The following is a 43,605-nucleotide window of genomic DNA, read 5'->3' on the forward strand; positions in this document are numbered from 1 at the left end:
TGATCGCGCCGGCGAGGATCAGATCGCGTCCCTCTTCGGGCAGCAGCCCAAGATCGACGCCGAGCGCGGCCAGAATGAAGGAGAATTCACCGATCTGCCCCAGGCTTGCCGAAATGGTCAGCGCCGTTCCTATCGGCTTGCGGAACACCAGCACGATGAGAAAGGCGGCCAGCGACTTTCCGATAACGATGATGAAGACGGTGGCAAGCAACGGGATTGGCTTGTCGACCAGGATGTTCGGATCAAACAGCATGCCGACCGACACGAAGAACAACACCGCGAAGGCATCGCGAAGCGGCAGGCTTTCCTGCGCGGCCCGGTGGCTGAGCTCGCTTTCGGCCAGAACCATCCCGGCAAAGAAGGCGCCGAGCGCCAGCGACACGCCGAAGAGCTTCGAAGCTCCGAAGGCGACGCCGAGAGCGATGGCAAGCACGCCGAGGCGGAAAAGCTCGCGGGAGCCGGTGTGAGCGATGCGGTGCATCGTCCAGGGGATGACGCGGCGGCCGAAAATCAGCATCACGCCGACGAACAGCGCCACTTTCACAAGCGTCATGCCAATGATCCCGCCGATGCCGAGATCCAGGCCGAACAATCGGCTGACGGCTGCGGAAAGTGGCTCGACTGCTCCATGCCCGCCACCGAGGCTAGCGGCCGCAGGGATGAGGACGAGCGCCAGAACCATGGCAAGGTCCTCGACGATCAGCCAACCGACCGCGATCTTGCCGCGTTCGGTCTCGACCAGCCGTCGCTCCTGCAGCGCCTTCAGAAGAACCACTGTCGAAGCAACGGAAAGAGCGAGGCCGAAGACGAGGCTCCCTCCCGTTGGCCATCCCATGATCGCTCCCAATCCCCAACCGAGCAGTGTGGCAAAGGCGATCTGGACGATAGCTCCGGGCACGGCGATGCCCCGCACGGAGAGAAGATCCTTGAGCGAGAAATGCAGGCCGACACCGAACATCAAGAGAATGACGCCGATTTCCGCGAGCTCAGGCGCCAATCCCTGGTCTGCCACGAAGCCGGGCGTGTGCGGGCCGACCAGAACGCCGGCGACGAGATAGCCGACCAAGGGGGGCAGGCGGAGCCTGTTGGCAAGCGCGCCAAGGATGAACGCAAGCACGAGACCCCCGACGATCGTCGAAATCAAAGGCGTATCGTGCGGCATCATTCTCTCCCGAGCTGGAAATCCCATTTAAAATATGACATATATGACTGATATCAACCAATATGGGTGGTTTGACGATATGGGTCAAGGCGCGAAAGAAACAATTCTGACACCGGCACTATGCCGCGCCGCTCGCGGATTGCTCGATTGGACGCAACTCGATCTTGCCGATCAGGCTGCGGTCTCGCGAAGCACGATCCGAGACTACGAAGGAAGGCATCACGAAATCCACCGCGCGACCGAAGCACAGTTGCGCACGGCCTTTGAAAAAGGTGGCGTTGCGTTTGTCGAAGTCGAGGGCGTAGGGACCTGTCTGTGCCTTCCATCGACGCAATGATAAGTTACTTGGTGCCCGCCAAGCAGCTCGGCGAGACTTTATACGTGTAGATGGTCTTGCCGCGATAGTAGCCGTCAGTCGGCTCCCAGGATGTGGTGGCCTTTGATGCGTGCAAGCAATCGATGGGCTGCGTTGTGACGAAGAGAACGTCCTGGCTGATGTCGCCCGGCAGCGCGAAGGTCTGTTCGTAGTAGTTCTCGGGAGCGCCTGCCGGCGGCCGCGCGTAAATGCGCAGCGGTTCGGTTCTGAGCGTATGGAACATATCGGCAAGAATGTCGCGGCTGTCGCTGACGATGATCGTGGTGCCGGACTGGCGTGCCAGATCGCCTGCCTTGCGGCTGATGGCACTCCGTCCGAGATAGCGCTTCATTGCCTCGTCGCCGTTCGGCAGCACGAGTTGATGCGCGAAGACCGCTGCCAGGGGGAAGAAGATGCTGGCGAAGCCGTTGATGGCCAGCGAAACCCGCAACCCTTTCGGCCACTCGCGGTGAAGCAGCCAGACGGCAAGGATCGTGCCGGCGACGTATGCGGTCACGGCCCAGTTGGCGTAGGCCTTGGCGACCACCGCCTGGAAGGTGATGAGAAGGATGACGGGAACCGAAAGCCAGATCAGGAGCTTTTCGAATGCATTGCTATTGCCCCTTATGGCTCGGTAGACTGCCCATAGAATGGCAAGGAACACGATCGGTCCAACGACGCCGAATTGCGCAGCAAAGAACTCGATGCCGTGGCGCAAGTCGATGCCGGGAGCGCTCCAATGCGCAATGCTCGTGGTATGCTTCACCGTCGTCGCATCGTGCATGACGTTCCACCACAAGTTCGGCGAGGCCACAGCCACGGCCGCGGCAGCGGAAATGAAGAAGTCTCTCCAGGCGATGCTGGCCGATGGCATCAGCATCAATGCGATCAAACCGCCGGGAACGACGAACAGGATTGCATACTTGGACAGAAAGGCGCAGCCGACGGCGATACCCATGAGCAGCGCCCGCCCGATCGAGCGCTGCCGGGTAAGCCCGAAATAGGCAAGGAGCGCAACGGCGAGGAAAAAGAGGAGCACAACGTCAGTCGAGAAGAAGACCGATGACAGCGCTACGCCCGGCAGCGTGATGTAGGTAACGCCAGTCCAACCTTCGACTTCGGCCCCGACGAACCGCTTCGCCGTCTTCATCAACACAAGGGCGGTCGCCATGTGGACCAGCGGCCCGCAGAGTCGGATCCAGAATATCGACGTTGACCCGGAAATTTCGGTCATCGCCCGGATGATCCAGGCGATCATGGGCGGCTTTGAATAGTAGCCGAAATCGATATTTTGCGACCAGAGCCAGTATTGCGCCTCATCGACAAACAGATCCGTGTTGTCGAAATGGAGCGTGATGACACGCCACAGCGTAATGCCGCTGATGATGAAGAGACCTAGCCGGGCAGACATGAACCGGATTTCCGTTGAACTGCCCAAGGACCCATGAGGGGCCGGTACAGCTGGTGCGTGACTATTAACGCGTCAGCGTTGTCGTACTGCGGTTTTATGACGAAAATTCAAAGGACGCGAAGAGACAAAGCGCCGCGGTTTGCGGCGATACGATCCAGCAGCGCAACGGCTGCGAGAACGGCTATCGCCAGTAAGCAGGAACCCAATCCGAGAACAATCATTGCTCAATCCTTCAGACGTCATGTCGCATTTTGGCGGGATATAGCACGAAGCTTGCTTCAGACTTGTAGCAGCCAAGCAACGCAAGCCCAGTAATTCATAGATGGTTATTTGCGTTCCCACGAAAGCGGGCCTTCATAAAATGCGCATTAACCTTCACGCAAGGAATTAACCATAAACATTGCACCACACGTCGGAATGGGAAGATTGACTCGTCCCCACCAGGCATGACGCCGAACCGCCGTACCGGGTCGATCCGGTATCCATCTCTCAAGCAGCTTTGCAACAGTATGCACTGATCGGGAGGCTTCAGCCCGCTGGCGATTGCCGGTGTTCTGCTGCGCCTGTGATCTGCGCATATTGGATGAAGCATGGATTTTTTCCGGGCGTCCGCCCGGACAGTGTTGGGGACAGACGTTGGGGCAGGATATGCCATCGGATCAGGGACGAGGAGCACAGGCAGGCAGCCTGCGCGACCGCCTGCGCTTTGCTGGCCTCGATAGCGATCAGTGCGACATGGTCCGCCGCCACCGGCCCGCTCTTCAGCAGCATCTGACGGCCGGCCTTCGTGATCTCTTCCACCGTTTCCAGTCTTTTCCAGACGCTGCGCGCAATTTCGAAAGTGAGCGTCAGGTCGAGCGTCTGCACGATCTCCAGGCATCCCATTGGGATGTCCTGACGGATGCGCGGTTTGATAGCCTCTACGCGGAGCGCGTGAAGGTCCTGTCGGATACGGAGAGCAAAATGGGCCTCGACCCGCGCTGGCATATCGCCGGCCATGGCGTCGTGCTCGAACATGCGATCGCAGGTCTCGCCGACGAGCTTTCGGGCCATTCGTTCCTGCCGGGCGCCAAGCGCCGGGCCCGGGAAACCACCGAACTGATGAACGCCATCATCCGGCTTGTGATGGTGGATGTCGAGATTGCCGTTTCACTGCGCTTCAATGCGCTGCGGGCGTCCCAACAGCGGCAGCTTGCCGACCAGCGCGACACCGACAAGGCCGCGGTCTCCCGGTTGTTTGCGGATGTCATCGAAGGCCTTGCCGCCCGCGACCTCACGGTTCGTGCTGCCGTCGAACCAGACAGTGCACATGGCGACATCGCCGAAGCGCTGAACCGCGCGCTCGATGTCTTGCAGTCTGAATTCAGGGCGATCAGCGAGAAGTCAGCAGCCGCGGAGGCTTCGGTGCAGGTGCTGGGTGACTCCTCGCGGTGCCTCGCCGTCAACACGTCCGGTCATGCCGAAGAGTTGCTATCTTCGGCCGCAGCTCTTGCCGATCTTTCCGAAGGGGTTCGCCAGGGTGCCGCGGGTAGCCGCGCAGCCGAGCAGGCCTCCGCCTCGACCCGGGTCGCCGCGGAAGAAAGCGGACAGGTCGTCGGGCGCGCGATCGAGGCGATGGCGGATATAGAGAAGTCCGCCGAACGGATCGGCCAGATCATCGGCGCGATCGATGAAATAGCCTTTCAAACCAATCTTCTTGCCCTCAACGCCGGCATCGAGGCGGCACGGGCCGGCGATTCCGGCCGCGGCTTTGCTGTCGTCGCGCAGGAAGTACGCGCCCTGGCACAGCGTTCTGCCGATGCCGCGCGCGAAATCAAAACGCTGGTCAGCACGACCAAAGCCCAGGTCGGCGCCGGCGTCCAGATGGTCGGTCGCACGCAGGATTCGATCGGCAGCATCGCCCGCCAGGTCACTGAGATCAACGCCGCGATCGCGACGGTCGCCAGCCAGGCCAACGAGCACGCCTCGGCGCTCGATATGGTCACCACAGACGTCAAGGGTCTCGGCGTGCGCGTCGCGCAGGGCGCCGGCGCGGCAACGCAATCCGCTGAAAGCGCCGACGATCTTCACTCCGTGATCGTCGAACTCGGACGAACCGTTCGCGAGTTCCGTCTGGCACGGCAAAATGCCCAGACGGAGCGCTGGCCCGCGCGCGCCATTGCGGTGCAGCCTGTCCGGGCGGGGGTGGAAAACGAGGACGAAGGTTTTGATTTCGTCCGGCCGCTCGCAAGCCTCGGGGGAGGTCGGAGTGTTTACTGAATCACTGGAATATGATGACGGCTCACATTTGTCGGGCGCACATCTGGGGACAAGGAAAAGCTGATGGCAGCAAAGAAGAGTGCGAAAACGCTGAACCTGGCAGCGGTCCTCGATCTCAACGAAGCGACAGTCTTGCGCGACAAGCTCTTGTCGCTCCGGGGTAGCGACGTGCAGATCGATGCCTCTGCCGTCGAGCGCGTCGGAACGCTTGGCGCGCAGGTGCTCATGGCGGGAGCCAAGACTTGGGATGAGGACAAACTGGCGTTCACCTTCACCAAGGTCTCGGACGCATTTCAGAAAACCATGCAGCTGATTGGTGTCGACATTCACCATCTGCTTGCCAAGGAGATCCGGCAATGAAGAAAAAAGTACTTACCGTGGATGATTCACGGACCATCCGCAACATGCTTCTCGTGACCCTGAACAATGCGGGCTTCGAGACGATCCAGGCAGAAGATGGCATCGAAGGGCTTGAGGTTTTGGAAGAATCCAACCCGGACGTCATCGTCACCGACATCAACATGCCGCGTCTCGATGGTTTCGGATTCATCGAAGGTGTTCGCCGCAACGAGAAATACCGGGCAATTCCAATCCTGGTTCTGACGACCGAAAGCGATGCGGAAAAGAAGAACCGCGCGCGCCAGGCCGGCGCCACCGGCTGGATCGTAAAGCCTTTCGACCCTGCCAAGCTGATCGATGCCATTGAGCGCGTAACCGCTTAAACCCAGGATTTTCGCCTATGGATATGAACGAAATCAAAGAGATCTTTTTCCAGGAGTGCGAGGAACAGCTCGCCGAACTGGAGTCCGGTCTTCTGAAAATGAATGATGGCGATCGCGATCCGGAAACCGTCAACGCGGTCTTCCGTGCCGTCCATTCGATCAAGGGCGGTGCTGGCGCTTTCGGCCTGGACGATCTCGTCGCCTTCGCACATGTGTTTGAGACCACTCTTGATTGCGTTCGTTCCAACAAGCTTGAACCGACGCAGGACGTCTTGAAGGTCATGCTGAAGTCGGCAGACGTTCTCGCAGACCTGACCAACGCTGCACGCGATGGCGGCGGCGTCGATGAGAGCCGCAGCCGCGGTCTCGTCAAGGAACTGGAGGCGCTGGCCAATGGCGAGCTTCCGTCTCCGTCCGCGGCCGCAGAAGCGCCGGCACCTGTCGCAGCCGCACCGAAGACTGCCGACGACAGCGGCTTTCAGCCGATCCCCTTCTCGTTCGATGATTTCGGCGACGAGGAAGAGGCGAACGCGGGAATGCCTTCGTACGAAATTGCGTTCAAGCCGCGGTCCGACCTCTATTCCAAGGGCAATGACGCCACACTTCTGCTGCGCGATTTGAGCCGCCTCGGCGAGATGAGCTGCTATTGCAACATGGATGGGCTGACGGGTCTCGAGGAGCTCGATCCGGAGGCCGCCTATTTCCACTGGAGCGTCACCCTCAAGACCGACAAGGGCGAGGACGCTATCCGTACCGTCTTCGAATTTGCGGAATGGGATTGTGACCTTGAGATCACGGTTGCCGAAGTAGCTGCCAAGGTCGCCGCCAGTGAAGAATTGCCGATGATCCCGGTTCCGTTCGATCTGTCGGTCCTCGACGTAGATGCCGCCGACGTTCCGCACGACCTGCCGAAATCCGACGTTGTCACCGCGGTATCAGCCGCTGAAACAGCGTCCAACGTCACGCAGATTGCTGCTGCCCGCGTCGAAAAGAAGGAATCCGCTGCCGCTGCAGCCGCAAACGCCGCCGCGGCAGCCCAGAACAACGCCGCCGCAAGCGCCGGCCAGACGATCCGCGTCGATCTCGATCGCGTCGACCGCCTGATCAACCTCGTCGGCGAGCTCGTTATCAATCAGGCGATGCTCTCGCAGAGCGTTATCGAGAACGACACGACCGGCACCTCTTCGATCAACATGGGCCTTGAAGAGCTGCAGCAGCTGACACGCGAGATCCAGGATTCGGTCATGGCGATTCGCGCGCAGCCGGTGAAGCCGGTCTTCCAGCGCATGTCGCGTATCGTTCGCGAAATCGCCGACATGACGGGCAAGACGATCCGCCTGATCACCGAAGGCGAAAACACCGAAGTCGACAAGACGGTGATCGACAAGTTGGCCGAGCCGCTGACGCACATGATCCGCAATGCAGTCGACCACGGCATCGAAACCCCCGAGAAGCGCGCTGCCGCCGGCAAGAACGTCGAAGGCACGGTTCGCCTGACTGCGAAGCATCGTTCGGGCCGCATCCTGATCGAGCTTGCCGACGACGGTGCCGGCATCAACCGCGAGAAGGTTCGCCAGAAGGCGATTGCCAACGAGTTGATCCCGGCCGACAGCAACCTGACGGATGAGGAAATCGACAACCTGATCTTCCTGCCGGGCTTCTCGACCGCGGATAAGATCTCCGACATCTCAGGCCGCGGCGTCGGCATGGACGTCGTCAAGCGGTCGATCCAGGCGCTCGGTGGCCGCATCAACATCACCTCCAGGCCGGGGCAGGGTTCCGTCTTCACGATGAGCCTGCCATTGACGCTCGCCGTTCTCGACGGCATGGTCGTCACCGTCGCCGGACAGACGCTGGTGGTGCCGCTGACTGCAATCGTGGAAACCTTGCAGCCGGAAGCAGCCGCGATCCATTCCTTCGGCGCCAACCATCGCCTGATCTCGATCCGCAACAGCTTCTGCCCGCTGGTCGATGTCGGTCGTATCCTGAACTTCCGCGCGACGCAGGCCAACCCCGTCGATGGTGTCGCTCTTCTCGTCGAATCCGAAGGCGGCGGTCAGCGCGCCCTGATGGTCGACGCGATCCAGGGCCAGCGTCAGGTCGTCATCAAGAGCCTGGAGGCGAACTATACGCACGTTCCGGGCATCGCTGCTGCGACCATTCTGGGCGACGGCCGCGTGGCACTCATCCTGGACGTCGACGCAGTGGTTGGAGCTTCCCGCGGCCAGGCGTTGAAGCAGGAAATGTCGCTGGCAGCGGTGGGATAGTCTTATGTCGTACGCCGTGAAGAGTCTGAAGGATGGGGATCGCGAGCTGATCGCGTTCCGCATCGGCGATCAGGAATTTTGCGTGAATGTCATGTCGGTGCGCGAGATTCGCGGCTGGACGCCGGCAACGGCGATGCCGCACTCGCCCGCCTACATGAAGGGCGTTATCAATCTACGCGGTGCCGTGCTGCCGATTATCGATCTGTCGGCCCGCCTCGGCATGCCGGCGACCGTGCCGACAGCGCGTCACGTTATTATCGTCGCGCAGGTTTACCGCAAGGTCGTGGGTCTGCTGGTTGATGCCGTGTCCGACATTCTGACCGTTACCGAAGATAACGTTCAGCCCACGCCGGAAATCGCCTCGGAAATGCAGCGCCAGTTTGCTCGCGGTGTCCTGGCTATCGACAAGCGCATGATCTGCCTCCTCGAACTCGAAGCCATCTTCCCCGAATCGGAAAGCGAAGCAGCATGAGTGTCCTGAGTGCTAAAGACGCGAGGCAGGGGAGCCCCGACGAGGTTCTGGCGAGTGGCGAATATCCGCTGACGCGCCGCGATCTTACCGAAATTGCGGCGATGATCTACTCGGACGCAGGAATCTTCCTGAACGAGACCAAGGCATCGCTGGTCTATTCGCGTCTTTCCAAGCACATCCGGAACCTTGGGCTTTCGGGTTTCCGGGAGTATTGCTCGCTCGTCTCTTCGCCAGCCGGGGCGGCCCCTCGCCGGGAGATGCTCTCGCATCTGACGACGAATTTCACGCGCTTCTTCCGCGAGAACCATCACTTCGAGCATCTGCGCGATCATGTGCTGCCCGAATTGCTGCAGCGTGCCAAGATGGGCGGCAGGATTCGTATCTGGTCCGCTGCTTCTTCGGACGGCCAGGAGCCGTATTCGATCGCGCTCACCGTCCTGTCTATGATGCCGAATATCGCCGACTACGACTTCAGGATACTGGCGACGGATATCGATCCTAAGATTCTCGCCATTGCCCGTGCCGGCGCCTACGACGAAGCCGCCCTCGAAACCGTCTCGCCTGCGATGCGCAAGCAGTGGTTCAGCGAAGTCGAGATCCACGGACGGCGGAAGTTCCAAGTCGACGAACGCGTCAAGCGGCTGATCACCTACAACGAGCTGAACCTGATGGCCCAGTGGCCGTTCAAGGGCAAGTTCGACGTCATCTTCTGCCGCAACGTCGTGATCTATTTCGACGAGCCGACGCAGATGAAAATCTGGTCGCGCTTCGGCGAGCTGCTGCCGGAAGGTGGCCACCTCTATATCGGCCATTCCGAGCGCGTCTCCGGAGACGCCAAGAACGTCTTCGACAATATCGGCATTACCACATACCGCTACACGACCAAGGGTTTCGGGAGGAAGGCATGAGCGCGCCTGCACGGGTTCTTGTCGTCGATGATTCTGCAACCATGCGCGGCCTGATCACGGCGGTGCTGAGTTCGGACCCGGACGTAAACGTCATCGGTCAGGCGGGCGATGCGCTAGAGGCGCGCGAGGCGATCAAGAAGCTGAACCCCGACGTGCTGACGCTCGATATCGAGATGCCGAACATGAACGGCCTGGAGTTTCTCGATAAGATCATGCGGCTTCGCCCGATGCCTGTCATCATGGTTTCGACGCTTACGCATCGCGGCGCCGACGCAACGCTGGCGGCGCTTGAGATTGGCGCCTTCGATTGTGTCGGCAAGCCGCAGCCGGGCGACGCTCGCCCATTCGCCGACCTTGCGGAAAAGGTCAAGGCCGCAGCCCGCGCGCAACGCCGCCAATATACCCAGCCCGCACCGGTCACGCCGCCTCCTGCCGTTGCCGATTTTCGTGTCGGCCGCAAAATCGTCGCGATCGGTTCATCGACCGGCGGTGTCGAAGCGCTGATTGCCGTCTTGCAGAAATTCCCGGCCAATTGCCCACCGACCGTCATCACGCAGCATATGCCGCCGACCTTCACCAAGAGCTTTGCCGATCGCCTCAATCGCCTCTGCGCGCCGGTGGTTCAGGAAGCAACCGATGGTGCTCGCCTGGAGATTGGCAAGATCTACCTCGCCCCGGGCGGTGAGCGCCATCTGCAGGTCGTCAATGCGCACGCACCCTGTTGTCGCCTCATTGAGCTCGACCCCGTAAACGGCCATCGGCCGTCGGTCGATGTGCTGTTCGATTCCGTTGCCGAACTTGCCGGCCGCAATGCCGTCGGCGTGATCTTGACCGGCATGGGGCGCGATGGCGCCGCCGGTCTCCTGAAGATGCGCCATTCCGGCGCCCGCACGCTCGGACAGAACGAGAAGACCTGCGTGGTCTACGGCATGCCGCGGGTCGCCCACGAACTCGGTGCCGTCGAGCAGCAGTTGCCGCTGAACGCCATCGGCGAAGAAATCTTGAAAATGACAGCCGCCCGAAAGGAAGGAATCGACTAATGTCTATCGCAGAGAAAATCAAAGTACTGATCGTCGACGATCAGGTAACCAGCCGCCTGCTGCTCAGCGACGCTCTGACCCAGCTCGGCTTCAAGCAGATCACATCCGCAGGCGACGGCGAACAGGGCATGAAGATCATGGCCCAGCAACCGCATCACCTGGTGATCTCCGATTTCAACATGCCGAAGATGGATGGTCTCGGCCTGCTGCAGGCAGTCCGCAGCAATCCGGCAACGAAAAAGGCAGCCTTCATCATCCTGACAGCACAGGGCGACCGTGCGTTGGTGACCAAGGCCGCCGCACTTGGCGCAAACAATGTCCTGGCCAAGCCCTTTACCATCGAAAAGATGAAGGCGGCCATCGAGGCCGTATTCGGAGCATTGAAATGAATGTCGAGGTTGCGGCCCGCCGCGTCCACATCATTCAGGGCGAATGGAAGGTCCTGAACGATCCGAACGCGGTATTGACGACCATTCTTGGCTCGTGCGTGGCTGCATGCTTGCGGGATCCCGTGGCAGGCGTCGGAGGCATGAACCACTTCCTCCTTCCGGGCAATGCGACGACTCCGATGACCGGCGGGGATGCGACGCGCTACGGCGTGCATCTCATGGAGCTGCTGATCAACGGTCTTCTCAAGCAGGGCGCGCGACGCGACCGGCTGGAAGCGAAGATCTTCGGTGGGGCAAAGACAATCTCGACGTTCTCCAATGTGGGAGAGCAGAACGCTGCCTTCGCCACGCAGTTCCTGAGGGACGAAGGCATTCCAGTCGTCGGTTCAAGCACCGGCGGCGACCATGGGCGCAAGCTCGAGTTCTGGCCGGTCTCCGGCCGCGCCCGGCAATACCCACTGACAGGTGCGGAGACGCAAAGAACCGTCGCCCTCGAGCAGCGTCCGGTTGTTCCCCAAAAGCCGGTCGAAACCAGCATCGAATTCTTCTGAACCGAGGTTCCAATGAGCGTGAATACCAAGATGGAGCAACCGTCGCCGACCGAGGCGCTTCCCGATATATTGATGCGGGTTGTCTCGGAACTGCACGACGTCGCCTATCTGATCGAGCGGATCGAGCCTCAACTGCTGGACCTGGGCGGTGGCACCGATCTCCTGAATTCGCCTGAAAGCATGAAGGTCATGCAGGGTATCGACCTTGCCGTCCAGAAGACCCGTGGGCTCGCTGAGTTCATCGATACCATCACCAGTGAGATTTCCAATGATTGGATGGTCGATGTCGCCACCGCGCTCAGGCTCGTCAAGTTGAGCGAGATGCAGCATGCGTTGGCCGGTGCCCTGCGTCACGGCCATTCGCAGCCCCTCAACAAGGCCGCCGGAGACTTCGACTTCTTCTAAACGGATGTCTCCTCGCACGTCGATACGAAACGCTCGCACAAGTTTCGGCCCCTATGGTCGAATGAGGCAATAAGCCTGCTTTGTCTGTGAAGATCGTGCGAGAACAGAATGAATCTGTTAAATCAATTAGTTCAGATTATTAGGAACTTCAGTTCGTTAGGACGGAATCGCTTGCTGGCGTTGGCCGGCATTGGGGTGGTTTCCGTTGCCCTTATTCTGGGCGCGGCCTTTTTGGTCAATAAACCCGCTCAAGAAACGCTTTATGTCGGGCTCGACGCGCCGGATCTGAACCAGATCAGCATCGCGCTTGCCGAAGCAAATATCGGTTTCCAGGTCGGCACGGATGGCACCAGCCTTACCGTTCCCGCAGGCATGACCGGCAAAGCACGTCTGCTGCTTGCCGAGCGCGGCCTGCCGAACAGCGCCAATGCGGGCTATGAGCTGTTCGACAATGTCGGTTCACTCGGTCTGACCTCATTCATGCAGGAAGTGACGCGGGTTCGGGCGCTTGAGGGCGAGATCGGTCGTACGATCCAGTCCATCTCCGGCATCACCGCAGCGCGCGTCCATATCGTCATGCCAGAGGTCGGCAACTTCCGCAGGGCGGAGCAGAAGCCGACGGCTTCCGTCATGATCCGCGCCGGCGCCTCCACCGGACGTACCGCAGCCACCTCGATCCGTCATCTTGTTGCCTCGGCAGTGCCGGGGCTGGACGTCGGCGACGTCACCATCCTTGATTCCGCCGGCCAACTGCTTGCATCCGGCGACGAGGCAAGTAACAGCTCCCTGAACCGTTCGCTGAACATCGTCCAGAACGTTCAGGACGAAGTCGAATCGAACATCGACAAGGCGCTCGCCCCCTTCCTCGGGATGGACAACTTCCGCTCCAGCGTGACGGCCGATCTCAATACGGACAGCCAGCAGATCCAGGAAACGACCTACGATCCGGAATCGAAGGTCGAACGCTCCATCCGCACGACCAAGGAAGCGTCCCAGTCGCAGCAGAAGCAATCCGACAACGCAACCACGGTCGAACAGAACATTCCGCAGGCAGCACCCGACTCTGGCGGCCCCACTGGGCCTGAGTCGCAGGACAAGTCGGATAAGAAGGAAGAGCAGACCAACTACGAAATCAACAGCAAGACCACCGCAACGACCCGTAACAGCTACAAGGTCGAAAAGCTCTCCGTCGCCGTTGTGGTAAACAAGGGTCGTATTGCAAAGATGGTCGGTGAACCGGTCGACCAGGCCAAGGTCGACGCCTATCTGGCCGAAATGCAGAAGATCGTGGCCTCCGCCGCCGGCACCAGCACCAATCGCGGCGACGTCGTCACGGTCACGGCGATGGATTTTCTGGACAACCAGCTCCTCGAAGATACCGGTACCGGCGTCCGTGTGATGGATATGCTGAGCCGTAACCTGGCAGGCATCATCAACTCGCTTGCCTTCGTCGCGGTCGCCTTCCTGGTCGTCTGGATGGGTGTCCGTCCGATGGTCCGCAGCATGGCCGGGGGCGCATCCCTGGAAGGTGACACCTCGCCCCAGAGTGCCGGTCTGGAACTGCCGGACTTTGCCCCGGCGGCCGGCGTGGGCAGCGGGGGCGCGCTGATGGACGGCTTCGGATCGGATTTCGGTTTCGACAGTACGGAAGATCTTCTCAGCCTGGGCGACGACGACGGCAACTTCAATCGCCGCGTCAAGGAGGGTCCGGAACGCAAGCTGAGCCGAATGGTCGAAATCAACGAGGAACGTGCTGCGAAAATCCTCCGAAAATGGGCGGTCGGAAACGCCGCATAACAGAAGGCCGGGCAACCGGCCTTTTTTCATTTGTGCGCGCTCAAAGAAACGGTTCACAGCTTCGATTCGCGTTTGACGCGAATCGTGTTGCCACAAGGCCTAGAATCATCCTAGTTTCAAGAGGCTTTCAAAAGACGAGATCGGTGTGCGAATCGGCGCACAAAATGCAGCGGAAGTAAATCCCAAGAACTCGGAGATAGCGATTTTTCGCGCTTGGCTTAGGCTTGGGTGATTCGCGGAGAAGCTGCATAACGGTTCAGGAAACCGCGGATCTAGCTTCTGTCGTGATCGGTTCTCAGCCGCAGGATTTGCCAATGGACATGCATATATTGCAAGCTCTCAAGAGCGATACGCACACGGCAAACTTCGTCGGCATCGCCGCAACGAACCTGTCATCGCGCGACGAGCTGATAAGTCAGTTGTCCGGAGCTCTAAGCACGGGAAAGTTGCAGCCAGGACTTCGTATCCTAACCGACTACGTCGGCGCTTCTCATTATCTTCTTGCCCGGGCCGACCTGGTCCAGGAAGCCGGCCTGGACTTTGTCGTCACATCGGATTGGCCGTTTGACTTGGTCACCAACCTTGGCGATACGTTTGCCGGAGGCTTTGCCCGCGCCACCGAGCTGGAAAAATGCATGCAGCTTTTCCAGCCCCACTTTGCCCTCCTGCCGGCGACGGCCGAGGTGCCGGACGGCGCAAGCCGCCAGTACTGTTCGCTGATGTTCAACATCGGCCGCTCGCGGCTGGCATTGATGTTCCTGTTCGACGACGGCTTCATCCTGTCGCAGGAGCGGTTGCGAGACGTCGGCCTGCTTACCGCCTATTTTACCAGCTTGCTGCAGTGCGGCGTTTCCAAGAGCGATCGCGACTTCGAGTTGACGGACCGGGAGCTGGAATGCCTCTTCTGGATCGCCGAAGGCAAGACGAGTGACGAGATAGCCATGATCCTCGGTATCTCGCGCAATACCATCAACAACTACATCACCAGCGTCATGCGAAAGACAGCGACAAAGACTCGCTCTGAAGCCATAGCGTTCGCGGTCAGGAACAATCTCGTTTAGGGGAACGGCTAATGGCGCATTCAGTAGGCAGGACCTTAGGCAATTCGGATGGCATGCGGGCTTTGCGCAGCAGCAAGGTTAGCAGCCGATCGGACCTTTTCCCGCGCCTCGTTGCGATGCAGAAGCTTGCCGATGCTCAGAATTTTGCCGTTTACCGAATGACCGGTTCGGGCTTGCCTGCCAAGCAGCGGCTGGTCTGCGAGTTGGAGAATTGGGGTCCCGCCAACGGCGGTTTCAGCAAGGCTTTTGCCGATGCATACGGTGACGCGCTGCTGGAGCACATCGAGAAGTCGCTTCTGCCGTTGGCCTGGGCCGGAGGACACGATCGCGGGCTTCCCGGTCCCGCGGGTATCGGGCCGTTCATGGCGCGCCTGCAGGATGGGCTCGTGCCGTTTTCGGGTATGGCCTTTCCGGTTCGCCTCGGCGCGATCGGAAATGGCTTTGTGGTGTTCACCGGCGACGACCTCCACCCGCCGAGCGACATGATCGTGGAACTGCACGGTCGATCCTGTCATGTGATCATAGACCTCTTGTCTCTGGACGAACGACGCGTGTCTGCCGCCGAGGCGCTTAGCGAGCGCGAGATCGCCTGCCTGCAACTGGCCGGAGACGGGCGGATCAGCGAAGAGATTGCTGAAAAGCTCGGGCTGTCGGTTCACACCGTCAACGCCTATCTCGGCTCCGCGACAATCAAGCTAGATTCGGTCAACCGTATTCAAGCGATCGCAAAAGCAATCCGGCTTGGCTACATCAGCTAGGCCGAAGGACGTGGCGGACATTCAGCTTGCCAGTGCCTGCAGGGGCGGGACGTTGTAACGAGCGTTCTGAAGGCTACGCTCCAGGAAGGCGGTGTTCTCGTCGGGATCGGCCGAGGGATTTTCGAACGCGATATGGTTGATCTCGATGCCCGCAAACTCCGCGGCGAGCGTCAGCTGCGCATACACGGTCACGCCGCGCGGCTTGATTTCGAGATCGATCACGACCTCCGGCTTGCCACCCCATTCCAACGAGTAGCTGCCTCCGTGGCCGAAGTTGACCGTGCCGGGGTGGAAAAACATCTCGGCTGCCGAAGAAACGAGATCGGTAAGGTTGCCGTAGTACTCAAAGCGCAGGATCGAGATCAGGTCTGAAGCATCCAGAAGTCGCAATTCGGTGGCGACCGGGCTGATTGCTTCGGCAAGGATTTTTTCACGCTGGGCAGAGTAGGGGCATTTTTTCATTCGGCTATCTTACCCGTTTGTTCTTGGCCTGGGTCGCGTAAACCCGATGAATGAGCTCTGCGACGGCCTTGTAAAATACAGACGGGATGACGTTATCGACCGAGACTTGCGCAAACATGGAGCGCGCGAGAGGTGGATCCTCGAAAACGGGAATCCCGTTCGTTTCCGCGATTTCTCTGATTTTCAAGGCGATTAGGTCCTGGCCCTTTGCAATGACAACGGGTGCATCATTCTCTTCTCGCACGTATCGCAGAGCCACCGCGTAGTGAGTCGGGTTGGCGATCACCATGGTCGCTCGGGGTACACTGGCGATCATTCGGCGCCTCGCGCGGTCGCGCATCAGGGAGCGTTGGCGGCTTTTTACGAATGGGTCGCCTTGCGACTGCTTGTTTTCTTCCTTCACCTCATGCCGGGTCATCTTGAGTTCGGTGAACCAATGATGCCGTGTCCAGAAGAAGTCGGCGATAGCGACCACAGCAGTCGCGATGAGGACGACGATCGTAATCTTCTGCATCCCCGACATCATGCGCGTGAAAATCGTCGAAGGATCGGAGAACATTGCGTCGATCGCGCCGAAATATTCGCTCCTCAGAACGAAGAACATCACGACACCGACGATCAGGATCTTGACAAACGATTTGCCGAACTCGATCAACCCCTGCACACTGAACATCCGTGACCAGCCCTTGGCCAACGAAATGCGCGAGAATTGCGGACGTATGCGCTCAAGCACCGGCGTCGGCAGGTTTTGTGCGATCGACGCCGCGACGCCAAACGTCATGAACAGGATCATGGCCGGCGCCAGAAGTGCCGCGGCAACCCAGGCGAGATGCACGAACAGGGACAGTGCGTCCGGACCGGTCTCGAGCTTCCATTGATCCGGCTGTTCGAAAATATCCTTGAGCGCCTCTCCAACCCGACTGAGGCCTGTCGGCAGGAAGAAGATCAGATAGATAAACGTGGCAAGAACTGTCGCAAAAAGCGGCAGCTCACGCGAAAACGGCACGTTGCCTTTTTCCGCCGCGTCGCCTTTCTTTTTCGCGGTAGGGTCTTCTGTTTTGCTGTCCTTGTCGTCGTCGGCCAAGGTCGAGACCCTCCATCAAAAAGAAACGGCCGCACCAGAGTGCGGCCGTTTCCAAAGCTACCTGTGGCGACTGTCCCAATCAATCGCGACAATCGAAAGCAGCCAAACTGTGCACAACAACAGCGCCTTATGCCGCTTCCGCGCCGTCGCCTTCCGCTTCCTTGAGCTGGATCTGGCCGGAATTGGACAGGCGAATCGCCTCCTGGGCAATGGCGCGTCGTGCGATTGCTATCTCGCGCGGGTTGATACCGACCGTTCCGCTCTGCAGATCCGACTCGATCATGCGGCGCTGGCGCGGGCTGATCGAGGCAAGAGCCGTCTCGCGCATCTCCGAGGAGGCGCCCCGTAGCGCCATGGTCAGGATATCCGCCGCAGTGTCGTTCAGCAGCATCACGCGACTGCGCTGCGGCATGAGCATGAGGTCCTCGAACAGGAAGATCTTCGGACGGACCTTGTTGACCGATTCGCGGCTGATCGATTCCAGCGACGTAAGCAGCGTATCGACCTGCGGCTTCTCCATCTCGTTCATCAGTTCCGCGACCTTCGCCGAACCGATCGAATTCTTCTCCGCATCGATCTCGGCAAGCAGCGTCATCACCTGCTTCTCGATGATCAGCGCGGCCTTCGGGCTGACGGCTTTCAGGTTGACCGTGCGGTTCATGATATCCGCTCTCCTGCTGTCCGGGATCTGCATCAGGACCTTGGCGCCGAAGGAGGACGGCATCATGGAAAGGATGTAGGCGACAGTCTGCGGATGTTCGCGCAGCAGGAACTTGCCGATGAAGACGGGGTCGCCTTCGCCGAGACGGTCCCAGATAGACGTTTCGTAGCCCTGGAAAGCCGTGCGCCGGCCCAGCAGGCTGTCCACTTCATCAGGCGTGAGGCCTTCCTCGAGGATGCTTTCGATTGCCCGGGCGTTGTCCATCAGGCCCGCGCCCTCGGTGAAGAGATCCTCGAACTCTGCGACGAGACTCAGCAATTCATCCGGCGGGATGGCGCGCAATGCCTGCGCCGATCCGATAATTGTCTGCAGCTCGGCTTGCGTGAAATACTTCAACAGCCTGCCAGCGACCCCTTTTCCCATAGCGAGAAGAACGGCCGCTGCTTTTTCAGCCTGGGTCAACGGTTTCCCGGCAAGAGCGCCGCCGAAATCGTCAAAGTCCATCATGGTCTAACCTCTCCGTCCCAACATAGGGATCAGGCTCTCTTTGTGCTCAGAACTTCAATCAACTTCACACCAAATCGCGTGTCGTCGTTTTCCAGAACAGTGATCTCGCCGCGCGCAATCTTGCGACCGTTGACCATAATTTCGACCGGCTCGCCGATCTTCTTGTCGAGGGCGATCGTCGCGCCCTCGTTGAGGTTCATCAGGCCGGACACCTGCATGCGGCTGCTGCCGAGCATGATCTGAACATCGATCGGAATATCCAGGATCAGGTCCAGGTTCGACTGCATGGCGCTGCCAAGCGGTGCTGCGACCGAGGCGGAAGCGCCGAACGACGAATCGCCGAACGACGAATCGCCTAGGTCTGTGGCTCCATCGAAGTCCGTGGCACCAAAGTCCAAGGAGCCGCCGAATGTCGTCTCGCCGACGGCGTCGAGATCGCCGCCGAAGGTCGAGAGATCGGTGCCGCCGCCAAACGCGTCGGCTTCGTCGCTGAAATCAGGCATTGCGCCGTCCGCGTCGGTCTTCAGAACGCCGCGCAGGTCGTCGATAGCCTGATCAAGTTCGGCCTCGTTGCCCGGAAGCTCTAGTGAAAGATCGCTGTTCTGGTTTGTCTTATTCGTCGCCATGAAATCACTATTCCAGTTGAAACTTGCCTCAACCTGCCTTGGGGCAGGGGGACGGAAATGGGCTAATTCATTAAGTGGCGGATGAGCTCGTCATCCGAGTTGATCGTATCCTTGACCCGAACGGTATAATGCTCGCCCGAGCGTCCAAACTCACACACGTACAGGTCCCTGCTGTTGGCGCTGACATCGACCCGCACGTCGCCGCTGTCATGGAAGGGGATCACGTCGCCTGCTGCCAGTTTCGAGATCGTCCTGAGCGTCAGGTCCTGCAAGCGAATCTTGGCATCAAGGGTGACCTGTGAGCGATGCACCTGCTCCGTGAGTTGTTCCGTCCACATGGATGATTTTGCGGTCTGGTTCTGCGCTCGCGGGGCGGTAACCGTGGTTTTCAGCAGTGCTGCCTGCGGCGCGATCAGCGAGAACTCGGACGTAATCCCGGAAAGCGTGATCGACATGGTGATGGCGGCAGCGAATTCGTCGACCTTGTCGTCGGCGGATTTCGTCGCAGTTTCGATCGCATGCGGCTGCTCCAGAATGGGCTCGAAGCCGCCTGGCGCGTTCACGGCGGAACGAAGCACGTTGGCGATCTTTTCGAAGACCGTAACGGCAAGTTCCAGCTCGATGGCGGAAAGCACGCGGTCGGCGGGTTGCTCCACTGTTTCCGGCGACGCTCCCAACAGGTGTTCCATCAGGGTGATGATGAAGCGGTTGCCGCAAGCGAGCGTCACATTCTGCGACCAGTTGCGCAGCACCGCATGAACGAGCGTGACGCTCTCGCCAAGAGCGGCAATCAGGTCGCTTTTATAGCCGCGGTGACAGCCGATGTAGCTTACCACGACGTCCAGATCGGTTTCGCTCTTGATGATGTCCGGCAGGAATTCGCAGTAGACGTTGCCGAAGGAGCTGCAGAGCTTTTCGATCGTTGTGCGGTCGCCCAGCCTGCCTGTCAGCTTCGCGAGAAGAGCGTCGTCCATCACGGGTTTCTTGAGTGGAGCATTCATGTGCTTATGCCGCCTTGTTCTCGCCGCCGGGGTTCATCATTTCCTGCTCGACGGCATCGATGGAGGGTCGCTCATAGGCCGAAATCGTCTTGCGGCCGTATTCCAGGGCGACTTGTGGTACCGAGCCGTTCATGTAGGCAAGCAACGTCTGCTTCACGATGACGTAGAGACGATGTTGCTTCGAACGCACAACCTTGATCTGCGAGACCAGCGGCGAGCAGAGGCAATAGGAAAGCAGAATGCCGAGGAAGGTTCCGACAAGCGCGGAGCCGATCAGGTGGCCGAGAACTTCTGGCGAATCGTTGATATGAGCCATCGCCTTGATGACGCCGAGAACGGCGGCCACGATACCGATCGCCGGGAAGGCGTCGCCCATAATCTGGATGGCGTGATACGGCTTCATCTTGTCGTGAAGGATCGTATTGATCTCTTCATCCATCAGCGCCTCGATCTCATGCGAGCGGGCATTGCCGATGATGATCAGGCGCACGTAGTCGCAGATGAACGCCGTGATCTCCTTGTTCTTAAGGACAGTCGGAGCCGCTTGAAAGATCGACGATTCCGCCGGGTTGTCGATGTGGGCTTCAATCTCGTTGCGCGACTTCGTGCGCAGGTCGCGCATGAGCGAATAGAGGACGCCGAGCGTATCGAGGTAGTTCCGCTCCTTCGGGACGGAGTGCTTGAAAGCCTCTCCAAGCGCCTTTCCCGAATCCTTAACGACCTTCATCGGGTTGGCCATGATGAAGCTGCCCAGGCCGGCGCCGCCGATGATCACGAGTTCGAATGGCTGCCAGAGCGCGTCTATATGCCCGCCCATCGCCATGAAGCTGCCGACGATGCAGCCGCAGGTAATCACAAATCCGATAATGATATTCATCGTCAGTCCAAACCTGATCGTTATTTTCAACCGAATGGATAGGACTGTTGGCTTGCGTGAGGCTGATGATCGGCCCTGAAAACAAGCCTCCTGCATGCCAGCTTCGCACAAGGATTTGCTGTCAGGTTGCAGGTGACGAATGGGCATCCGTGCCCGTTTCTGAGATGCCGCCTCAGCGAGCCCGTGGTCGAACCGACTGCAAACGCATGGGTCTCGTACTGTTCATCGCCAATGCCAGGAGCTTACCTTAATGCAATCCGGTCTTTATGTTTCGTTGTCGTCCCAGATGGCGCTTGAACGGCGCCTCGATACTATCGCCGACAACATGGCGAACGTGAACACGACCGGTTTCCGCGGTACGGAGGTGAAATTCAACCAGATGCTGAGTGAGACGGGCAACAAGATCAATGCCAAGATCGCCTATGTCTCGCAGGGCAATGATTATCTGTCCGGTGACAATGGCGAACTCGAGCACACCGGCAACATGCTCGACTTTGCGATCAAGGGTGATGCATGGTTCTCGCTTGAGACGCCTGCCGGCAAGGTTCTGACCAAGGACGGCCGCTTTACGCTGAAGGATTCCGGGGAACTTGTGTCCGTACGCGGTTACCCGGTCCTCGATGCCGGTGGTGCGCCGATCCAGCTCAACAAGGCCGGCGGAGAGCCCAAGGTAGGCTCTGACGGGTTGATCTACCAGGACAACAAGCAGGCCGGTTCGCTTGGTCTGTTCGAAACAGACATCAGCAAGGGTTATCTTCGCTATGAAAACAGCGGGATCATGACCACCGAAACGCCGCGCGCCATCACCGACCGCTTCAATGTCGGTGTCCAACAGGGCTATCTGGAAAACTCCAACGTCAATGCCATGCGCGAAATCACGCAGCTGATCGAAGTGAACCGGGCCTTCGAGAGCATAGCCTCGCTTTCCAAGGACAGCGAGGCTTCCTTCGGCGAGGCGATCAAGACGCTCGGGGGCAGCCGCTAGGCGGAAGATCTGAAGCATGTCGAACGCACCCCTCACCGAAGGCGGCCTCTCGCCCAAGCTCTCGCACCTCGCAGGCCTGGTGGAGCGCTACGCCAACCCGGCTCTTCTCGTCGCTCCCGGCGGCCACGTGCAGACGATTGCGGCAGGCCACTACACCGTCACCGGCATGTCGCGCCATGTACGCCTGGGCGAGTTCGTCGCTCACAAATCGCCGACCGGCGTCCACCTCGGCGAAGTCGTCAGGGTGGAGCCGGAGCTGACCTATGTTTGCCCGATCGAACCGGGCGAGCCGATCGGCATCCACGACACTGTGATACGCAAGGGCGCCTTTCGGATTTCCCCGTCCGCCAGCTGGTGCGGCCGCACGGTCAATTCGCTTTGCGAGCCGATCGATGGCCTCGGCCCGATCTCCGAGGGGCTGGACCGCCGCTCGATATCGAATACAGCGCCGCCCTCGATGACACGCCAGCGCGTGGAAAAGGGTTTCAAAACAGGCGTACGGGCGATCGACATTTTCTCGCCGCTCTGCCTTGGGCAGCGCCTTGGCATTTTCGCCGGCTCGGGTGTGGGCAAGTCGACGCTCCTGTCTATGCTCGCGCGCGCCGACGCTTTCGACAAGGTTGTGATCGCGCTGGTTGGCGAGCGCGGCCGAGAAGTGCGCGAATTCATCGAAGACACCCTTGGCGCCAACATGAAGAAGTCGATTGCAGTTGTCGCAACCAGCGACGAAAGCCCGATGCTCCGCAAGATGGCGCCGATGACGGCCGTAACGATCGCGGAGTATTTCCGGGATCAGGGCGAGAACGTCCTCTTGATCGTCGACAGCGTAACCCGCTTCGCCCACGCGATCCGCGAAGTCGCCACTGCCTCGGGAGAGCCGCCCATCGCACGCGGTTATCCAGCTTCGGTATTCACGGAGTTGCCGCGCCTGCTGGAGCGAGCCGGACCGGGTCCGGAAGGTACGGGAACGATCACCGCAATCATCTCCATTCTCGTCGATGGTGACAACCACAACGATCCAATCGCCGACTCGACCCGCGGTATTCTCGACGGCCACATCGTGCTGCAGCGCAGCCTCGCCGAGGAAGGGCGCTATCCCCCGATCGATCCTCTGGCCTCGATATCGCGCCTGGCGCGCAAGGCCTGGACGCCGGACCAGGAAAAGCTGGTCTCGCGTTTGAAGACGCTGGTTCATCGGTTCGAAGAGACACGCGATCTGCGGCTGATCGGCGGCTACCGGCAGGGCGCTGATCCGGATCTGGACATGGCGGTCAAGCAGGTACCGATTATTTACGATGTTTTGAAACAGTCGCCCGGCGATGCCGATTCGCAAGACGCCTTCGCCGACCTAGCCGGCGCGCTGAAGGCAGCTGCTGGAATCGGCAGCCAGCCGGGCATTCGACGATAGAAAGGCGACATGTGACCGATTTCGACGATGACGAGAAGATCGCCCCGCTGAAGCCGGAGGGGCGCCGGAGAACCGCCTTTCACGACCGCGCGCTGACCGTGGCCGGCCTGCTGCTGGCCGGCGCCTCCGCGGTTTTCCCATGGTACGTCTTCTTCAACGAGGACAAGTTCGGCATCAGCGTCGCGCAGGGAGATCGCACGCGCGATCTGCCGGACTGGCCGGCGCGCAACGTTCTCAGTGTCTCCCCACTGGCGATGGCCAACAAGAACCAGCCTGACACGACGCCTGAAGTCCCGGTCGATCCACTGACGACGGCGACGGTCTCCAGCATCGGCGAGGAAGATGACAAGGGCGTCCCGGCCGAGGATCAGCCGTTCCCCGGCAATTCTGGCTTCCGCCTTCTGCATGTGGCGAACGGCAGGGCACTGATCGAGGATACATCAGGGATGTACGTCGTCCGCGTCGGCTCGATCCTCCCGGACGAGAGCCGCTTGGCGACACTGGAAGAGCGCGACGGCAAGTGGGTTATCGTGACCTCGAAAGGCGATATCTACCAGCGCAACTAGGATTGGTGTTTTCGAATCCCTGGAAGGCTCCTCCGGCAACGGGGGAGCCTTCTTGCATCCATCGAAGGGTCCTTTCGCGCCCATTTCTAGACCGCATTCTCCGTAAGTCTGACGCAAGATTACCGTCGTAGGTTCACGACAGTAAAAACGGAGAGTTCCTATGCAACCCATTCAACTATTCGACTTGGCCTCGCGGCAGGCGGAATGGCTGACGATCCGTCAGGAGGTTGTTGCCGGCAACATCGCGAACGCGAACACGCCGAAATTTCGCGCCAAGGACATTACGCCCTTCCAGGCTGTCCTCGAAAAGTCGGACGTGACGATGGCGCGTACCGACCCGGCGCACCTGAGCGGCAACGATCTCAGCACCAAAAGCGATATCGACGTTAAGGATGCTGCGCTTGATCAGGAAGTCGGTATCCAGGAATCCGGCAACACGGTCGGTCTCGCAGAGGAGCTTTCCAAATCCGGCGAAATCAAGCGCCAGTATGAGCTGAACACATCGCTCGTCGGTTCCTTCAATCGAATGATGCTTATGACGGTGAAGAACTAAGATCATGGACCCCTTGTCAGCAGCCCTTAAAATTGCAGGTTCCGGGCTCGAGGCGCAATCGACACGTCTTCGCATCGTTTCGGAAAACATCGCCAACGCCCGCTCCACCGGGGATACGCCCGGCGCCGATCCGTATCGCCGCAAGACGATCACCTTCGGCGAGGCTGTCGATCGCGCAAACGGCGTAACGACGGTCAACGTCAAGAAGCTCGGCGTCGACGAATCGAAGTTCACTACCGAATACGATCCGAGCAATCCCGCTGCGGACGCGAAAGGTGTCGTCAAGCTGCCGAACGTCAACATGCTGGTCGAGATGGCCGACATGCGGGAAGCAAACCGTTCCTATGACGCCAATCTGCAGACCATCAAGCAATCCCGCGACCTGATCTCGTCGACGATCGATCTTTTGAAGAGCCAATGATGATTAACAGTATTGCCAATATCAGCTCCCTGTCGGTGACGCGCGACCTCGCCGGCGTCGACCTCGGTAAGTCCACTGCCTCGTCGTCTGCACAAAGCGCAGTCGCCGATGGAAGCTTTGCGTCCGTTCTCGGCAACGTTGCGAACGGTGCGGTCAACACCCTGAAGAATGCGGAAAGCATGTCCTTCGCGGGTATCAAGGGCACCGCCACGACGCGTGAAGTCGTCGACGCAGTTATGCAAGCTCAACAGACACTTCAGACAGCAATCGCCCTTCGCGACAAGGTCGTCTCGGCCTTTCTCGAAGTCACAAAAATGCAGATGTAGTTGATTTAAGGACGAAGCCATGAGAGCGCTTGCCATTGCTGCCACGGGCATGGATGCCCAGCAGACCAATCTTGAAGTCATCGCGAACAATATCGCGAACATAAACACGACCGGCTTCAAGCGCGCCCGCGCTGAATTCACGGACCTGCTCTATCAGACCGAACGTGCCAAGGGTGTCTCCAACCGAGCCAACCAGGCGATCGTTCCGGAAGGTGCCAACATCGGCCTCGGCGTGCAGACGTCGGCTGTCCGCAACCTGCACATCCAGGGGGAACTCGCGCAGACCGGCAACGATCTTGATGTGGCGATGGTCGGCCGCGGCTTCTTCCAGATCGAGGCCCCGGACGGCACGACGCTTTACACACGCGCAGGTGCTTTCAACAAGAACGAGACCGGCCAGATCGTAACGGTTGACGGATATACCGTCGCACCGAACATCACCATTCCGCAGGGCTCCACCCAGCTGACCATCAGCCGTTCTGGTGAAGTCTCGGCAAAGCTTCCGGGCGCAACGGATCCCACGGTCCTCGGCCAGCTGCAAATCGCGGACTTTGTCAACGAGGCTGGCCTCCAGCCGCTCGGGGACAATCTTTTCGCCGAGACGCCGGCATCCGGTCAGCCGGTGGTCGGCACGCCTGACGAAGAGGGCTTCGGCTACCTCAAGCAGAGCTATCTGGAATCGTCGAACGTCGATCCGGTGAAGGAAATCACCGAACTGATATCGGCCCAGCGCGCCTACGAAATGAACTCCAAGGTCATCACCACCGCCGACGAAATGGCCTCCATCGTCAGCAAGAACCTGAAGTAACAGGGAAGAGCCGAAACATGATGTTTTGTCGGGTTAGAAACGTCCGCGGATGGGCAACAGCCGCCGCGATCGTCGTCACCAGCATTGTCTCGCCGCCGGCGCTCGCCGCCGGGTTGGGCTATGCCGTGGTCCCTACGACGACCATCTATCCCGGCGAGACCATCTCCGGTGCCCAATTGCAGGAGGTCGAGGTGACCAATCCCAACCTGGCGGGCGACTATGCAAAGTCGATCGGCCAAGTCGAAGGAATGGTATCCAAGCGGACATTCCTGCCCGGACGTACGATCTCGATCTCGGCGCTGCGCGAACCCTACACGGTGACACGCGGCTCTTCGATCCGCCTGGTCTTCACGCTGGGCCCGATGACGATCTCGGCTGCCGGATCGCCGCTCGAAGACGGCATGACAGGCCAGCTCGTGCGCGTTCGCAACATGGATTCGGGTGTCATCGTCAGCGGCACGGTGCTCGCCGACGGCACAATACACGTGGCCGCAAAATGAAGATAATTTTTCGCCTTTTCATCACGCTTGCATTTCTGTCTCCGAACTTCGCGCCTGCCGCTGCAATGACGTCGCGCATCAAGGACATTGCCTCGCTTCAGGCGGGCCGCGACAATCAGCTGATCGGCTACGGCCTAATCGTAGGCCTTCAGGGAACCGGCGACGGTTTCCGTGCTTCGCCGTTCACTGAGCAGTCGATGCGTGCGATGTTGCAGAATCTCGGCATTTCAACCCAGGGCGGCCAGTCCAACGCCAAGAATACGGCCGCCGTCATGGTCACCGCCAACCTGCCGCCTTTCGCAAGCCCGGGCAGCCGCATCGACGTTAGCGTCAGTTCGCTTGGCGACGCCACGTCACTGCGCGGCGGCACGCTTGTCATGACCTCGCTGTCGGGTGCCGACGGCCAGATTTACGCAGTCGCGCAGGGCTCTGTCGTCGTTTCCGGCTTCACCGCCCAGGGCCAGGCCTCGACTGTCACTGAAGGTGTCACCACCGCCGGTCGTGTTCCGGGCGGCGCCATCATCGAACGCGAATTGCCCTCGCGCTTCAAGGACTCCGTCAACCTGGTCCTGCAATTGCGCAATCCCGATTTCTCGACCGCCGTCAGGATCGCAGACGTCGTGAACGGCTACGCTTCACGTCGCTTCGGCGGCCCCGTCGCCGAAGCGAAGGATGCCCAGGAGGTGATCGTCCAGAAACCCCGGGAAGCCGACCTTACCCGCCTCATGGCCGATATCGAGAACCTCGCTGTCGAAACCGACACGCCTGCCAAGGTCGTCGTCAACGAGCGCACGGGAACGATCGTCATTGGCGCTGATGTGCGTGTTTCGCCGGTTGCCGTCAGCTACGGTACGCTGACCGTCCAGGTGACCGAAACGCCGCAGGTCATTCAGCCAGAGCCGTTCTCCCGTGGAGTGACCGCAGTTCAGCCGCAGACGGATATCGCGGCCCAGAAGACGGGCGGCAAGGTGGCGCTGCTCGACGGACCGGATCTCAAGACGCTGGTGGGGGGCCTCAATAACATCGGCGTCAAGCCGGACGGTATCATCGCAATCCTCCAGGGCATCAAGTCGGCCGGTGCGCTGCAAGCGGAGCTTGTCCTGCAATGATGAAGTTCCCTGGTCCGAACGTGGTCATTTCTGAATTGATGCGACGTCTGGCGCTGCCCGTTGCCGCAGTCGTGCTGTTGACGATTCCGGGCGCCTTCGCACAGGAGGTACGCCCGACGGCTGGCGGTGAGCTCACCTCGGAGGAGGAGATCAAGCAGTTCTGCACGAATATTGCCGATCCGGCACGCGACCAGCGCTACCTGCTGCAGAAGCAGGAACTGGAGAAGCTGCGCGCCGATGTAGACACCCGCATTGCCGAGATGCAGAAGCGCAAGGATGAATATCAGGATTGGCTGAAGCGCCGCGATGTCTTCCTGAAGCAGGCCGAAGCGGGCCTGACGGATATCTATAAGAAAATGAAGCCGGACGCTGCTGCCTCCCAGCTCCAGGAGATGAGGATCGAAGTCGCTGCAGCCGTCGTCATGCGGCTCAATCCGACGCAATCGAGCCTCATCCTGAACGAGATGGATCCGAAGAAGGCCGCGGTCATCGCCAACATCATCGCCAGCGCGTCCGATCCCACTACGTCGAAGGATCCCTCATGAACAAGCTCCTCCCGGCGGCAATCAGTGCCGTAGCTATTCTCGCGGGCTGCGCGTCGCCGCAAGCGGTCAACGAGATCGGCCGAGCTCCCGCCATGAGCCCGATCGGCAGCGGCCTTGCCTACGGCCAGACCTCGCAGATGTCGATGTATCCAAAACAGCCGCGCCAGGTCGCCCAGGGCTATTCGCTCTGGAGCGATTCCCAGGCCGCGCTGTTCAAGGACGCACGCGCGCTCAATGTCGGCGATATCCTGACGGTCGATATCGCGATCAACGACAAGGCTTCGTTCGACAATGAAACGAACCGCAGCCGCACGAACTCCAGCGGCTTGAACTGGGACGTCGATGCCAACGTGATGGGCTGGAATCCTCAATCCAAGACCGATGTGACCTATGGTTCCGACACCAGTACCGATGGCAAGGGAAAGATCGAGCGCTCGGAAAAACTGAAGCTCATGGTCGCCGCCGTCGTCACCGGTATCCTCGAGAACGGCAACCTCGTGATCAGCGGCTCTCAGGAAGTTCGCGTCAACCAGGAAATCCGTATTCTCAACGTCGCCGGTATCGTGCGTCCACAGGACGTCGATGCCGACAACCAGATTTCCTACGAGAAGATCGCCGAAGCACGCATCTCCTACGGCGGCCGCGGTCGCCTGATGGAAGTGCAGCAGCCTCCGCGCGGCCAGCAGGCCGTCGATCTCTTCTCGCCGCTCTGAGGCCGAACACGATGGCAAACGCAGAAGCGCCCGAAGGCCAGTCGAAAAAGAAGTCGGCCGCCATGATGACGATCATCGGTCTTGCGGTCCTGACCCTGCTCGGCGGCGGCGGCGGCTGGGTCGTCGGCAGCATGGTTGCCCCCAACATCAAGGGCGCGGCCCAGGAAGAGCAGGCAAAGGAAGCCAGGGACGCTGCCACGCAAAAGAAGGAAGCTGAGGCTGGCCTGCCCCACATCTCGACGGAAGCCAATAACGTCGTGCAGCTCGAGCCGATCACGTCGAACCTTGCCTATCCCTCGGAGAATTGGGTTCGTCTGGAGATCGCCCTGCTTTTCAGTGGTCCACCGGACGTGAAGCTTGCCGAGGATATTCATCAGGACATCCTGGCCTACGTCCGCACGGTTTCGTTGCAGCAGATCGAAGGCCCACGCGGCTTCGAATATCTTAGGGATGACATCCAGGAGCGTGTTGACCTCCGAGCCCAGGGACGCGTATCGAAAATCATGTTCAGGACCTTCGTCATCGAATGATTCGATACCTCGTGATTTTGGCTGCCATGATGGCGGCGCCCGAGCTGGCACAAGCCCAGCAACTGCCAACGAACCTGCTGAACTTGCCGGTTGACGGTTCGGTCGCCGCGTGGATCATCAGGACCTTCGGACTGCTCACCGTTCTTTCGGTCGCGCCGGGCATCCTGATCATGGTGACGAGCTTTCCGCGCTTTGTCATCGCCTTTTCGATCCTGCGCAGCGGTATGGGTCTTTCATCTACGCCCTCGAACATGATCCTGCTGTCGCTGTCGCTTTTCATGACCTTCTACGTCATGCAGCCAACCTTCGACCAGGCTTGGCAAACCGGCGTGCAGCCGCTGCTTGTCAACCAGATCAACGAACAGCAGGCAATCGAGCGGATCGCCGAGCCGTTTCGTACGTTCATGACCCACAACACACGCGAGAAGGACCTCGCGCTGTTTGTCGATCTGGCGCGCGAACGGGGCCAGACGGTCGATACCGGTGAGAAGATCGACTATCGCGTGCTGATCCCCGCTTTCATGATTTCGGAAATTCGTCGCGGCTTCGAAATCGGGTTCCTGGTCGTGCTTCCGTTTTTGGTCATCGACCTGATAGTCGCAACGATCACCATGGCGATGGGCATGATGATGCTGCCACCGACATCGATCTCCCTGCCGTTCAAGATCCTCTTCTTCGTCCTGATCGACGGCTGGAATCTGCTTGTCGGCAGCCTTGTGCGATCGTTTCACTGACGATTGCTTTCGTCCACTTCGATCGTCGGCCGGGCATTTCTCCAGGAGGAGAATAGCGCAAGCCGTTCACCGCGGAACCCTATTTTTTACCTATAATGATGCGGTACCGCTGCGCTCGTGCAGGCAAGGTTCACACAAGTGTCTTCCGGAATAGATGGAGGCATTCCTGCTACCGGATTGTCGTCTATATGACCCATGAATGCCCCTGGTTTCCCGCTCTGGACACGAAAGTCCGCGGTCACATTTTCCCAACTGAGCCGCGGCGGTTCATATGAAAGTCGTTATCCTTGCCGGCGGCCTGGGCTCAAGGCTGGCCGAAGAAACGTCCGTTCGCCCCAAGCCGTTGGTCGAAGTCGGCGACAAACCGATCATCTGGCACATCATGAGCATCTACGCTCATCACGGGCTGAACGATTTCATCATCTGCGCCGGCTACAAGGGCTACATGCTGAAGGAATACTTCGCAAACCTCGCCCTTCATCACAGCGATATCACGGTGGATCTCGGCCGCAACAGCATCGAGTATCACGGTGGTTCGGCGCCAAACTGGCGCGTTACTGTCATTGACACAGGGATCAACACGCTGACTGGCGGGCGCATCAAGCGCATCCGGAAGTATCTGCCCGACGACGAGCCCTTTTGCCTCACCTATGGTGACGGCGTGGCGGATATCGATATCACCGCAGAGATCAAGTTCCACCGCAGCCATGGCTTGGACGGGACCGTCTGTGCCGTTCTTCCCCCCGGCCGCTTCGGCGCGTTGGAGATGTCCGGTGATCTCGTTTCGAATTTCGCCGAGAAAGTCCGTGGCGACGGGCAGCGGATCAACGGCGGCTTCCTGGTGCTGCAACCCTCGATTATCGATCATATCGAAGGGGACGAAACGGTCCTCGAGACCGGTCCCCTGGAAAAGCTCGTCCGGCTCGGCCAACTCGCCGCGTTCCGTCACGACGGGTTCTGGAGACCCATGGATACGCTTCGCGAGCGTACGGAACTCGATGAGCTCTGGCGATCGGGCAAGGCGCCCTGGAAGGTCTGGGCATGACGAATTTCTGGGTCGGACGCCGCGTCTTCGTCACTGGGCACACGGGCTTCAAGGGTGCATGGCTCTGTCTGTGGCTGGAGCGCATGGGCGCCGAGGTCTACGGCGCGGCTCTGGCTGCTGAGCCTGGCTCGCTGCATCAGCTTGTCGCTCCCTCGTCGGGACAGCACCATACGACGCTCGACATCCGCAACAGGGACGAATTGGCGGCGGCGCTGAAGGCCGCGCGGCCCGAGATCGTGATCCATATGGCGGCCCAGGCACTGGTTCGCCGCTCCTATGCAGATCCGGTGGAAACATTCGCTGCGAATGTCATGGGTACGGTGAACCTGCTTGAAGCCGTTCGTGCGTCGGGAACCGTGAGTACGGTGCTCGTCGTCACATCGGACAAGGTATATGAGAACCACGGCGAGGGCCGGCCGTTCTCCGAGCTCGATCCTCTCGGCGGCAAGGACCCGTACAGCAATTCCAAAGCCTGCGCCGAGCTCGTCTGCAAGAGCTATCGCGACAGTTTCATGGCCAAGCAAGGCATTCTGGTCGCCACTGCGAGAGCCGGCAACGTCATCGGCGGCGGTGATTGGGCCGAGGGCAGGCTTGTCCCGGATTTCATGCGCGCCATCGGCGACGGCAAGAGCATCAGTCTGCGCTATCCCGACGCGGTGCGACCGTGGCAACATGTGCTCGAACCGCTCAGTGGATATCTTGCAATGGCCGAGGCACTCGCCACGCGTCGGGGCGAACTGCCGGAGGCCATGAATTTCGGACCCGACCCGGACAGCTTTGCAACCGTAGCCGACGTTGTCGATGCCCTCAGCGCGGCATGTGGCCTGCCGAGGGGTTGGGAAATGGCTCCCGGCGCGCACCCGCCGGAGGCCGCGACCCTGACGCTGACCTCGCAGCTTGCCGCAGCCTCGCTCGGTTGGAGGCCAAGGCTCGATCTTGGCGAGACGATCGAGTGGACGTCAGCATGGTATGCCGCCCATCGCGCGGGACGGGCGATGCGTTCGTTCACACTCGACCAGATCGAGCGCTACGAGGCGCTGGCGCCGACGAGCGCGCTCGTATCGGTACATGCGCGCATGGCCATGGCCGGCTAGGCGGGCATGGTTGCTACAAAGATCCAGTGAAGACGACGAGCTCCGGCTGCGGTTTCGAGCCGGCCGGTCGCTCAGGGAGATTGCCAAATGACGACCGAGGATATCAAGCTCAGCATCTGCATTCCGACCTATAACCGGTCGGCTTTCTTGCGTCGGGCGCTGCAGTACTATCGCGAGAACATCGATTTTCCCTTCGCGTGTGAAATCGTAATCTCCGACAATGCCTCCACGGACGATACGTCTGCGCTGGTCGAGGAGTTCATCGGCCATGGCCTGCCCATCAGATACTTCAGGCGCGCCACCAATGGCGGCCTTGAAGTCAATGTTATGAGCGCCTTCCATCTTGTCAGGGGCAAGTATGCCGTCTACGCCGGGGATGACGATCGGCTCATCATGGACGGGCTGGGGGAAGCGGTCGACTATCTCGACGCCAACCCTGTCGTCAGTGCCTGTTATGCCCCATGGTACCAGCATAACGAGATCGAGGGTCGCGACACGCACCAATTCTTCGAACTCGAAAGGGACATACGCTTCGCGCGGCGTAGCTATGGCGAAGTCTTCGACTTCGTGACCGAGCGTCACATCTTCCCGGAAGCGGCAGTCTTCAATGTTTCAGTTTTGAGGTCACTGCCGATTCCGGGCCTGTTCTGCTACTCTCCCTTCATGCATCTTGCCCACTTCCTCGATTTCGGTGATATCGCCTTCCTTAGGAAGCCATTCTATCGCTCGATCATCCAGAGCGCGATTGCTCGCGATCGCGTTCAGGCCGGGCACGACGAAGCCATGACGTCATGGGATCGATACCGCGGAGGGCTCGAATACTTCCTGCATACCGGACTGAAGCGCGGTGCGATGACCCTGAGCGGGGATCGCGGCAGCCGCTACCAGCAAGTGATTCAGCAGTTCGTCTTCGTTCGTATGAGTATGGCCCTCAAGCTTTGGCTTGGCAGGAAGAACTATCTGAAAGCACACGAGATCTACGTGCGACTGGCTGCAAATGGCCTCGGCGGCACGCCGGACCTCCTACCGCTGCGGGATATACTGCCGCGCATGGCGGCCTTGCAGGCGCTTGCCTGGACCGCAGGCGCGGTCGCAGGGATCAGCCAATTGGTCCTCCACGGCATTGGCAACATAGTGCCGGTCGAACAAATGCTGCGCGAGCTCGGCTTGCCGAAGGAGATCTCCGTGATCGACAAGATGGACGGCGACGAGAAAGCCGACATCGCGAAAACCCTGGTCCTGGTGCCAGGTGACGCCGAGAGGCAGCAGTATCTGGATCGCGGCTTTATGCAGAACCTCGTTCTGCGCGAACCGGACCTCTCTGCGTCGATCCTGGTCTAGGGGTCGGCGTCCAGTCACCGGCTGCGATTTGTTCCGGCATCTCGTGCTCCGTCGTTTCCCACATGAGGATGTTCGAAGGTGAACATAGAACCGCTCGACCTAACTGGCGTATTTTCCATAGAGATCGAAAGGCGTACGGATGAAAGGGGCTTCTTTGCGCGCACCTTCTGTGTGCGGGAGTTTGCCGACAAGGCGCTTGAAACGATGTGGGTACAGGCGAACACCTCATTCAGTTCCGCGAAAGGCACCGTGCGCGGGATGCATTTTCAACGCCCGTCGAAGGCCGAGGTCAAGCTCGTGCGTTGCGTTCGTGGCGCAGCACTCGACGTCGTCGTCGATATTCGAGCCGGGTCGCCAACCTATGGCCGCTGGATCGGCTATGAGCTGACGGCCGAAGCGCGCAACGCGATCTACGTTCCGCACGGGTTCGCCCATGGCTTCCAGACGCTGGAGGCGGATACGGAGCTGATGTACTTCGTGTCCGAGTTCTATTCGCCGGATGATGAGGGTGGCCTGTGCTACAATGACCCGCTGTTGGCTATCGACTGGCCGCTGCCTGCTGCGAACGTTTCTCAGAGGGATCTCGCCCACCCGTCGTTCGCCGCACTCCAACCGGTCGAACTGGACTGACCGCGAATCTTCGCGCGCGTTGGAAGCCTAATAGATCTCTCGATAGACAACGCCCGGTCGAAGCCGGGCGCCTGACTTTCTGACCGACGGGTGACCCCTTGTCGGTGTCACTCCTTGATGAGAAACGCTCCTGGCGCGTTTGCCCAGGGGAAACGGCGCAGCGGCGACCTGATGCCGCGCTCCTTGGCGAACTCATCCCATGCGAGGGTTTCGCCGGGCCACTTGCTCGTGGCGTATTCGTCAAGAACGATCACGCCGCCGGTGACCACGCGGTCCCAGCAGCGATCGAGCACGAGCTTCGTAGGCTCGTAGATGTCCACGTCGAGATTGATGAGGCAGAATCGTGCTTCCGGGTTTTCGTCAAGCCAGCGGGGCAGGGTCTGGTTGATGTCGCCGGTCACGATGTTCCCGCGATTGGTTGGCAGCACGCCGTCCTCATTATGAAGCTTCATGAGTTCCATGAATTCTTCGAGAAAGTTCTCCGAACTAAGGCCGCCCGGTGTCTTCTGAATTCGTGTATCGGTGTCTCCGTCCTGCTCTGCAAGGCTCGGGAACCCAGCAAAGCTGTCGAAGCCGAAGACCTTCTTGTGGGTCGCCGTCGGGGTGAACACCTCAAGGAACTTGTGCCAGCTGAAGAAGGACTTCCCGTAATATACGCCGAACTCGACGTAGTGCCCGGGCAGATCCTGAGTGAGCTTGAACAGCTCGTAGTGGGCGAGTTGGCGAATGAACGAGCGGCGGCTGGCGTAGACCGGAAAGAGGTCCATGTAGTGGCGAACGTCATGCGGCCATTTCTGTGTGATGGCGGCGAGCTTGGTGAAGTAGGAATTCTCGCCATCGGAGGGGTAGAAGAAGGTGTCGGTCTGCATCTCGGAATAACTCCGTTTGGGTGAATTTTGCGCGGTGATGTCTCACCACTGCTTGTCCGGGCGGGCCGGCCGGCCTCGAAATTGCTACGGCTGTGAGGGTGGAACGCGACGACATCGCGCGGGATATCCCTGACCCGATATCAACAACCTGCTCTACGCCTGATCAGCCCATGCGTAGAGCACGCTTTCCATAAACTGGGGCGAGTGGTGACGGAGCGCCATTTGGTATTGCGGAACCAGATCCTTGAGACGGATCGCGATTTCATGAATATCCGATGGGTAGTGGTACACGCATATCGCGAGCTTTGGCCTGAATTTAACGATGGTCTCTTGCGCGCCTTCGATCAGCGCCATCTCCATGCCCTCCACATCAGCCTTTATGAAGCTCGCCCGTTTGCCGCAGAGATAATCGTCGAGAGACTGGATTTGAATCCGGGTGCCGGCATTGGATGGTGAATTGTTCGTCTCCAATTGCAGGCTCTGCAGCTGTCCGCTGTGCGTCGCCGACGACATGGTGGCATTTCCTGCGCCCAGGCCGGCTCTGTTGAGATGGATTGCTTCTTGCGGAAGGGCCCATTCCTCCGATAGCCGGGCCACCCTCTTTGACATCGCCTGGAATTGCCGGTCGCCCGGTTCGAAGGCGTGAATTTCCTTGAACACACCGTAATGTGCCCATAAGAAGCGCTCGATGCTGTCGCCCGTATAGGCACCCGCATCGACATATGTTTCATTTTCGGCGCCGCAGAATCTTGGAAGGCAAAAATACTGGTCCTTCTCGAACATATCCTCGCAATAGCTGCGGTTTCCGGTGAGCATGACCATCAGTATCGACTGCAATACGTGCTGGGAACGCGCATCTGTGAAAAGGGGTGCCACGCCAGCGAAAGCGTCAAGGTGCCGGGCTGCGTAGTATCCATCAAATGAAACGTGCGGGACTGCTCGATCTGCAAGGTAGCGCGATATCGCCCCGATGGCATGCCGGGCTGTAATGAAAATGAGATCCGGACGAATGCTCTCAACGTCGTTGGACGCGTGAACCTTCACGCCGCAGACGACATCGCCTGCTTTTGCGGGGTCCCCGTCGAAGCACGCCACGAGATTCATTCCTTGCGCGATGAGCCACTTTGCCGCCCAGCGACCGAGGAAACCTGTGCCATAGATGGCGACGCGCGCGTCTGGCCTGCCTATGATGCCGGCTGAGGCGGCCGCAACAGCATCAACGGCTGGCATCAGTCTGTCCACTGAGAACGTCATACGGAGTGTCTTTCCTCGGGTATTGCATAGACGACCGCTCCGGTGCCGCACCATCCGTGCAGGCGCATGAGTACGCGGTAGCCTTCCAGGTTTTCCATCAGCCACGCGGGCGTGCGCCAAATGCCGTCGTCATTGTGATAGGTGGTCGCAGCGATGATCGGGCGATCCTTCGAGATCGTCTGCCGGGCGCCTTTCAGCGCGGACAGTTCTGCGCCCTCGAGGTGAAGCTTCATCAAGGTCGGCGAAAGCCCGAGGCTGTCGATTGTCGTGGTCGGCAGGAAACTCGCTCCCGTCGCCGCGATCTGGGAAGCGTAGCCGAGGCCACCGTGAAACGGTTGCGTGCGGCTTTCGGCGTCGAGCAAGGCATCGCATATCTGGATCCGGCCTGTAATCTCCGGTGGCAGCCTGGCGATCGTTTCCAGACAAATGCTGCGACTTGCGCCATCGGGTTCGATTGCGACGATCGAAGCGAACGCGTTGGCGGTTGCGTTCAGGAAGCGCAAGCTGACGTGGCCATGGTGCGCACCGGCGTCAAGAAAGGTCTCGTCCCGCGTCAGACACTGCATGATCTCGGGAATGAAGAACCTGTCATGGGTGGTCACCGGAGCCTCGGAGAATACCCATTCCTGCCTCAGCCGGCGCCAGGCGAGGAACTGTAGGTGGTGGGCGCGAGACGCATCGTCCGCCCATCGGTCCAGTACCCAGGTTGTTTTCGCGACGGTTTCGCCACAAAATGGCGCTGCGAACCAGCCGTTCGACAGCGGATGTCGATCACGGAAAGATTCGGCGATGTCGTAGAATGGAACGACATTCGCCCAACCGTCAGCCCTCAGGGCAATTTCGAGCGCGCGATAGGGGCTCGTAACGACACTGACGGCAAGCAGGGCGTTCGTCTTGAACTCCTGCGGCACGTCTGCAGGCGCAACGACGTTTAGGCCGCTCCACGCCGGGTTGGACGAGAGCTGTCCGGCGTTTCGATCGACGACCATGGCGATGTCGCAGCCGACGGCTTCGAGATGCGCTCGTGCGAGCAGGCCGAGTTCGCCGCCGCCGTAGAGAACGAGCGGTCGCCGGGGCATCGTGGGCTGTAGGTCAGCCACATCTGCTGCAATGTCGAGAAACAGGCGCTTTGCCAAGCGGCGGTCGCAGGCTCCGCCGATGTCTCGGGCCGGCGCGTCGTTGTTTGCCTCACTCGCCTGCGCTGCGGCTGCCCGCTGCTCCATTCCGTTCTCTCGGTCCCGTTGCTAGGTTCACACCGGCAAAAACCCTGATTCGGATTGTTCCAGATGCTCCCAAATTCACTAGCTCCAGTTATCATGCACTACCTTTCCCGGGGCTTGTCATGGCCCGCGTAGTCCTCACCGGCGCAACTGGCTTCGTCGGTCGCCAGATTCACAGGTCGCTCGCGAATGCCGGCCACGAGGTAAGGGTTGTGTTGCGTCCGGGATCGGAAGAGCGATTGATCATACCCGTAGATCCGGAGGTGCTGCTGACAAGCTGCGACCTCTTTGCCGAAAGCGAGGAATGGTGGCAGACCGTGCTGACTGGCGCAGATGCGGTTGTCCATTGCGCCTGGTACGTTGTGCCGGGGAAGTATCTGGATGCGGCGGAGAATTTCGATTGCGTAAGCGGTACATTACGCATGGCCCGAGGTGCGACCGCGGCGGGCGTCCGACACTTCATCGGAGTCGGAACCTGCTTCGAATACCGGCTTCCCTCGGAGGCACTGTCTGTCGACTCCGAACTATCACCCGCGACACTCTACGCGGCATGTAAACTTTCCGTTTACCATATGCTGACACAGTTCTTCACGAAGCAGGGAACGAACTTCTCCTGGTGTCGTCTGTTTTATCTCTTCGGAGAGGGCGAACATCCGGCGCGTCTGGTTCCCTACGTTCATGAACGGCTGGGCAAAGGGGAGGTCGCAAGGCTTTCCGCGGGAACGCAACGACGCGATTTCCTCGATGTGGTCCAGGCTGGGGCGATGATCGCCGATGTGGTTGCAACAGGTCAGTCTGGCGCAATCAACATATGTTCAGGTAAATCGACCACGATACGCCAACTGGTGGAGGCGATCGCCGATGAATACGGCAGGCGCGACCTGCTGGAATTTGGCACGGCGGCCATTCATCCATCCGATCCGGCCGCTGTCGTGGGTATCTGCAACGCTATCGTACCCAATCGCTCGCCGGAGGCGAATTCATGAAAGCCCAGTTGAAGCCGCGTATCAATCTAGACGACCGTACGCCGCTTGAGACGGTCATCCCGCTGTCGACGCCGTTTATCGTGTTTGTGGACCCGGCAAGTTCGTGCAATTTCAAATGTACCTTCTGTCCGACCGGCCACCGCGACATGATTGCTGAGACGGGGCGCTATCAGGGCGCAATGAAGTACGAGGTGTACCAGAAGGTCATCGACGATCTTGCCGCGTTTGAAAACCCGATCAAGGTACTACGCCTTTACAAGGACGGCGAACCGCTGCTCAACAAGCGCTTTGCCGACATGGTCGCCTATGCCAAGAAGAGCGGCTATATCGAGTACATCGACACCACCACGAACGGCACGTTCATAACGCCCGAGCGTATGGCGCCGATCATTGCGGCAGGGATCGACAAGATCAACATCTCAGTCGATGGCATGAACGTCGAACAGTACATGAAGTTCACGGGGTTCAATTTCAATTTCCCGAAGTTCGTAGAGAACGTCAAATGGCTCTACGACAACAAGGGCGACTGTGAAATCTCGATCAAGATCCCCGGCGAGCTGATCAGCGAGGCGCAGAAGCAAGAGTTCTTCGACACGTTCGGGGACTATGCGGATCGTATCTTCATCGAGAACTTCGCACCGTGCTGGCCGGAGTTCGACATCGAAAAGCATACCGGCGTGCAGATCACCCAGGGCATCTATCAGCAGGAGATCGGCAACACCGACACCTGCCCCTACATCTTCTACGGCTGCTCGGTGAACGCAGACGGTCTCGTCAGTTCCTGTTTCCTCGATTGGGGCCGCAAGCTGATCATCGGCGATGCGCGGACGCAGACGATGAAGGAGATCTGGAACTCCGACAAGATGAACAGCCTGCGCCTGCAGCATCTGGAGGGACGGCGCTGCGAGAACCAGACCTGCGGCAATTGCGGGCAGCTCACCCACTGCCTGCCTGACAGCATAGACGAGCATCGCCCGATGCTGCTCGAAAAGTTCAGGAACCTCGTCAACATCAACCCCAACGTTCCGGCTCCTGGCGGCGTGCGCGTGCCGTTCCCCATAGCCGCGGAATGAATATTCTTCATCTGACGCCGCACCTCGGTGGCGGCGTCGGCAAGGCCCACGCGGCGATAGCGGCCGCTGGTTCGCCGGATGTCAGGCGCACCTACTTTCTGCTCGAAGAGCCGCGTGATCGGCGCTTCCCGGCTCTTGTCAAGGCTGCCGGCGCGACGTTGATGACAGGCGGACCGGCCGAGCTTCAGGCCGCCGTCGAGGCAGCAGACGTCGTCCAGATCGAGTGGTGGAACCATCCGCGCCTCTATCAATGCCTCAGCGAATGGAGCCTCCCGCCGATGCGCTCCGTTGTGTGGGCGCACATCTCCGGTCTCTTTCCGCCCCTGCTTCCGGAGCGTCTCGCAGAGATGCCGGACCGACTGCTTTTCACCTCACCGTGCTCGCTGCAGGCAGAAAATCTGCGGAACCTTCCTCAGTCCCTGCGCTCGAGGCTTGGTGTGGTCAACAGCGGCTTTGGCTTTGACCCTGTTGTCCACCGCGTACAAAATCCCTCCCAGGCCGTCTATCTCGGAACTGTCGATTTTGTGAAGATGCACCCTGCTTTCTTCGAGATTGTCGATGCGGTCGACCATGAGGGTTTCAACGTTGCGATATGGGGGCAGTTCGACCCGAACGGCGAACCGGCGTCACGCGCTGCCTCCATGCGCCAGCCGGAACGCGTATCACTCGAAGGCGCGCATCAGGATCCGCAGTCGATGCTGTCGGAGGCGGGAATACTGGTCTATCTCCTGCGCCCGGATCACTATGGCACTGCGGAGAACGTCCTTATCGAGGCTATGTCGCTGGGCGTAGCGCCGCTGGTGATGGCCAATCCGGCCGAAATGGCTGTTGTCGAGGACGGCCGAACCGGGCTTGTCGCGTCTGACCCCGCAGACGCAGCCGTCAAGCTGGCCTGGATGCTCCGACATCCGGAGCACGTGGCGACCATGGGGTGTGCAGCGGCAGCGACCATTGGGCAAACCCATAGGCCTGCATCGTCGGCGCATGCTCTGCAGACTTGCTACGAAGAGCTGTTGTCGCAGCCAAAGCGTTCGGTCGATTTCACGACGTTTCTTGGCAGCAACGCTGCTGATTGGTTCCTATCGACGCAGACGCGCGGCGGTTCGGCCGCAGCGGCTGACTTCTCGTCATCCGGCGCGGCATCCAAGGGCAGCCTCGCGCACTTCCTGGCATGCATGCCAGACGACACAGCTCTCAGATCCTTGGCAAGAAAGTCCCGCCCTGTCTGAACCGCGGCATCGACGCGACGCTGCGGGAGCATTTGATAGGGCTCCCCGCAGCAGTCGTCAGCCAAAGTCGAAGAGCTTGTAGCCGCCAGTCTCGGTTGGCTCGACGATTGTATCTTCGGAGCTAAACTGTTCTTCACGGACCGGTCTCGCCGGCACGTCGATATGATCGGGATCGAGCCCCAGCTTGGCGCGGGCAACGACCATCTCGTATGCAGTTTCGATGTGGCGGCAGAAGCGCTCAGCGTCAAACAAAGGCTTGATGAACCGGTTGTCTGCAATCGTCTGCTTGAAGGCTTCGATGCGAGCGCGGTTTTGGTAAAGTTCCACGGCCAGGTCTTCATAGCCTTGTACGTCCGGAGCCACGAGTTCCGGTAGTCCGATCGCGCTGAGCAGGCTTTCGCTCACCCGTGAAGCGAAATTTGTGCCCTTGAGCGTCAGCACCGGCAGTCCGCCCCAGAGCTGTTCGGAGGTTGTGGTGTGACCGTTATACGGCCAGGTGTCCAGGGCAAGATCGGCAGCCTGCTGCCGGTCGATGTGCGTCTGGAAGTCGGCGCGCGGGCAAAAGACGACGCGTTTCGTCGCTATGCCCTGCTGATTGAAATATTGCTTGAGGTTCGCCTCGGCGGCGGGAGACATTGCCAATATCCACAGCACGCTGTCAGGTGCCCGCCGAAGGATGTTGCACCAGACGTCGACGGTCGCGGGCGTGATCTTGCGGCTGCCATTGAACGACGCGAACACGAATTTGTCCTCGGGCAAGCCAAACTGAGCGCGATCCATCGGGCGTGGTCGTGGCCGATGAACCGGATCGTTGGGCTGATAGGTGTCCGGCAGGCGGATGAATTTCTCATGGTAGTGTGGTTTGGAAGACTCGGGCAGAACGTATCTGTCGCCGATGATGTAGTCGAGATCCGTGTCGGGTGCACTGCCCGGAAAGCCAAGCCAGGAGACATGGATGGGGGCGACGCTATGGTTCAAGATGCTGTAGCGAGTCTCGAAGGTCGGGCCCTTCAGATCGACGAGAATATCGATGCCTTGCTCTCTCATCAGCGTGGCCGCTTCCTCGTCGGACATTCCTACGATACGCACGACATTGCCCCAACGGCTCCTATCTGCCTTGTTGCGGGCAAGGCCCTTCTCGTCGGTGTGGCAATAGAGCGTTACCTCGAAGCGGTCGCGATCGTGAAGTTCGAGTACTCGACGCAGGAGCTTCATGGTTGCGTGATCGTCGAAGAGGTCGTTCGACAGGTAGCCGATACGAATCTTGCTCGACCATTCGTGTGGGCGGCTTCTGCGCCCTGCCACTTGCGCCTCGCTAACGGGCTTGTGACGTCCCTTGGCCAGCCGGTTCAGCGCCTCGTCGCCACACCACTGTAGGACATAGAACTCGGTATCGTGCTGGAGGATGTCATGTTCGCCTTTTGCGAGCAACTCGTCCACCAGCCGCTGATGCCTCTTCACAGCAGTCAGATCGCAGACGGCGCGCCCGAAAATCAGAAACAGCATGCGCATCGACAGCACGTCGGGAAATCGCTTGAAAAGACTGCGAGCAAGGAAAGCCTGCGACTGGTCGTTCGGATCGTTTCTCAGCAATTTGACTGCCAGACGCGTATGCTCAACGTTGCCGCTCTCCGCAAGGATCTTTCGGAACGGGCTGAGCAGGTCGTCGCGACCCCGCTCCAGATAGATTGACGCAAGGATATAGGCGATATCGGCGTCTAGATGCCCCTGCGCCATCAACCGCAGCCCCAGGAGGAGGGCATCTTCCTCGTTGCCGCACTCAAAATGCAGCGCGGCAGCCCTTCGTATAAACTCGGTTCCGCTGAGGCCTCCCGCCTCTCCGGCAAGGGCAAATGCCCGGGCCGCATCCGCCTTCATCCCCAGTTGCAGCAGGGTTTTGGCGAGGAGCCCATAGGTCTTGGAATCCTTCTGAGTCTCCAGGAGTGTATTGAGCGTTTCCAGGGATTTCACGTAGCGCCCACTTTGGTAGTCTTTCGATGCTGCGGAAAACGAAACCATACTGTTCAAGGTCAACCCCGTTCAATCTTCAAGCTGTTAGCGCCCAACCGTATTCGCTGGAGGACATGCGATACGGATTGATGGCAATTCAATAGATACGCTTTCATATGAAGCTTGCCTGTAGCGGGTGCCGCAATTCCTGGGCTGCATGGGGTCGAGACATCCGCCGCGCATGGTCGCAATTGATTAACCATTTGTATCGGCTGAGGAAATCGCAGCTGCATTTTAATCAGTTCGCAAGACTTAGCTGCAAAATTGTTCTCCGACATGACGGGTTTGGTCCTGAAAAAAATCGACCAAGTAGCATGAAGCTGAACCGTCATTGCCGGTAAATAAGTCCGGTAATGTCCTCCATTGTATCTAGTTTTCGGGGACGAATCCATGACAAGCATCAATACTAACAACTCCGCAATGGCCGCTCTGCAGACGCTGCGCAACATCAACGGCAACCTGTCGAAGACACAGAACGCCGTTTCGTCAGGCGAGCGCGTCGGCAAGGCTGCCGACAACGCGGCTTACTGGTCGATCGCAACGACCATGCGTTCTGACAACAGCGCTCTGTCGGCTGTTTCCGACGCTCTCGGCATGGGCGCTGCCAAGGTCGATACCGCTTACACTGCCGTTCAGAGCTCGATCGACGTTGTCACCGAGATCAAGGCCAAGCTCGTTGCCGCCACCGAAGAGGGCGTCGACAAGACGAAGATCCAGGACGAAATCACGCAGCTCCAGGCTCAGCTGAAGAGCGTCGCTGCCTCTGCTTCGTTCAACGGTCAGAACTGGGTACAGAACAGCGTCGGCGCAACGATGAGCGTTGTCTCCTCGTTCGTCCGCGACTCCTCCGGCGGTGTTTCCGTCACCACGTCGAGCTACAC

Annotated in this window: 47 protein-coding genes (1 of these 47 running past the window's edge); 35 read left to right on the plus strand and 12 right to left on the minus strand. The window is 59.7% G+C overall.

Translation table 11 applies throughout. The features are described 5' to 3' along the window. Positions 1-1,162: the 5' portion of a YbaL family putative K(+) efflux transporter gene (gene ybaL / locus AC1D2R_RS02825; RefSeq protein ID WP_477964513.1), read on the minus strand. 653 nt of this gene lie to the left of the window's left edge; the window shows 1,162 of its 1,815 coding nt (coding positions 1-1,162); the start codon lies at positions 1,160-1,162; the stop codon falls past the left edge of the window. 34 nt (positions 1,163-1,196) lie between these two features. Here ybaL and AC1D2R_RS02830 point away from each other — a divergent pair, with 34 nt between their 5' ends. Beyond that, complete coding sequence (locus AC1D2R_RS02830) at positions 1,197-1,499, plus strand: transcriptional regulator (protein ID WP_477964515.1); 303 nt, start codon at positions 1,197-1,199, stop codon at positions 1,497-1,499. A 4-nt stretch (positions 1,500-1,503) separates the two neighbouring features. Here the strand turns inward: AC1D2R_RS02830 and AC1D2R_RS02835 are convergent, their stop codons facing one another. Further along, entirely contained in the window at positions 1,504-2,928 is a 1,425-nt protein-coding gene (locus AC1D2R_RS02835) for an ArnT family glycosyltransferase (RefSeq protein WP_477964517.1), read from the minus strand. A 648-nt stretch (positions 2,929-3,576) separates the two neighbouring features. Between AC1D2R_RS02835 and AC1D2R_RS02840 the strand changes: the two genes are divergently transcribed. The 13 genes from AC1D2R_RS02840 to visR all read left to right on the plus strand — a co-directional run bounded on the left by AC1D2R_RS02840 (position 3,577) and on the right by visR (position 15,557). Continuing rightward, positions 3,577-5,187 (plus strand): methyl-accepting chemotaxis protein, encoded by a 1,611-nt coding sequence (locus tag AC1D2R_RS02840; protein WP_477964519.1) that lies wholly within the window; start codon positions 3,577-3,579, stop codon positions 5,185-5,187. A 63-nt stretch (positions 5,188-5,250) separates the two neighbouring features. Beyond that, positions 5,251-5,547 carry an STAS domain-containing protein gene (locus AC1D2R_RS02845; RefSeq protein WP_477964521.1) on the plus strand — a complete coding sequence of 99 codons (297 nt, stop codon included), beginning with the start codon at positions 5,251-5,253 and terminating at the stop codon, positions 5,545-5,547. Beyond that, the gene (cheY1, locus tag AC1D2R_RS02850) at positions 5,544-5,909 is read left to right on the plus strand and encodes a chemotaxis response regulator CheY1 (protein ID WP_003545492.1); all 366 of its coding nucleotides are present in this window, start codon (positions 5,544-5,546) and stop codon (positions 5,907-5,909) included. Before AC1D2R_RS02845 ends, cheY1 begins: the two co-directional genes overlap by 4 nt. A 17-nt stretch (positions 5,910-5,926) precedes the next feature. Beyond that, entirely contained in the window at positions 5,927-8,176 is a 2,250-nt protein-coding gene (locus AC1D2R_RS02855; protein ID WP_477964523.1) for a chemotaxis protein CheA, read from the plus strand. Positions 8,177-8,180: 4 nt separating this feature from the next. Further along, entirely contained in the window at positions 8,181-8,648 is a 468-nt protein-coding gene (locus AC1D2R_RS02860; RefSeq protein ID WP_115110477.1) for a chemotaxis protein CheW, read from the plus strand. After that, a complete protein-coding gene (cheR, locus tag AC1D2R_RS02865) occupies positions 8,645-9,556 on the plus strand; it encodes a protein-glutamate O-methyltransferase CheR (protein ID WP_477964525.1) in 912 nt (303 codons plus the stop codon). The genes AC1D2R_RS02860 and cheR overlap by 4 nt, the downstream gene beginning before the upstream one ends. After that, a complete protein-coding gene (gene cheB, locus AC1D2R_RS02870; protein WP_477964527.1) occupies positions 9,553-10,596 on the plus strand; it encodes a protein-glutamate O-methylesterase CheB in 1,044 nt (347 codons plus the stop codon). The genes cheR and cheB overlap by 4 nt, the downstream gene beginning before the upstream one ends. Beyond that, entirely contained in the window at positions 10,596-10,985 is a 390-nt protein-coding gene (locus tag AC1D2R_RS02875) for a response regulator (RefSeq protein WP_037060851.1), read from the plus strand. Before cheB ends, AC1D2R_RS02875 begins: the two co-directional genes overlap by 1 nt. Continuing rightward, a complete protein-coding gene (gene cheD, locus AC1D2R_RS02880; RefSeq protein WP_477964529.1) occupies positions 10,982-11,536 on the plus strand; it encodes a chemoreceptor glutamine deamidase CheD in 555 nt (184 codons plus the stop codon). Before AC1D2R_RS02875 ends, cheD begins: the two co-directional genes overlap by 4 nt. Positions 11,537-11,548: 12 nt before the next feature. Next, a complete protein-coding gene (gene cheT, locus AC1D2R_RS02885) occupies positions 11,549-11,941 on the plus strand; it encodes a chemotaxis protein CheT (RefSeq protein WP_477964533.1) in 393 nt (130 codons plus the stop codon). Positions 11,942-12,049: 108 nt separating this feature from the next. Continuing rightward, positions 12,050-13,738 carry a flagellar basal-body MS-ring/collar protein FliF gene (gene fliF, locus AC1D2R_RS02890; RefSeq protein ID WP_477964535.1) on the plus strand — a complete coding sequence of 563 codons (1,689 nt, stop codon included), beginning with the start codon at positions 12,050-12,052 and terminating at the stop codon, positions 13,736-13,738. A 314-nt stretch (positions 13,739-14,052) separates the two neighbouring features. Next, a complete protein-coding gene (visN, locus tag AC1D2R_RS02895; RefSeq protein WP_477964537.1) occupies positions 14,053-14,799 on the plus strand; it encodes a transcriptional regulator VisN in 747 nt (248 codons plus the stop codon). 11 nt (positions 14,800-14,810) lie between these two features. Next, on the plus strand, positions 14,811-15,557 hold the full coding sequence (gene visR / locus AC1D2R_RS02900; protein ID WP_477964539.1) for a transcriptional regulator VisR: 747 nt from the start codon (positions 14,811-14,813) through the stop codon (positions 15,555-15,557). Between the two features lie 21 nt (positions 15,558-15,578). Here visR and AC1D2R_RS02905 read toward each other — a convergent pair whose 3' ends face one another. The 6 genes from AC1D2R_RS02905 to motA form a co-directional block, all read right to left on the minus strand. Beyond that, entirely contained in the window at positions 15,579-16,019 is a 441-nt protein-coding gene (locus AC1D2R_RS02905) for a hypothetical protein (protein ID WP_477964541.1), read from the minus strand. Positions 16,020-16,023: 4 nt separating this feature from the next. Continuing rightward, positions 16,024-17,103 (minus strand): flagellar biosynthesis protein FlhB, encoded by a 1,080-nt coding sequence (flhB, locus tag AC1D2R_RS02910; protein ID WP_477964543.1) that lies wholly within the window; start codon positions 17,101-17,103, stop codon positions 16,024-16,026. 127 nt (positions 17,104-17,230) lie between these two features. Continuing rightward, entirely contained in the window at positions 17,231-18,271 is a 1,041-nt protein-coding gene (fliG, locus tag AC1D2R_RS02915; RefSeq protein ID WP_477964545.1) for a flagellar motor switch protein FliG, read from the minus strand. 29 nt (positions 18,272-18,300) lie between these two features. After that, positions 18,301-18,897, minus strand: coding sequence for a flagellar motor switch protein FliN (gene fliN / locus AC1D2R_RS02920; RefSeq protein WP_477964547.1), 597 nt, complete (start codon positions 18,895-18,897; stop codon positions 18,301-18,303). A 62-nt stretch (positions 18,898-18,959) separates the two neighbouring features. Then, positions 18,960-19,898 carry a FliM/FliN family flagellar motor switch protein gene (locus tag AC1D2R_RS02925; RefSeq protein ID WP_477964549.1) on the minus strand — a complete coding sequence of 313 codons (939 nt, stop codon included), beginning with the start codon at positions 19,896-19,898 and terminating at the stop codon, positions 18,960-18,962. Positions 19,899-19,902: 4 nt separating this feature from the next. Beyond that, positions 19,903-20,775, minus strand: a complete 873-nt coding sequence (motA, locus tag AC1D2R_RS02930; protein ID WP_477964551.1) for a flagellar motor stator protein MotA — start codon at positions 20,773-20,775, stop codon at positions 19,903-19,905. A 250-nt stretch (positions 20,776-21,025) separates the two neighbouring features. Between motA and flgF the strand changes: the two genes are divergently transcribed. The 17 genes from flgF (at position 21,026) to rfbC (ending at position 34,083) form a co-directional block, all read left to right on the plus strand. After that, on the plus strand, positions 21,026-21,760 hold the full coding sequence (gene flgF / locus AC1D2R_RS02935) for a flagellar basal-body rod protein FlgF (RefSeq protein ID WP_477964553.1): 735 nt from the start codon (positions 21,026-21,028) through the stop codon (positions 21,758-21,760). 16 nt (positions 21,761-21,776) lie between these two features. Beyond that, the gene (fliI, locus tag AC1D2R_RS02940) at positions 21,777-23,168 is read left to right on the plus strand and encodes a flagellar protein export ATPase FliI (protein WP_477964555.1); all 1,392 of its coding nucleotides are present in this window, start codon (positions 21,777-21,779) and stop codon (positions 23,166-23,168) included. 11 nt (positions 23,169-23,179) lie between these two features. Continuing rightward, entirely contained in the window at positions 23,180-23,734 is a 555-nt protein-coding gene (locus AC1D2R_RS02945; RefSeq protein WP_477964557.1) for a flagellar protein, read from the plus strand. A 160-nt stretch (positions 23,735-23,894) separates the two neighbouring features. Then, positions 23,895-24,287 carry a flagellar basal body rod protein FlgB gene (gene flgB / locus AC1D2R_RS02950; RefSeq protein WP_477964559.1) on the plus strand — a complete coding sequence of 131 codons (393 nt, stop codon included), beginning with the start codon at positions 23,895-23,897 and terminating at the stop codon, positions 24,285-24,287. A gap of 4 nt (positions 24,288-24,291) precedes the next feature. Further along, the gene (flgC, locus tag AC1D2R_RS02955) at positions 24,292-24,708 is read left to right on the plus strand and encodes a flagellar basal body rod protein FlgC (protein WP_037060881.1); all 417 of its coding nucleotides are present in this window, start codon (positions 24,292-24,294) and stop codon (positions 24,706-24,708) included. Next, positions 24,708-25,034 (plus strand): flagellar hook-basal body complex protein FliE, encoded by a 327-nt coding sequence (fliE, locus tag AC1D2R_RS02960; protein ID WP_477964561.1) that lies wholly within the window; start codon positions 24,708-24,710, stop codon positions 25,032-25,034. The genes flgC and fliE overlap by 1 nt, the downstream gene beginning before the upstream one ends. 19 nt (positions 25,035-25,053) lie before the next feature. Then, complete coding sequence (flgG, locus tag AC1D2R_RS02965) at positions 25,054-25,842, plus strand: flagellar basal-body rod protein FlgG (protein WP_477964563.1); 789 nt, start codon at positions 25,054-25,056, stop codon at positions 25,840-25,842. Between the two features lie 17 nt (positions 25,843-25,859). Beyond that, complete coding sequence (gene flgA / locus AC1D2R_RS02970) at positions 25,860-26,342, plus strand: flagellar basal body P-ring formation chaperone FlgA (protein WP_477964565.1); 483 nt, start codon at positions 25,860-25,862, stop codon at positions 26,340-26,342. Beyond that, positions 26,339-27,451, plus strand: a complete 1,113-nt coding sequence (locus AC1D2R_RS02975; RefSeq protein ID WP_477964567.1) for a flagellar basal body P-ring protein FlgI — start codon at positions 26,339-26,341, stop codon at positions 27,449-27,451. The genes flgA and AC1D2R_RS02975 overlap by 4 nt, the downstream gene beginning before the upstream one ends. After that, positions 27,448-27,996, plus strand: a complete 549-nt coding sequence (locus AC1D2R_RS02980) for a MotE family protein (protein WP_477964569.1) — start codon at positions 27,448-27,450, stop codon at positions 27,994-27,996. Before AC1D2R_RS02975 ends, AC1D2R_RS02980 begins: the two co-directional genes overlap by 4 nt. Continuing rightward, entirely contained in the window at positions 27,993-28,709 is a 717-nt protein-coding gene (flgH, locus tag AC1D2R_RS02985) for a flagellar basal body L-ring protein FlgH (protein ID WP_477964571.1), read from the plus strand. The genes AC1D2R_RS02980 and flgH overlap by 4 nt, the downstream gene beginning before the upstream one ends. Positions 28,710-28,720: 11 nt before the next feature. Beyond that, the gene (locus tag AC1D2R_RS02990) at positions 28,721-29,239 is read left to right on the plus strand and encodes a flagellar basal body-associated FliL family protein (protein ID WP_477964573.1); all 519 of its coding nucleotides are present in this window, start codon (positions 28,721-28,723) and stop codon (positions 29,237-29,239) included. After that, on the plus strand, positions 29,236-29,973 hold the full coding sequence (fliP, locus tag AC1D2R_RS02995; protein ID WP_477964575.1) for a flagellar type III secretion system pore protein FliP: 738 nt from the start codon (positions 29,236-29,238) through the stop codon (positions 29,971-29,973). Before AC1D2R_RS02990 ends, fliP begins: the two co-directional genes overlap by 4 nt. Before the next feature lie 271 nt (positions 29,974-30,244). Beyond that, positions 30,245-31,018: a glucose-1-phosphate cytidylyltransferase gene (gene rfbF, locus AC1D2R_RS03000; protein WP_477964577.1), complete on the plus strand. Its 774-nt coding sequence runs from the start codon at positions 30,245-30,247 to the stop codon at positions 31,016-31,018. Then, entirely contained in the window at positions 31,009-32,112 is a 1,104-nt protein-coding gene (gene rfbG, locus AC1D2R_RS03005; protein ID WP_477964647.1) for a CDP-glucose 4,6-dehydratase, read from the plus strand. Before rfbF ends, rfbG begins: the two co-directional genes overlap by 10 nt. Before the next feature lie 87 nt (positions 32,113-32,199). Continuing rightward, positions 32,200-33,453 carry a glycosyltransferase family 2 protein gene (locus AC1D2R_RS03010; RefSeq protein WP_477964579.1) on the plus strand — a complete coding sequence of 418 codons (1,254 nt, stop codon included), beginning with the start codon at positions 32,200-32,202 and terminating at the stop codon, positions 33,451-33,453. Between the two features lie 78 nt (positions 33,454-33,531). Next, positions 33,532-34,083, plus strand: a complete 552-nt coding sequence (gene rfbC / locus AC1D2R_RS03015) for a dTDP-4-dehydrorhamnose 3,5-epimerase (protein ID WP_477964581.1) — start codon at positions 33,532-33,534, stop codon at positions 34,081-34,083. Between the two features lie 107 nt (positions 34,084-34,190). On the opposite strand, the gene AC1D2R_RS03020 is transcribed toward rfbC, so the two are convergent. The 3 genes from AC1D2R_RS03020 to AC1D2R_RS03030 form a co-directional block, all read right to left on the minus strand. Then, positions 34,191-34,952: a TylF/MycF/NovP-related O-methyltransferase gene (locus tag AC1D2R_RS03020; RefSeq protein WP_477964583.1), complete on the minus strand. Its 762-nt coding sequence runs from the start codon at positions 34,950-34,952 to the stop codon at positions 34,191-34,193. Positions 34,953-35,105: 153 nt separating this feature from the next. Continuing rightward, positions 35,106-35,774, minus strand: a complete 669-nt coding sequence (locus tag AC1D2R_RS03025; RefSeq protein ID WP_477964585.1) for an FkbM family methyltransferase — start codon at positions 35,772-35,774, stop codon at positions 35,106-35,108. 428 nt (positions 35,775-36,202) lie between these two features. Continuing rightward, the gene (locus AC1D2R_RS03030) at positions 36,203-37,429 is read right to left on the minus strand and encodes an FkbM family methyltransferase (RefSeq protein ID WP_477964587.1); all 1,227 of its coding nucleotides are present in this window, start codon (positions 37,427-37,429) and stop codon (positions 36,203-36,205) included. 119 nt (positions 37,430-37,548) lie between these two features. Here AC1D2R_RS03030 and AC1D2R_RS03035 point away from each other — a divergent pair, with 119 nt between their 5' ends. From AC1D2R_RS03035 to AC1D2R_RS03045, 3 genes are read left to right on the plus strand one after another with little or no spacing between them, the layout of a single operon-like run. After that, positions 37,549-38,412 (plus strand): NAD-dependent epimerase/dehydratase family protein, encoded by an 864-nt coding sequence (locus tag AC1D2R_RS03035; protein ID WP_477964589.1) that lies wholly within the window; start codon positions 37,549-37,551, stop codon positions 38,410-38,412. Continuing rightward, complete coding sequence (locus AC1D2R_RS03040) at positions 38,409-39,485, plus strand: radical SAM/SPASM domain-containing protein (RefSeq protein WP_477964591.1); 1,077 nt, start codon at positions 38,409-38,411, stop codon at positions 39,483-39,485. Before AC1D2R_RS03035 ends, AC1D2R_RS03040 begins: the two co-directional genes overlap by 4 nt. Further along, positions 39,482-40,714, plus strand: coding sequence for a glycosyltransferase (locus AC1D2R_RS03045; RefSeq protein ID WP_477964593.1), 1,233 nt, complete (start codon positions 39,482-39,484; stop codon positions 40,712-40,714). The genes AC1D2R_RS03040 and AC1D2R_RS03045 overlap by 4 nt, the downstream gene beginning before the upstream one ends. A gap of 57 nt (positions 40,715-40,771) precedes the next feature. On the opposite strand, the gene AC1D2R_RS03050 is transcribed toward AC1D2R_RS03045, so the two are convergent. Next, positions 40,772-42,733: an O-linked N-acetylglucosamine transferase, SPINDLY family protein gene (locus AC1D2R_RS03050; protein ID WP_477964649.1), complete on the minus strand. Its 1,962-nt coding sequence runs from the start codon at positions 42,731-42,733 to the stop codon at positions 40,772-40,774. Positions 42,734-43,114: 381 nt separating this feature from the next. Here AC1D2R_RS03050 and AC1D2R_RS03055 point away from each other — a divergent pair. Beyond that, positions 43,115-43,605, plus strand: a 491-nt coding sequence (locus tag AC1D2R_RS03055; RefSeq protein ID WP_477964595.1) for a flagellin N-terminal helical domain-containing protein, incomplete at its 3' end; no start/stop codon positions are given.

The sequence above is a fragment of the Rhizobium sp. P1_C7 genome (assembly GCF_056406295.1).

Bases quoted from the DNA above. Each gene is read 5' to 3' on its own strand.
- AC1D2R_RS02875 (WP_037060851.1), top strand. From the start codon at position 10,596: ATGTCTATCGCAGAGAAAATCAAAGTACTGATCGTCGACGATCAGGTA.
- AC1D2R_RS02840 (WP_477964519.1), top strand. From the start codon at position 3,577: ATGCCATCGGATCAGGGACGAGGAGCACAGGCAGGCAGCCTGCGCGAC.
- AC1D2R_RS02830 (WP_477964515.1), top strand. From the start codon at position 1,197: ATGACATATATGACTGATATCAACCAATATGGGTGGTTTGACGATATG.
- flgA (WP_477964565.1), top strand. From the start codon at position 25,860: ATGATGTTTTGTCGGGTTAGAAACGTCCGCGGATGGGCAACAGCCGCC.
- AC1D2R_RS02905 (WP_477964541.1), bottom strand. From the start codon at position 16,019: ATGAAAAAATGCCCCTACTCTGCCCAGCGTGAAAAAATCCTTGCCGAA.
- rfbF (WP_477964577.1), top strand. From the start codon at position 30,245: ATGAAAGTCGTTATCCTTGCCGGCGGCCTGGGCTCAAGGCTGGCCGAA.
- fliF (WP_477964535.1), top strand. From the start codon at position 12,050: ATGAATCTGTTAAATCAATTAGTTCAGATTATTAGGAACTTCAGTTCG.
- fliE (WP_477964561.1), top strand. From the start codon at position 24,708: ATGATTAACAGTATTGCCAATATCAGCTCCCTGTCGGTGACGCGCGAC.
- AC1D2R_RS02845 (WP_477964521.1), top strand. From the start codon at position 5,251: ATGGCAGCAAAGAAGAGTGCGAAAACGCTGAACCTGGCAGCGGTCCTC.
- flgC (WP_037060881.1), top strand. From the start codon at position 24,292: ATGGACCCCTTGTCAGCAGCCCTTAAAATTGCAGGTTCCGGGCTCGAG.
- AC1D2R_RS02855 (WP_477964523.1), top strand. From the start codon at position 5,927: ATGGATATGAACGAAATCAAAGAGATCTTTTTCCAGGAGTGCGAGGAA.
- cheB (WP_477964527.1), top strand. From the start codon at position 9,553: ATGAGCGCGCCTGCACGGGTTCTTGTCGTCGATGATTCTGCAACCATG.
- visN (WP_477964537.1), top strand. From the start codon at position 14,053: ATGGACATGCATATATTGCAAGCTCTCAAGAGCGATACGCACACGGCA.
- AC1D2R_RS02860 (WP_115110477.1), top strand. From the start codon at position 8,181: ATGTCGTACGCCGTGAAGAGTCTGAAGGATGGGGATCGCGAGCTGATC.
- fliI (WP_477964555.1), top strand. From the start codon at position 21,777: ATGTCGAACGCACCCCTCACCGAAGGCGGCCTCTCGCCCAAGCTCTCG.
- AC1D2R_RS02925 (WP_477964549.1), bottom strand. From the start codon at position 19,898: ATGAATGCTCCACTCAAGAAACCCGTGATGGACGACGCTCTTCTCGCG.
- AC1D2R_RS03025 (WP_477964585.1), bottom strand. From the start codon at position 35,774: ATGGTCATGCTCACCGGAAACCGCAGCTATTGCGAGGATATGTTCGAG.
- AC1D2R_RS02835 (WP_477964517.1), bottom strand. From the start codon at position 2,928: ATGTCTGCCCGGCTAGGTCTCTTCATCATCAGCGGCATTACGCTGTGG.
- cheR (WP_477964525.1), top strand. From the start codon at position 8,645: ATGAGTGTCCTGAGTGCTAAAGACGCGAGGCAGGGGAGCCCCGACGAG.
- flgH (WP_477964571.1), top strand. From the start codon at position 27,993: ATGAACAAGCTCCTCCCGGCGGCAATCAGTGCCGTAGCTATTCTCGCG.
- AC1D2R_RS02980 (WP_477964569.1), top strand. From the start codon at position 27,448: ATGATGAAGTTCCCTGGTCCGAACGTGGTCATTTCTGAATTGATGCGA.
- motA (WP_477964551.1), bottom strand. From the start codon at position 20,775: ATGAATATCATTATCGGATTTGTGATTACCTGCGGCTGCATCGTCGGC.
- fliG (WP_477964545.1), bottom strand. From the start codon at position 18,271: ATGATGGACTTTGACGATTTCGGCGGCGCTCTTGCCGGGAAACCGTTG.
- AC1D2R_RS02975 (WP_477964567.1), top strand. From the start codon at position 26,339: ATGAAGATAATTTTTCGCCTTTTCATCACGCTTGCATTTCTGTCTCCG.
- AC1D2R_RS03050 (WP_477964649.1), bottom strand. From the start codon at position 42,733: ATGGTTTCGTTTTCCGCAGCATCGAAAGACTACCAAAGTGGGCGCTAC.
- AC1D2R_RS03030 (WP_477964587.1), bottom strand. From the start codon at position 37,429: ATGGAGCAGCGGGCAGCCGCAGCGCAGGCGAGTGAGGCAAACAACGAC.
- flgB (WP_477964559.1), top strand. From the start codon at position 23,895: ATGCAACCCATTCAACTATTCGACTTGGCCTCGCGGCAGGCGGAATGG.
- fliP (WP_477964575.1), top strand. From the start codon at position 29,236: ATGATTCGATACCTCGTGATTTTGGCTGCCATGATGGCGGCGCCCGAG.
- flgF (WP_477964553.1), top strand. From the start codon at position 21,026: ATGCAATCCGGTCTTTATGTTTCGTTGTCGTCCCAGATGGCGCTTGAA.
- AC1D2R_RS03020 (WP_477964583.1), bottom strand. From the start codon at position 34,952: ATGCAGACCGACACCTTCTTCTACCCCTCCGATGGCGAGAATTCCTAC.
- cheT (WP_477964533.1), top strand. From the start codon at position 11,549: ATGAGCGTGAATACCAAGATGGAGCAACCGTCGCCGACCGAGGCGCTT.
- AC1D2R_RS03010 (WP_477964579.1), top strand. From the start codon at position 32,200: ATGACGACCGAGGATATCAAGCTCAGCATCTGCATTCCGACCTATAAC.
- fliN (WP_477964547.1), bottom strand. From the start codon at position 18,897: ATGGCGACGAATAAGACAAACCAGAACAGCGATCTTTCACTAGAGCTT.
- visR (WP_477964539.1), top strand. From the start codon at position 14,811: ATGGCGCATTCAGTAGGCAGGACCTTAGGCAATTCGGATGGCATGCGG.
- cheD (WP_477964529.1), top strand. From the start codon at position 10,982: ATGAATGTCGAGGTTGCGGCCCGCCGCGTCCACATCATTCAGGGCGAA.
- AC1D2R_RS03040 (WP_477964591.1), top strand. From the start codon at position 38,409: ATGAAAGCCCAGTTGAAGCCGCGTATCAATCTAGACGACCGTACGCCG.
- AC1D2R_RS03035 (WP_477964589.1), top strand. From the start codon at position 37,549: ATGGCCCGCGTAGTCCTCACCGGCGCAACTGGCTTCGTCGGTCGCCAG.
- flgG (WP_477964563.1), top strand. From the start codon at position 25,054: ATGAGAGCGCTTGCCATTGCTGCCACGGGCATGGATGCCCAGCAGACC.
- cheY1 (WP_003545492.1), top strand. From the start codon at position 5,544: ATGAAGAAAAAAGTACTTACCGTGGATGATTCACGGACCATCCGCAAC.
- AC1D2R_RS02990 (WP_477964573.1), top strand. From the start codon at position 28,721: ATGGCAAACGCAGAAGCGCCCGAAGGCCAGTCGAAAAAGAAGTCGGCC.
- AC1D2R_RS03045 (WP_477964593.1), top strand. From the start codon at position 39,482: ATGAATATTCTTCATCTGACGCCGCACCTCGGTGGCGGCGTCGGCAAG.